Origin of the sequence: Pseudomonas mangiferae, assembly GCF_007109405.1 — a bacterium.
GTDB classification, from domain to species: Bacteria; Pseudomonadota; Gammaproteobacteria; order Pseudomonadales; family Pseudomonadaceae; genus Pseudomonas_T; species Pseudomonas_T mangiferae.
On sequence record NZ_VJOY01000001.1, the window covers coordinates 461,374 to 519,044 of the forward strand.

Annotated in this window: 44 protein-coding genes, 2 pseudogenes and 1 riboswitch (2 of these 47 only partly in view); of the genes and pseudogenes, 25 read left to right on the forward strand and 21 right to left on the reverse strand. The window is 68.0% G+C overall.

The features are described from left to right. The 13 genes from FM069_RS01730 to tagH all read right to left on the reverse strand — a co-directional run. On the reverse strand, window positions 1-1,002 hold the 5' portion of the coding sequence (locus FM069_RS01730; protein WP_143486485.1) for a methionine ABC transporter ATP-binding protein. Its footprint begins 69 nt before the window's first position; 1,002 of the gene's 1,071 nt are visible here — the first part of the coding sequence; its start codon is at window positions 1,000-1,002; the stop codon falls past the left edge of the window. Window positions 1,003-1,057: 55 nt separating this feature from the next. Then, entirely contained in the window at window positions 1,058-1,849 is a 792-nt protein-coding gene (locus FM069_RS01735) for a MetQ/NlpA family ABC transporter substrate-binding protein (RefSeq protein ID WP_143486487.1), read from the reverse strand. A gap of 69 nt (window positions 1,850-1,918) precedes the next feature. Next, entirely contained in the window at window positions 1,919-3,307 is a 1,389-nt protein-coding gene (locus FM069_RS01740; RefSeq protein WP_143486489.1) for an LLM class flavin-dependent oxidoreductase, read from the reverse strand. A gap of 10 nt (window positions 3,308-3,317) precedes the next feature. After that, window positions 3,318-4,535: an SfnB family sulfur acquisition oxidoreductase gene (locus tag FM069_RS01745; protein WP_143486491.1), complete on the reverse strand. Its 1,218-nt coding sequence runs from the start codon at window positions 4,533-4,535 to the stop codon at window positions 3,318-3,320. Window positions 4,536-4,547: 12 nt separating this feature from the next. Next, window positions 4,548-5,783: an SfnB family sulfur acquisition oxidoreductase gene (locus FM069_RS01750; protein ID WP_143486493.1), complete on the reverse strand. Its 1,236-nt coding sequence runs from the start codon at window positions 5,781-5,783 to the stop codon at window positions 4,548-4,550. A 436-nt stretch (window positions 5,784-6,219) separates the two neighbouring features. Continuing rightward, a complete protein-coding gene (epsC, locus tag FM069_RS01755; protein ID WP_143486495.1) occupies window positions 6,220-7,179 on the reverse strand; it encodes a serine O-acetyltransferase EpsC in 960 nt (319 codons plus the stop codon). 136 nt (window positions 7,180-7,315) lie between these two features. After that, window positions 7,316-7,951 (reverse strand): type VI secretion system-associated protein TagF, encoded by a 636-nt coding sequence (tagF, locus tag FM069_RS01760; RefSeq protein ID WP_143486497.1) that lies wholly within the window; start codon window positions 7,949-7,951, stop codon window positions 7,316-7,318. After that, window positions 7,951-11,559 (reverse strand): type VI secretion system membrane subunit TssM, encoded by a 3,609-nt coding sequence (gene tssM, locus FM069_RS01765; RefSeq protein ID WP_143486499.1) that lies wholly within the window; start codon window positions 11,557-11,559, stop codon window positions 7,951-7,953. The genes tagF and tssM overlap by 1 nt, the downstream gene beginning before the upstream one ends. Next, window positions 11,560-12,861 (reverse strand): DotU family type VI secretion system protein, encoded by a 1,302-nt coding sequence (locus FM069_RS01770; protein ID WP_143486501.1) that lies wholly within the window; start codon window positions 12,859-12,861, stop codon window positions 11,560-11,562. Window positions 12,862-12,893: 32 nt separating this feature from the next. Continuing rightward, entirely contained in the window at window positions 12,894-14,228 is a 1,335-nt protein-coding gene (tssK, locus tag FM069_RS01775; RefSeq protein ID WP_143486502.1) for a type VI secretion system baseplate subunit TssK, read from the reverse strand. A gap of 42 nt (window positions 14,229-14,270) precedes the next feature. Next, the gene (gene tssJ / locus FM069_RS21525; protein WP_178106634.1) at window positions 14,271-14,825 is read right to left on the reverse strand and encodes a type VI secretion system lipoprotein TssJ; all 555 of its coding nucleotides are present in this window, start codon (window positions 14,823-14,825) and stop codon (window positions 14,271-14,273) included. 161 nt (window positions 14,826-14,986) lie between these two features. After that, entirely contained in the window at window positions 14,987-15,814 is an 828-nt protein-coding gene (locus tag FM069_RS01785; protein ID WP_143486506.1) for a PP2C family protein-serine/threonine phosphatase, read from the reverse strand. After that, on the reverse strand, window positions 15,811-17,427 hold the full coding sequence (tagH, locus tag FM069_RS01790) for a type VI secretion system-associated FHA domain protein TagH (RefSeq protein WP_178106635.1): 1,617 nt from the start codon (window positions 17,425-17,427) through the stop codon (window positions 15,811-15,813). The genes FM069_RS01785 and tagH overlap by 4 nt, the downstream gene beginning before the upstream one ends. A 443-nt stretch (window positions 17,428-17,870) precedes the next feature. On the opposite strand from tagH, the gene FM069_RS01795 reads away from it, so the two are divergent. The 14 genes and pseudogenes from FM069_RS01795 to tssH all read left to right on the forward strand — a co-directional run bounded on the left by FM069_RS01795 (window position 17,871) and on the right by tssH (window position 33,420). Then, on the forward strand, window positions 17,871-20,381 hold the full coding sequence (locus FM069_RS01795) for a serine/threonine-protein kinase (RefSeq protein WP_178106636.1): 2,511 nt from the start codon (window positions 17,871-17,873) through the stop codon (window positions 20,379-20,381). Between the two features lie 74 nt (window positions 20,382-20,455). After that, window positions 20,456-20,887, forward strand: a complete 432-nt coding sequence (locus tag FM069_RS01800) for a TssQ family T6SS-associated lipoprotein (protein WP_143486512.1) — start codon at window positions 20,456-20,458, stop codon at window positions 20,885-20,887. Between the two features lie 30 nt (window positions 20,888-20,917). Next, window positions 20,918-21,940, forward strand: coding sequence for a type VI secretion system protein TssA (gene tssA / locus FM069_RS01805; RefSeq protein WP_143486515.1), 1,023 nt, complete (start codon window positions 20,918-20,920; stop codon window positions 21,938-21,940). A gap of 47 nt (window positions 21,941-21,987) precedes the next feature. Continuing rightward, a complete protein-coding gene (tssB, locus tag FM069_RS01810; RefSeq protein ID WP_143486517.1) occupies window positions 21,988-22,548 on the forward strand; it encodes a type VI secretion system contractile sheath small subunit in 561 nt (186 codons plus the stop codon). Between the two features lie 30 nt (window positions 22,549-22,578). Further along, the gene (gene tssC / locus FM069_RS01815; RefSeq protein ID WP_143486519.1) at window positions 22,579-24,075 is read left to right on the forward strand and encodes a type VI secretion system contractile sheath large subunit; all 1,497 of its coding nucleotides are present in this window, start codon (window positions 22,579-22,581) and stop codon (window positions 24,073-24,075) included. Window positions 24,076-24,162: 87 nt separating this feature from the next. Then, window positions 24,163-24,654: pseudogene (locus FM069_RS01820) on the forward strand (Hcp family type VI secretion system effector); the annotation flags it as partial. Window positions 24,655-24,677: 23 nt separating this feature from the next. Further along, window positions 24,678-25,085: a hypothetical protein gene (locus FM069_RS01825; protein WP_143486523.1), complete on the forward strand. Its 408-nt coding sequence runs from the start codon at window positions 24,678-24,680 to the stop codon at window positions 25,083-25,085. Continuing rightward, entirely contained in the window at window positions 25,082-25,318 is a 237-nt protein-coding gene (locus tag FM069_RS01830) for a hypothetical protein (protein WP_143486524.1), read from the forward strand. Before FM069_RS01825 ends, FM069_RS01830 begins: the two co-directional genes overlap by 4 nt. Window positions 25,319-25,505: 187 nt before the next feature. Continuing rightward, window positions 25,506-26,321, forward strand: coding sequence for a type VI secretion system accessory protein TagJ (locus FM069_RS01835; RefSeq protein WP_143486526.1), 816 nt, complete (start codon window positions 25,506-25,508; stop codon window positions 26,319-26,321). After that, window positions 26,318-26,842 carry a type VI secretion system baseplate subunit TssE gene (tssE, locus tag FM069_RS01840; protein ID WP_143486528.1) on the forward strand — a complete coding sequence of 175 codons (525 nt, stop codon included), beginning with the start codon at window positions 26,318-26,320 and terminating at the stop codon, window positions 26,840-26,842. The genes FM069_RS01835 and tssE overlap by 4 nt, the downstream gene beginning before the upstream one ends. A 2-nt stretch (window positions 26,843-26,844) precedes the next feature. Continuing rightward, window positions 26,845-28,716, forward strand: coding sequence for a type VI secretion system baseplate subunit TssF (gene tssF, locus FM069_RS01845; protein ID WP_143486530.1), 1,872 nt, complete (start codon window positions 26,845-26,847; stop codon window positions 28,714-28,716). After that, window positions 28,713-29,774, forward strand: coding sequence for a type VI secretion system baseplate subunit TssG (tssG, locus tag FM069_RS01850; RefSeq protein ID WP_143486532.1), 1,062 nt, complete (start codon window positions 28,713-28,715; stop codon window positions 29,772-29,774). The genes tssF and tssG overlap by 4 nt, the downstream gene beginning before the upstream one ends. 78 nt (window positions 29,775-29,852) lie before the next feature. Then, window positions 29,853-30,701, forward strand: coding sequence for a hypothetical protein (locus FM069_RS01855; RefSeq protein ID WP_143486534.1), 849 nt, complete (start codon window positions 29,853-29,855; stop codon window positions 30,699-30,701). 13 nt (window positions 30,702-30,714) lie between these two features. Beyond that, window positions 30,715-33,420: a type VI secretion system ATPase TssH gene (gene tssH / locus FM069_RS01860; RefSeq protein ID WP_143486535.1), complete on the forward strand. Its 2,706-nt coding sequence runs from the start codon at window positions 30,715-30,717 to the stop codon at window positions 33,418-33,420. Window positions 33,421-33,574: 154 nt separating this feature from the next. Here the strand turns inward: tssH and FM069_RS01865 are convergent, their stop codons facing one another. Further along, window positions 33,575-35,935, reverse strand: coding sequence for a DNA polymerase II (locus FM069_RS01865; RefSeq protein WP_143486537.1), 2,361 nt, complete (start codon window positions 35,933-35,935; stop codon window positions 33,575-33,577). Between the two features lie 121 nt (window positions 35,936-36,056). Further along, entirely contained in the window at window positions 36,057-36,920 is an 864-nt protein-coding gene (locus tag FM069_RS01870; protein WP_143486539.1) for a DMT family transporter, read from the reverse strand. A gap of 114 nt (window positions 36,921-37,034) precedes the next feature. Here FM069_RS01870 and FM069_RS01875 point away from each other — a divergent pair, with 114 nt between their 5' ends. From FM069_RS01875 to FM069_RS01910, 8 genes are all read left to right on the forward strand, one after another. After that, on the forward strand, window positions 37,035-38,441 hold the full coding sequence (locus tag FM069_RS01875) for an aminotransferase-like domain-containing protein (protein ID WP_143486541.1): 1,407 nt from the start codon (window positions 37,035-37,037) through the stop codon (window positions 38,439-38,441). Between the two features lie 45 nt (window positions 38,442-38,486). Beyond that, a riboswitch (cobalamin riboswitch) is annotated at window positions 38,487-38,688 on the forward strand. An 81-nt stretch (window positions 38,689-38,769) separates the two neighbouring features. After that, window positions 38,770-40,743 carry a TonB-dependent receptor plug domain-containing protein gene (locus FM069_RS01880; RefSeq protein WP_143486543.1) on the forward strand — a complete coding sequence of 658 codons (1,974 nt, stop codon included), beginning with the start codon at window positions 38,770-38,772 and terminating at the stop codon, window positions 40,741-40,743. Continuing rightward, a complete protein-coding gene (locus FM069_RS21530) occupies window positions 40,743-41,480 on the forward strand; it encodes a (2Fe-2S) ferredoxin domain-containing protein (RefSeq protein WP_178106637.1) in 738 nt (245 codons plus the stop codon). Before FM069_RS01880 ends, FM069_RS21530 begins: the two co-directional genes overlap by 1 nt. After that, window positions 41,480-42,430 carry an ABC transporter substrate-binding protein gene (locus tag FM069_RS01890; RefSeq protein ID WP_178106638.1) on the forward strand — a complete coding sequence of 317 codons (951 nt, stop codon included), beginning with the start codon at window positions 41,480-41,482 and terminating at the stop codon, window positions 42,428-42,430. The genes FM069_RS21530 and FM069_RS01890 overlap by 1 nt, the downstream gene beginning before the upstream one ends. Window positions 42,431-42,692: 262 nt before the next feature. Continuing rightward, window positions 42,693-43,880 carry a sugar transporter gene (locus FM069_RS01895; protein ID WP_143486547.1) on the forward strand — a complete coding sequence of 396 codons (1,188 nt, stop codon included), beginning with the start codon at window positions 42,693-42,695 and terminating at the stop codon, window positions 43,878-43,880. A gap of 308 nt (window positions 43,881-44,188) precedes the next feature. Next, entirely contained in the window at window positions 44,189-44,842 is a 654-nt protein-coding gene (locus tag FM069_RS01900; RefSeq protein ID WP_143486549.1) for a c-type cytochrome, read from the forward strand. Continuing rightward, on the forward strand, window positions 44,839-45,753 hold the full coding sequence (locus FM069_RS01905; protein WP_143486551.1) for a c-type cytochrome: 915 nt from the start codon (window positions 44,839-44,841) through the stop codon (window positions 45,751-45,753). Before FM069_RS01900 ends, FM069_RS01905 begins: the two co-directional genes overlap by 4 nt. A 109-nt stretch (window positions 45,754-45,862) precedes the next feature. Further along, a complete protein-coding gene (locus FM069_RS01910; protein ID WP_143486553.1) occupies window positions 45,863-46,105 on the forward strand; it encodes a hypothetical protein in 243 nt (80 codons plus the stop codon). Window positions 46,106-46,145: 40 nt separating this feature from the next. Here the strand turns inward: FM069_RS01910 and FM069_RS01915 are convergent, their stop codons facing one another. Together FM069_RS01915 and gvpU are read right to left on the reverse strand one after the other, a co-directional pair. Beyond that, a complete protein-coding gene (locus FM069_RS01915; protein ID WP_233281959.1) occupies window positions 46,146-46,439 on the reverse strand; it encodes a hypothetical protein in 294 nt (97 codons plus the stop codon). A 151-nt stretch (window positions 46,440-46,590) separates the two neighbouring features. Continuing rightward, window positions 46,591-47,058 (reverse strand): gas vesicle accessory protein GvpU, encoded by a 468-nt coding sequence (gvpU, locus tag FM069_RS01920; protein ID WP_218570271.1) that lies wholly within the window; start codon window positions 47,056-47,058, stop codon window positions 46,591-46,593. Between the two features lie 579 nt (window positions 47,059-47,637). On the opposite strand from gvpU, the gene FM069_RS01925 reads away from it, so the two are divergent. Together FM069_RS01925 and FM069_RS01930 are read left to right on the forward strand one after the other, a co-directional pair. Next, window positions 47,638-48,051 carry a DUF3597 domain-containing protein gene (locus tag FM069_RS01925; protein WP_143486555.1) on the forward strand — a complete coding sequence of 138 codons (414 nt, stop codon included), beginning with the start codon at window positions 47,638-47,640 and terminating at the stop codon, window positions 48,049-48,051. 299 nt (window positions 48,052-48,350) lie between these two features. Beyond that, window positions 48,351-49,940 (forward strand): ABC-F family ATPase, encoded by a 1,590-nt coding sequence (locus FM069_RS01930; RefSeq protein ID WP_143486556.1) that lies wholly within the window; start codon window positions 48,351-48,353, stop codon window positions 49,938-49,940. 61 nt (window positions 49,941-50,001) lie between these two features. Here FM069_RS01930 and FM069_RS01935 read toward each other — a convergent pair whose 3' ends face one another. Together FM069_RS01935 and FM069_RS01940 are read right to left on the reverse strand one after the other, a co-directional pair. After that, window positions 50,002-50,610, reverse strand: a complete 609-nt coding sequence (locus FM069_RS01935; RefSeq protein WP_143486559.1) for an FMN-dependent NADH-azoreductase — start codon at window positions 50,608-50,610, stop codon at window positions 50,002-50,004. A gap of 125 nt (window positions 50,611-50,735) precedes the next feature. Further along, entirely contained in the window at window positions 50,736-51,242 is a 507-nt protein-coding gene (locus tag FM069_RS01940; protein ID WP_143486561.1) for a DUF1993 domain-containing protein, read from the reverse strand. A gap of 161 nt (window positions 51,243-51,403) precedes the next feature. On the opposite strand from FM069_RS01940, the pseudogene FM069_RS01945 reads away from it, so the two are divergent. Then, window positions 51,404-52,314: pseudogene (locus tag FM069_RS01945) on the forward strand (LysR substrate-binding domain-containing protein). 205 nt (window positions 52,315-52,519) lie between these two features. Here the strand turns inward: FM069_RS01945 and FM069_RS22010 are convergent. Beyond that, window positions 52,520-55,744, reverse strand: a complete 3,225-nt coding sequence (locus FM069_RS22010; RefSeq protein ID WP_143486563.1) for a non-ribosomal peptide synthetase — start codon at window positions 55,742-55,744, stop codon at window positions 52,520-52,522. After that, window positions 55,741-57,671, reverse strand: partial view of a non-ribosomal peptide synthetase gene (locus FM069_RS01955; protein WP_143486565.1) — the 3' end only. The gene runs 8,362 nt beyond the window's last position; the window shows 1,931 of its 10,293 coding nt (coding positions 8,363-10,293); its start codon lies off the right edge, out of view; it ends in the stop codon at window positions 55,741-55,743. The genes FM069_RS22010 and FM069_RS01955 overlap by 4 nt, the downstream gene beginning before the upstream one ends.

Consider the following 57,671-nt stretch of genomic DNA (forward strand, 5'->3'; position numbering starts at 1 on the left):
CTCGCCATCGTCGCCCACCTGCAGCAGCAGGCGGCCATGGGCATGGCCCTGGATGCGCTCGACCCCGCCCTGCAACAGGATCACCGGCGCCCCCAGGGCTTGGGTGATGGCCAGCAGGTCGGGTTCGCGCCGGCCGGCGCCGGTGAAGCGCACCTCCAGCAGCAGGTCGCCGGGCTCGGCCGGACGGCGGCTCTGCAGGCGCCCCTGGACGTCCTCGGGCAGGCCCCGCTCGCGTTCCCCCAGCAGGGTCCGGGTCACCGGATGGGCCGGGTCGCCGAACACCTCCCACACCGCGCCCTGCTCGACGATGCGGCCCTTGTCCAGCACCACCACCCGGTCGCAGACCTCGCGGATCACCGCCATCTCGTGGGTGATCAGCACCACGGTCAGGCCGAAGCGCCGGTTGATGTCCCGCAGCAGCGCCAGGATCGACTGGGTGCTCTCCGGGTCCAGGGCCGAGGTGGCCTCGTCGCAGAGCAGCACGTCCGGGCGGTGCACCAGGGCCCGGGCGATACCGACCCGCTGCTTCTGCCCGCCGGAGAGCTGGGCCGGGTAGGCGTCGTGCTTGTCCTGCAAACCCACCAGGCCCAGCAGTTCGTCGACCCGTTCGCGGACCCGGGCCGGCGCCACGCCCGCCACCTTCAAGGGCAGCGCCACGTTCTGCCAGACGGTCTTCGCCGACATCAGGTTGAAGTGCTGGAAGATCATGCCGACCCGCCGCCGCAGCCGTACCAGCTGGGCGGCGTCGAGGGCGGCGATGTCCTCGCCGTCGATCAGTACCTGGCCGCGGCTGGGGGATTCCAGGCGGTTGAGGGTACGGATCAGGGACGACTTGCCGGCGCCGCTGCGGCCGATGATGCCGAAGATTTCCCCGCGGCGGATCGACAGGTCGATGTCCTGCAGGGCTTCCACCGGGCCGGCGCCGCCGGCGTAGGTCTTGCCCAGGCCCTGCAGGCGGATGTGCGGCGCCTCCAGGGCAAGGTTTCGGTTGAAGCTCACCATGTGTCAGTTCCGTGGATGCAGAGAACGGCCGGGCCTGCCGGCCCGGCGCCAGGGGTCATTCCCAGCCCGGCTGGTAGAGCGTGCCGTGGGCCTTGTCGAGGGCCGCGCGCACGGCCGGGGAATGCTGGTAGATATCGATGAAGCGTCCCAGGCGGCCGTCATCCCGGTAGTCGCTACGGGTGACGAACTGGATCACGTAGGCGCGGTTCTCGATGCCGTCGAAGAGCAGCGCCTTTTCCGGGTCGATCACCCCGGACAGGCGGATGTAGTGGGGATAGCCCTGGGCCAGGTCCACGTCGTCCAGGGCCCGCGCCAGCTGCACCGCCTCCAGCTCGATGATCTGGATGTGCCGCGGGTTGTCGACGATGTCGTCCAGGGTGGCCTTGTAGTCCACGCCGTCCTTGAGCCGGATCAGGCCGGCCTTCTGCAGCAGGAGCAGGCCGCGCCCGCCGTTCACCGGGTCGTTGGCAATGGCCACCTTGGCGCCCTCCGGCACCGCGGCGAGGTCGGTGTACTTCTTCGAGTACAGGCCGACGTTGTTGATCACCCCGGGGGCGAAAGGCTTCAGATCGAAACCGCCCTCCTTGCGGGCATTCTCCAGGAACGGGATGTGCTGGAAATAATTGGCGTCGATGTCGCCGTTGGCCAGGGTGATGTTCGGCGCGTTCCAGTCGCTGAACTCCACCAGTTCCACCTGGAGGCCCTGGCGGGCCGCCTCCTCCACGGCCACTTCCAGGGGCGGCGCGAAGGCCGCTGTGGTGCCGATCTTCAGGGTGTCGTCGGCCTGGGCCAGTGCGGAGGCCGCCAGCAGCACGCCAAGGGTCAGGGTCTTCATGTACTCGAGCATCTGTCGCTCCCGGTAATGCAAGGAAAGGGATGAGGGCTGGAGACGCTCCAGTGGTCGTTGTCGGCCCAGTCAGCCGTGGCGTCGCAGGGCCGCCTCGGCGGGGCGCCAGCGGGCGCCCGCGTGGTTCCCGGGCAGGTGCGCATGGCCGGCGCCGAACAGCTTCTCCCGCAGGGTGCCCTCGGCGTAGGCGGTTTTGTAGGCGCCCCGGCTCTGCAGTTCCGGCACCACCAGGTCGATGAAGTCGGCGTAGCTTTCCGGCTCCACCAGGCGGGTCAGGTTGAAGCCATCCAGGCCGGTCTCGGCGATCCACGCCTCCAGCTCGTCGGCCACCTGCACCGGGGTGCCCACCAGGGTGACGTAGCGCCCGCCCAGGGCCATCTGTTCCAGCAGCTGGCGCACCGTGGCGTCGGTACGCGCCACGGTCAGGCTCTTCACCACCGATTCGATGGCGTTGTTCTTCTCGTAGCGGATCGGCTCGTCCAGGCCATAGCGGGCGAAGTCGATGCCGGTGGTGCTGCTGAAATGGGCCAGGCCCGCCTCCGGGCTGGCGTAGCGCCGGTAGTCGTCGTACTTGTCCCGCGCCTCCGCCTCGGTGGGAGCGACGATCACGCACAGGCCCATGAACACCTTGACGGCGTCCGCCGGCCGGCCCTGCTCCACGCAGGCGGCGCGGATGCGCTCCACCAGCCGCCGGGTGCTGTCGCGGCTCTGCCCGGACACGAACACGCATTCGGCGTGGCGCGCCGCGAAGCCCAGGCCGCGGTCGGAGGACCCGGCCTGGAACAGCAGCGGCGTGCGCTGCGGCGACGGCTCGCAGAGGTGGTAGCCGTCCAGCTGGAAGAATTCCCCCTGGTGGCGGATGCGATGCACCTTGTCCGGTTGCGCGTAGACCCTGCGCTCGCGGTCGGCCAGCACCGCGCCCTCCTCCCAGGACCCTTCCCAGAGCTTGTAGAGGACTTCCAGGTATTCCTCGGCGCGGTCGTAGCGGCGGTCGTGCTCCAGTTGCCGGCCCTCCCCCAGGGCCCGGGCGGTGCTCTCCAGGTACCCAGTGACGATGTTCCAGCCGACCCGGCCCTCGGTCAGGTGGTCGAGGGTGGAGAAGCGCCGGGCGAACGGGTACGGCGCCTCGTAGCTGAGGTTGGCGGTGAGGCCGAACCCCAGGTGCTGGGTCACGTGGGCCATGGCCGAGACCAGCATCAGTGGGTCGTTGACCGGCAGCTGGATGGCCTCCCGCAGGGGCAGGTCCACCGACTGCTGGTAGACGTCGTAGACGCCGAGGATGTCCGCCAGGAACAGGCCGTCGAACAGCCCGCGCTCCAGCAGCGTGGCCAGCTCGGTCCAGTGGGACAGCTTGCGGTAATCGGTGGAGCGGTCCCGCGGGTGGGTCCACAGGCCGTGGTTGATGTGGCCGACGCAGTTCATGCTGAAGGCATTGAAGCGCATCTGTTTCTTCGCCATGGCGAGGTCCTCAGAGCGTGCCGCGACGGGGCGGCAGGCGATCGTTCAGGTAGTAGTCGCCCACCGCGTGGTACTTCCAGCGCACCGGGTCGTGCAGGGTGTGGGTGCGGGCGTTACGCCAGTGGCGGTCCAGGTTGTCCTGGGCCAGGCAGCCGCGGCTGCCCGCCAGCTCCAGCAGCTTGCTGCCGGCCGACAGGGCGATCTCGGTGGTCAGCGCCCGTGCCTCGGCCACGGCGATGGAGGCGGCGGCCACCCGCTCGGCGTCCGGTGCCTCGGTGGCGGCGTCCAGGTACTGCCCGGCCCGCTCCAGCAGCGCTTCGGCGGCGTGCAGGCGGATGCTCAGGCGGCCCACCTCGTGGATCGCCAGGGGGTCGTCGGCGGCTTTTTCCACGCCGGCGTCCACCCACGGCCGCGAGCGCTCGCGGATGAATACCAGGGCATCCTCGTAGGCCGCCCGGGCGATGCCGACGTCGATGGCGGCGTGGAGGATCTGGGCGAACGGCCCCACGGTGGTGGGCCGCTCGAAGGCGCTCTGGAACGGCACCACGTCGTCGTCCGCCACCGCCACCCCGTCGAACAGCACCGTGCCGCTGCCGGTGGTGCGCTGGCCGAAGCCCGACCAGTCGTCGATCACTTGCACCCCCGGCGCCTGGCGCGGAATGTAGGCGAACTGCTGCACCCCGTCGTCATCGATCACCGAGGTGGGAATGCGCTGGGCATACAGCGCGCCGGTGGCGTAGAACTTGCGCCCGTCGACCCGCAGGCCGTCACCCTGGCGGCTCAACCGGGTGGTGCGGTCGCTGGCGGTGCGGGTGCCGAACTCCGCCAGGGCATTGCCGAAGCGCGCCCCCTCCAGCACCTCGGCATAGAGGCGACGCTTCTGCGCGTCGGTCCCGTTCACCCGCAGCACTTCCAGGGCATAGAAGTGGTTCTGCGGAATCTGCCCCAGGGAGCTGTCGGCGGCGCTGATGATCGCCACCACCTGGGCAAGGGTCACCCGCGACACGCCGGCGCCGCCGTACTCCCGGGGCACCACGATCCCCCACAGGCCGCTGCGGCTGAAGACCTCCAGCTCCTCGTGGGGCAGGCGCCGCTCGCGGTCGCGCTGGGACGCGTCGCTGCGGAACTGGCCGGCCAGGTCCCGGGCGACCGCCAGGGCGTCGGCGTCATCGCGGATCAGCGCTGTGGCGGGCGCGGTGGCGGGTTGAAACGATTGGGCAAGGCTCATCCGGAGCACTCCTCAGATCCAGGAATGCCGCGCCGGACGCGCGCCATTCAGGTGATAGTTGCCGACTGCGTGGTATTTCCAGCGCACCGGATCGTGCAGGGTGTGCACCCGGGCATTGCGCCAGTGGCGGTCCAGGTTGAATTCGGCCAGGGTGGCGCGGCTGCCGGCGAGTTCGAAGAGCTTCTCGCTGGCCAGCAGGCTGATCTCGGTGGTGAGGACCTTGGCCTCGGCCACGGCGATGGACGCCCGTGCGGCCGCGTCGGCATCGATGGGCTGGGCGGCGATCTCGTCCAGCACCCGGCCGGCCCGTTCCAGCAGCGCATTGGCGGCGTGCAGTTCGATCTGCAGACGGCCCACCTCGGCGATGGTGTAGAGCTCGTCGGCGGCCCGTTCCACGCCGGCGTCCACCCACGGCCGCGCCCGCTCCCGGACGAAGGCGATGGTGTCATCCACCGCGGCCTGGGCGATGCCGGCGTCGATGGCGGCCTGGATCAGCTGGGACACCGCGCCCTGGATACTCGGGACGTCCGCCAGGCGGCCGTTGTGGATCAGCATGTCCGCCGCCACCGGCACGTCGTCCAGCAGCACCGTGCCGCTGGCGGTGGTGCGCTGGCCGAAACCGGACCAGTCGTCGACGATGCGCAGGCCGGGGGCGCCGCGCTCGACGAACACCATCACCGCACGGTCCTGCTCATCGAGGGCCTTCACCGCCACCCAGTGGGCGAACAGCGCGCCGGTGGAATAGAACTTCTCGCCAGTCACCCGGTAGCCGTCGGCGCTGGCCACGACCCGGGCGCGCACGTCCAGGGTGTGCCGGGTGTTGCGTTCGGGCCCGGCATTGCCGATCCGCCGGCCCCCCAGCACGCCCTCGAACAGGGTGCGTTTTTGGGCCTCGCTGGCCACGTTGTCGATCACGTTGAGAATGCCGAAATGGTTCTGCGGGATCTGCCCCAGGGCCGGGTCGGCGGCGCAGATGATGCGGAACACCTCGGCCAGGGTCACGTAGGACACCTGGGCACCCTCATAAGCGCGGGGAATACCGATGCCGCCGAGGCCCAGGCGGGTAAACAGCTCCAGCTCGCGCCAGGGCAGTTGGCGTTCGCGGTCGCGCAAGGCCGCTTCCTCCCGGGCGACACGGGCCACCTCGTGAGCGGCCTCCAGCGCCTGGGCATCGTTTTCGATTCGCGCCGCCGGCAGTAACGGTGGCGCCTGGTCCCGAAAATCCTTGGGTTCGGTTTCGCTGTGCATACGCTTGAACGACCTTTCGTTGATGCGGCGTCGCAGCGGCGACGCCACGGGTGCCGGCGTGCGGGCCGGGTCCGTTTCGCGGTGCCGCGGCTGACCACGGCGCCCGACCCGGCCTCGGCTAGCTGAAAGCAGCCGCGTCCGGATCGACGAAAGCGTCAATGCACAGGCCGTGCCTGAAAATAAAACCCTTATTAAACAGATAGATAGGAAAAAAACCCAACAGTTGCCCCTGGCCGGCGTGCAACTGAATGCCTGGCAACTGTTGCTGAGCCAACAGTTACCAGGGTGAAACGGACGGAAAACCGGGGAAACCGAGAGCCTGCGGGGCGCTAGGACGAGACAGGCGTGCGACGGGGGTGTTGCTGGCGCAGCAGTCGATCAGCACAACTGCGCCGCATCACCTATCGCGTAAGGGGCGGGGTCGGCTGGCGGGGGCTCAGCAGTCGCTGCCCACGCCGCTCTGCAGGTTGGCCTGGGTGACGTTGCTGCCAGCCGGCACGCCGCGGGTCAGCCAGACATTGCCACCAATGGTGGACCCCTGGCCGATGGTGACGCGCCCGAGGATGGTGGCGCCGGCGTAGATCACCACGTCGTCCTCGACGATGGGGTGGCGTGGCTGGCCTTTCTGCAAGTTGCCCGACTCGTCCGCCGGGAAGCGCTTGGCGCCAAGGGTGACCGCCTGGTAGATGCGCACCCGGTCGCCGATGATGGCGGTTTCGCCGATGACCACGCCGGTGCCATGGTCGATGAAGAAGCTCTCGCCGATGCGCGCGCCCGGGTGGATATCGATGCCGGTAGCCGAATGGGCGATCTCGGCGATGATCCGCGCCAGCAGCGGCAGGCCGGCCTGGTACAGGTAATGGGCGATGCGGTGGTGGATCACCGCGAGAATCCCCGGGTAACACAGCAGCACCTCGTCGACGCTGCGCGCCGCCGGGTCGCCCTGGTAGGCGGCCAGCACGTCGGTGTCCAGCAGGCGGCGCAGGGCCGGCAGGGTCGCGGCGAACTCGCGGACGATGCCCAGGGCCTCGGCGTCGCTCCGGTCGTCCTCGGCGCCCTGCTGCCGCGCGCTGTAGCGCAACTCCTGGCGCACCTGCTGAAGCAGTGCGGTCAGGGCGGCGTCCAGGGTGTGACCGACGTAGAAATCCTCCCCTTCGGCGCGCAGGTCGTTGGGGCCCAGGCGCATGGGGAACAGGGCCCCGCTCAGGGCCTCGATGATCTGCGCCACGGCGGTGCGCGACGGCAGGTCGCGGGCGCGTCGGTCGAGGTTGCGGCGATGGCTGCTGCGCCAGTCCTCGCGGGCTTCGCGTAGCTGCGCGACGATCTGGCCCAGTTGCCAGTCGGCGCTGTCCGGCGTGGCGAGGGATGACGGGGCGGATTCGGCAGGATGGCTCATGGCGGTACCAGGGCTGGGAACGGAAAACGAGCGACCGGCAGCGTCGCGGAGCGGGCTGGAGTGAGCCCGCGCGATGCCGACAGCCGTTCCGACGCGCTAGGTTATGCCGTTCCCGCCGGCGAGCGCCAGCCTTCCCTCAGCCCTGGCGCGGACCGAACAGGCAGCGGAACAGGTCCGCGTCCGGCCGTCCGCGGTGGCTGACCTGCCGGTACGGCTGATCGGGGCGGGTCGCCGCCCACCACAGGGAACAGTCGTCGCCCCAGGCGAACCGCTCGAACACCGACGGCACCGTGGCCGGGGCGGAGAGCGGCCAGAAGCCCAGGCCGTCCACTTTGGCCATGAAGGCGTCGGGGTCGAGGCCTTCGTGAAGCACCGAGGGCATCGCCGCCGCCAGTTCCCCCAGGTGGGAACAAAGCCCCGGACGGTCGGCGGCCTGGACCTCGCTCAACTCCGCCAGGGCCACCAGCGGGAAGTAGCGGCCAACCCGGTCGACGCTGGGCATCAGCACGCCGCACAGGGCCACCTCGCCCCACTGTCCCCGGGGCAGCACGAAGCACCAGGCCGGTGTCACCAGGTAAGGCTGCAGCCAGTCGGGATCGCTCTGCTGCAAGGTGCCCAGCCCGTGCTGCAGCCACTGGTCGACGGGTTCCACCTGATTCCGGGCGAGGCCACGGACGATGAAATCGCCAATGGCCGGCAGCTTGCCGTAAAGCCCGAACCGCAGGCTCGGCGCGGCCACCAGCTCGTCGAACAGGTTGGTTCCTTCTTCCATCAAATCCGACTCGGGCACGAGAAGCTGGCCAATTCGCCTAAACGGAAGGGATTCTGCACGCTGCTGGCGGTAACCTCCAGCACCACCTTCTTGCCCTGGATCATCAGGGTGCTGACGAATTTCTCGGGGCCGGACACGTTGCGGCTCTCGCCCTCGTCGAACAGGCGCATCAACGCCCAGGGCCCGGTCTTCACCAGATAGGCGCTGGGGGCCGAGGACTCGGCCAGCTCCAGGCGAACCTGGTTGCTGCCCCGTGGCCCCGGCCAGTTGACCCGCTGGGGAATCTGCGGGCCGTGGGCGTAGCGGAAGATCTGTCCGTCGAAGTCGAAGGTGAGCTGGGTAATGGACGCATCCATCTCCAGCACGCGGAACTCGAAGGCCAGCTCGGGAGTGCGCCCGCCGGACGGGAAGAACACGTCGCGGATGCGCGCGGCGCGCTGGAACGAGGTCAGCGGTACCTGGACTCCGCCCGGCTGCCGCAGCACCCACGTGCCGCCGGACATGTCGGTCATGGCCGCCAGGTGATCGCGGTAGAACTGGTCCATCATCCCGCCCGGCGCGAACAGCCGGGAGAAGTCCGCCAGGGTCACATCCTGGCTGGACGAGCGCTGGAACGGGTAGCGGCCGCGGATTGCCTTGCGGCAGAACGCGCCCACCGAGCTGTCCAGCTCGCCGCCTAGGGTCCGCCGCACGCTGCCCACCGCCTGGGAGGTGCTGGAATCCGCCAGCGCTTCCAGCATGGTGCGCAACGGCATCGGCAGGTGCGCTGCCTCGGCGCGGATGCGGGTCAGGGCTTCGGTCTGCGGCACGTTGAGCTGGGTCGAGGCGCCGCCGCTGCGCAAGGCCACGTCGGTGCTGGAGAGGCTCATGTACATGTCGTTGAACATGCGCAGCACGGTCTGGATCGGTGCGGTACCGCCATCCGCGGTGGTCAGCCGGCGGATCGGCTCGAAGCGGTCGTCGACGATGCGCTCGAGCTGTTCCGCGCTGCCCTCGCGGCGGGTCATGTTGGACGGGCCGATTACCCGCTCCAGATCGGTTGCCGCGCTGCGTACGCGTCTTTTCGCTTGGCCCACCAAGGAGTACTGGTCGTCGTCCTGCTGCTTGTTCTCCACCCGCAGCAGCGTGGTTTCCCGCGCCACCGAGCGGAGGAACTGGGCGATGGGCGAATCGGGTGCCGACAGAATCCGCGCGGTCTCGATGCTCTGGGCCATGGACTGGCTTTCGATCAGGCGGATGTCGGCCAGGTACTCCTCCCACAGCCGCACGTACTCATGCAGGTAGAGGCGCTTGATGTCGCGCTGGGTGGTGCCTTCCACCAGTTGCTCAGCCTGCTGCTGGGCCGGCTGGGCGACGCGGCCCAGCACCCAGTTCTCCTCGCTCTCCAGCATGCCGAGGATGGAACGGGTCTCCGGCAGGAATACCTGGTGGTAGCCGTTGTAGGTGAACAGGCCTGGAATGCCCTCGGTGAGCGGCTTGCCGCTGGCCCGGGTGAACACCAGGGACGACTGCGGACCGCCGGCCTCGGCGACGGTGAAATCGCCAAGGCTGCCATCCATCAGGCGCCGTTTCAGGCGGCTGTAGGCGCGATGGGCGAGGGAGAAGCTGGCCAGTTGCTCGCGCTTCTGCTTCACCAGTTCCTCGTCCAGCGGGTACGGGGACACCACCGGGTGGTCGCCCAGCAGGGTGTGCAGGTGGCTGTACAGCTGGTCGCGCTGGTCGCGGGTCACCGACGGCGGCAGACTGCGTTCCCATTCCAACTGGATAAAGGCTTCCAGGGCGACCCCGTCGTAGTGCTTGGGATCGTTGAGCATCAGGTACGCCTTGAGCACCTCGTAGGACAGCTCGAGGTTGTCGTCCGGCGTATTGCGCAGCAGGTACTCCAGGCGGCGGACGATGCGCGGCAACAGGGCCTGCTCCAGGGCCGAGCGGTAGCTTTCCTGGGCCACCGCGTCCAGCTTGCCGCCCTGGTACAGCCCGTAGGTGTAGTTGAGCGGCGGTTCGCTGGCGGGGAAGTCCGGCCCGGCGGCCAGGCCGTTCAGGTCGTTGAGGATCGGGATCAACTCCAGCAGGCTGTCCCCTTCGGACTTGGCCAGGGCCTGCATGCGCCCCTGGAGACGATCGGTGCGCTGGTCCACCAGGTCGATGTAGCGGGTGTTGTTGTTGAAGCTCAGCGCCCAGGCGCCGATGGCCAGCAGCAACGCCAGGACCACCGCGCTGTGGCCGGCCAGGCTCAGCAGCCGCTCACGGCGCTCGGCGCGGCGGTTGCGCCCGGCCAGGTGCGCCTCGGGGAAGATCACCTTGCGCAGCAGGTCCTGGAGGAAAAAGCTCTTGCCGGTGGACGGCGACGACTGCAGCGCCACCCGGGCGTCATAGCCCAGGCTGCGGCCGAGCACCCCCAGCACGCGGTCGAACGGGGTGCCTTCCTGGGTGCCGCTGGTGAAGTACACGCCCCGCAGCATGGCGGTCTGGGCGAAGCGATGTTCGGCAAACACGTCCTGCAGGAGTTGGCTGATCAACGGCGACAGGTTGGCGAAGTGCTGCGGCAGCGCGTAGGCCCGTGCCCGGCGGCCGGTGTCGTGCTCGTCCAGCATCAGGTCCGGCAGGCCGTCGAAGAGGCGCCGCGAGAGCAGGTCCATCTCCTGCTCCAGCTGCTTGCCCAGGGCCTTGCCGTCCAGCACGGCGTCCGGCTGGTAAGGCAGCGTCAGGCCCCAGACCTGGGCGCGCTCTTCCTTGCTCAGGCCGGCGAAATACTCGTTGAAGCCGCCCAGCAAGTCGGCCTTGGTGATCAGCACGTAGACCGGGAAGGCGATCCCCAGGGACTCGTACAACTCGTTGAGGCGGGCTCGCAGGCGCGCGGCGTGGCGCGCGCGGTCTTCCTCGCTGGCGGCCAGCAGGTCCGGCACCGAAACGGTGAGGATCGCGCCATTGAGGGGCTGGCGCGGGCGGAATTTCTTCAGCAGGCGCAGGAAGCCTTCCCACTCCGCCTTGTCCGCCGAGGCATCGCTTTCATGGGTGGTATAGCGGCCCGCGGTGTCCAGCAGCACGGTCTCGTCGGAGAACCACCAGTCGCAGTTACGCGTACCGCCGACGCCCTTGATGCTTTCCTTGCCGAACTCGTCGGCCAGCGGGAAACGCAGGCCGCTGTTCACCAGGGCGGTGGTCTTGCCCGAGCCCGGCGCACCGATGAAGACGTACCAGGGAATCTGGTAGACGTACTTCTGCCGCATGCGCGCCCACCAGCCCTGTTCCTGGGTGCCGAAGCGCACCTTCTTGAGCTTCAGCAGGGCCTGCTCGAAGTTGCTGTGCAACGCCTCGATGGCAGCGTCCGACGGCCCCACGGGGGCCTTTTCCGCGCGCATGCCGGCGATGGCGTTGAGCAACATGCCGTTGACCCGGCGGCTCTTCCAGTAATGCACCAGGATGCGCAGGGCCACCAGCAGCAGGATGATGCCCATCACCCACAGGCGCACCACCACTGGTTCCAGCGGGCGCCAGTCGGCGAAGGCGAACAGCGGCCCGAGGTACCAGACGGCCAGCAGCAGCGCGACGATGCCCAGCGTGATGAACACGACGCGGTTGAACAGCAGGGAAAAAAGCCAGCGCATTTATCGAATCTCTTTCTGCAGATCGGCCGGAGACGCGAACACGCTGATCTCCACTCGCCTGTTCAGCGCACGGTTCGCCGCCGAGGTATTGGGTACCGCCGGCTCCGCGGAACCGCGACCCTGGGCCGAGACGCGGCCGCTGGTCTGGATGAAGCGCTCCAGCAGCGACGACACGGTGGTGGCCCGCTCCATGGACAGGTGCCAGTTGGACGGGAAACGCACCGAGCGGATCGGCACGTCGTCGCTGTGACCGGTGACCACCACCTTGCCATGGGTTTCGTCGATCGCTTCGGCGATACGCTGGAGAATCGGGTAGTAGCGCGAACGCACCGAGGCACTGCCGGAGTCGAACAGGCCGTCGCCGAGGATGGTCACGGTGCTCTGCTCGGGGGTTTCCCGGACCGACACCAGACCGGCGCGGATTTCCGGCTCGAGGAAGCGGGAGAAGCGCACCGGCGGCGCCGTGTTGCGCTGTACCACCGGCATTTCCGGCAGTTTCAACGCACCGATGGCGGCAAAGGTCCGGTCCGAGCGATCCGACAGGTAGAACGCGATGACCATGTAGATCGCCGTGCCCAGCAGCAGGCCGAGGATCGCCGAGACCCAGACCGGCAGCACGCGCCAGACCTTGGGCAGCTCGTGGGTCACGCCTTCCCAGTGGGGCGAGAGCGCGCTCACCCGTTCGCCCTTGGCGTCGCGGATGATCTCCGCCAGGCGACGGCGCAGGGTCTCCAGCTGGCTCTGGCCGTTGCTGATGATCCGGTAGCGGCCTTCGAAGCCCAGGGAAATGCAGTAGTACATCAGCTCCAGCAGGTCCCGGTGCTGCATGGGCGACTGGGCCAGCTTGGCCAGCAGCTGGAAGAACTTCTCCCCGCCCCAGGTCTCGTTGTGGAAGGTCACCAGCAGGCTGTGGCGCGACCATACGCCGGAGCCGCCCCAGGGCGTCTGGGCGGCGGTTTCGTCGAGCACCGTGCACAGGCAGTAGCGCGCCGCGATCAGGTGCTCCTGGGAGATCCCCTCGAACTTCGCCCGGCTCTCGAAGTTGCGCACTTCCTGGGCGAGGAAGTCCCGCAGGCGCGCCGGCTCGGAGTTATGCACCAGGGTACGGATCTGGTAGATCAGGTTCAGCAGCGGGTTCGCCGCCGCCACCAGGGGGTTGCTGCCCGAATGCACGTCGGGCTGGTCGAATTCCGGCGCGCGGGCGCGCTCGCCGGTGCCGCTGCCCGAAGGCGCGTCGCCGCCCGGGTTGGGCATGACGAACGTCCGGTCCTTACCAGTATTGAAGGGGTCTATGTCGGCCATGGCTCAGCACTGCAGGGAAAGAGGTTGCGCGGTCAGCGGCGGATCGCCCAGCACTCGAGTTCGAGTTCGGGGAAGTCGCCCGCCACGTGAAGCGCCAACGCGCCGGAAACCTGAAGCTGTTTCCAGAGATCGTTCGACGTGTCCATTTCGAAATAGTGATACCCGGCGTGGTACGGGATCTGCCGCGGCGCGATGGGCAGCGAGCGCAGCGCCACCCCCGGCAGGTGCAGGTTGACCAGGTCGCGGATCTTGTCCACCGGGCCGATCTTCACCTGGCTCGGGAAGTGCGAGCGCAGCGCATCCGGCGCCATGCTGGAATGCACCGCCAGCACGAACTGGGCGTTGCGCAGCAGCTCGCCATCCTTGACCTGCCCCACCCGCACGCCGTAGTTGCGGTCCAGCAGCTCGATCTGCACCGCGTTCTGCTCCAGCACCGAGGACAATGCCTTGCGCAGCTCGATCATCAGCGGCGGCAGGCAGGCCTGCAGGTCGTCGTGGTCGTACTTGGGCCAGTTGCCGGGGCGTCGCGATTGCTCGGTGAACGTAGCCAGTTCGCCCGCCACCTGCGCCAGGGTGCTGTACAGGCGCTCCGGGTGGATGACGCTGGACGCCATCATGTGGGCGAACAACGGCTGCACGCGGTTGAGCACCTGCAGCAAGAGGAACTCGCCCACCTCGGAGACGCCGCCCCGGCCCGGCTGGCTCAGGCGATCCGCCAGCACTTCGGCGCGCTGGTGGGCCAGGCCGTGCAGTTCGTTGAGCATCGACATCAGATTGGGGCTGGCGTGGCAGACCACCACCGGCGGAATGTGATGGGGATCGAGCACCAGTTGGCGGTCGCTGCGGCATTCGATCACCCGGGCCACGCCGATGCCCAGCCAGGCGTCGGACAGGTCCTTCTCCAGCACCAGGCGCAGGCGCGGCGAGGCCAGCTGCACCTCGGCGGCCTCGCCGGCCACCGAGTTGGCGTCGTCCACTGTGGAATCCTGCACCGTGTAGCGGGCCAGAGACGTGGGACTGTCCTCGAAGATCACCTCTTCGGTGCCGGGCCGCTTCAGCGGCAGGGCCAGGTAGACCCGCTGGTCCACGGCGCCCTCCTTGAACTGCAGCGGCTCCGGGCCATCGCTCTGCAGCGGGAAGCTGAACGGCGTGCCGTCGGGCAACAGCCCTTCCGCTTCCAGCAGCGACAGCTTGCCCACGGCCAGCGCCGCCAGGTCGAACTTGAGGGAACGGAAGCCCCAGTAGAACGGCTCCGCTGCCAGCCCACGCAGGTGGGTGAAGAATTCCAGATAACGTTCTTGCTGTTGGAAGTGCTGGGGGCGGAGGAACATGCCTTCCGCCCACACGACCTTTTGATAAGCGTCCATCAAGCCATCCCTAGTGACTGATCGTGGAAAGCCGGCCTGCGATCAATTCCCGCTCGCCGGGGCGAGGGTGACCTTGCGCTCGTCGAGGGTCGCGGTGTAGTCGACGGTACGGTCGCCCCAGCGCAGGAAGTCCGGCAACCAGGAATCATGGGGCGCCGGGATGTCCGTCGCCGCCCGCCAGGTGCTGGACTCCAGGTCGCGGTAGCCCACCATCACGCCCAGGGCGCGCCCGTCGTTCTCTACGGTGTACTCGTGCACCTGGGTTTCGCCCGGGCGCAACACGAAAGACTCGCGGAACAGCAGGTCGCCACCCAGGGCTTCCTGCTCGCGGTCGCTCAGGGTGAAGTAGTCGATGGAAGAAAAGACCACCGCCTGACGCAGGCGGAACAGGCGCACCACCACCGGCGAAGGCCGGCCATTCATGTCGGGGTTCAACGAATCCGTGGCCTTCAGGGTCACCCGAATCGCGGTGGGTTCGGGCGGCTTCGGCGTGGAGGAGCAGGCGCACAGGGCGCTCGCCAGCAGGCCGACCGCCACAGCACGGAACGCGACGCGTCCCGGACGACCGTCAGCCGGTGAAGGATTCGATGCAGTCATGGTGGTGGCAGGCGATCCTGAACGAAGTATGAGGGGGCGTATTATCGACATCACAATGCTATCTATCCGATATCCATTTCGCATTACAGACACGTTGGCGCAAAAAACGATTCCGCTCCGTCGAGCGGAGCGGAATCGTCGAATGCGCGGCAACGCCGTGGCTAGCCATTGCTGAGGTTGGCCGCTCCCACGCTGGGCGCGACCCAGGGCACCGTCATGTCGTTGGGCGAACCCACCCAGACCGCCAGCGCACTGTAGTTGTCCTGGCCGGGGGAACTGCGCTCGATGATCAGCCGCTCCATGCGCACCAGCCATTCCTCGGCGGCGCTGGCATACATCAGCTCATCGAGCATTTCCGATTCCAGCACCACTTCCCAGAAGCCGTCGGTGCAGATCAGGAAGGCATCGCCCTCCTCCACGTCGAACGGCACGTCCAGGGCAGCCGGCGGCACATCCTCGCCCATTCCCAGGGCGGCGAACAGCAGGTTGCGCTCGGAATGCCCGCGCACCCGGCTTTCGCTGAGCATCCCGGCGTCGACGAAGTTCTGCACGATGCTGTGGTCCTTGGTCAACTGCCGGCAGCCGCGCTTGCGGAAGTGGTAAAGACGGGTGTCGCCCAAGTGGATCCACTGGGCCTGGCGGGCGCTGCCATCGAGGAACAACGCGGTGACGGTGGCGCTCATCTGCCGCAGGCTGCCGGTCAGCCGCTGGCCGTAGCGAATGGCCGAGTCGGCCTGGGCGATCAGGCTCTCGATATTTTCCCGGGTCAGCAGCGGGCGTGAGGAGAACGCGCTCAGCAGGGTGCGTACCGCGGTCTCCGAGGCCACGTCTCCCCCGCCATGACCACCCGCCCCGTCGCAGACGACGAAGCAGGCGCCGCCCGGAGAAGTCCAGTAGCCACAGGCGTCTTCGTTGTGTTCACGGCGTCCTTGCTTCGAGAGGGTCGCGAATTCGACGCGCGGCCCCTCGACGGCGACATATACGCTCATTCTTCTCTCCCGGCGTAAATTCGCTCGATTTCCTGCTCGTAGGCGCGGGCGAAGGCGTTCTCGAACAATGCCTCGAATTCCTCGCGCGCCTCTCCGGCGATTTCGGTGAACCCGTTCTCGTAGAGTTCCCAGAGCTTAGCCTTGCGCATGGCCGGCACCAGCGTCTGCAGAAGGGTTTCCTCACCCAGGCGCTTCTGCAGGCGATCCGGACTGAAGCGACCCACTACGTCGTACATGGCGCTGCGGGCACCGGCCAGCAAGCCGACCTGGTGCGCGGAGAGGTCGTCGAAGGCGTCCTCGATGGCACGAAGCGGCTCCATGAACCCGGGGAAGCGATGACCCAGCAACTGCGAGATCGCGGACTGGGCGTCGGGGGCGAACTTCAGCGGGTTGTTGCCAGCCGTGGCGATGATGGTCACGTTGGCGCGCATCTCGTGCTTGGTGGCGGAGCGCGCGTGGATCAGGCGAATGGTACCGGCGGTCATGCTGGCGAACAGCCTTCCGACGGTTTCCATGAAGGCCGGGGTGAGTTCGGGCAGCGAGGTCTCCGGCATGCCGCAGCCACGGGCGAATGCCGCCCTCAACGCGGCCAGGTCAGCACTGGCGGCAGGCGCCGCAGCGGCTGGAGGGGCGGATGCCTTGCCCTCCGCCACCGGTGGAAGCGGGGACGAGGCGACCGGCTTCGCCTTGGGCGGCGGCGGAGCGGGCTGGGCTACCGGCTTGGAGAACGGCGCAGGAATCGCCGGCGTCTCCACGGCAGTGGCCATCAACGCGGCGAGGGGATCGTCCACCGGAGCGGAATCGGCTTCTGGCGGGAGCACGGGCGCGGCGGGGATGGCGGGCGCCGACGCGGGAGGCGTGGCAAGGGGTTGTTCGCTGCCCAGGGAGATCCCGTCGATGAACAGTGCGTCCGGCTCGCCCAGGGAAGCCGGCTTCGCCTCGGCGCGGGCTTCCTGCAGCACTGCCGGGGTGTGGAACAGCGAGTCCACCTCCAGGCCATGGTCCAGGGCCAGGCTTTCCGCTGGCGCCAGGACATCGAGCACATCGCCCTGGCCACCGAACATCGCCATGGGGTCCAGCTTGGGCGACGCCACGTCCAGCATCCGTTCCCGGTACAAGGCCTCGCCCGGGGCCGCCGGCAGCTCGGCCGCGCCGCTCAGGGGCAGCTCGTCTATCACCGCGCGGGCAAGCCCCTGGGGATCCTCGAAGTCCGACAGGGAAATCTCGCCCAGCGGCGAGGCCTCCACCGGCTTGGCGGGGATGGCGAAGACATCGAAATCCTCGGGGATCACCGCCATGGGCGCCGTGCCGGAATAGGCATTGGCCGGCTGAGCCAGGAACGGATCGGCAGGCTGGGCGAAATCCACCGCCGCCTCCCGTTCACGCAGACCCAGCAGGTAGCGGCCCACCAGGATGCGGTCGGACAGGCGCACCGTGCCGGACCCGCCCGGCGGGATCTCCGCCTCGTTGACCAGGATGATGCTGTTGCTGCTGATGTTGGCGAGGGTCGCCTCGCCCGTGGGAGTCAGGCGCATCCGGGCCTGGAAACGGGAAATGAGGCGATCGGGATCGTCCAGCACCAGATCGTTGGTGGGACTTCGCCCGACCGTCAATTCATCCTTATCGAAAGACCGACTGATCGGTGCGCTTGGTGCCTCTCCGTTATAAGACAGGACCACCAGCTCCATCTTGGCCGCCGGCATTCATTTTCTCCCTTGATACAGACCGCAGGGGAACCAGGGTCAATGCTGCCCAACGACAAGTCTTGCGCTTGCCTGGTTCCTTCAGAAAGGCGATTCTCTTCATTTATTGAGAACCAAGTCCATCAGAAATGATGAAAAATGGAACTTGCCAAGTCATCGAAGTGTCAGCCTGCAGGCAAACAGCCATCAAAACGATGCCTCGATCACAGACTCGCACAATAACCACTGTGCCGGCATGTTCAAATGGTAAAAACGAGACTCGACACTCAATTAAGCGGGGCTTTTTGGATTAGATTGGCCTTGCTTTTTTCCATACATCACCCAAACGAAGTGTTGTCTGCATGGATGCCTCCGTGAATCCGCGAACCCAACTCGCCATGAATGCCGAAACCGCTTTGCGCAGCGACCTGCCGCCGGCTGGCGCCCTGCCCGCCGGAACGCGCCTGCATGAATTCAACCTGCAGGCGACCCTGGGTGAAGGTGGCTTCAGCATCGTCTATGCAGCCCACGACACCCAGCTGCACCGCGATGTAGCCATCAAGGAATACATGCCCGCGGCCTTCGCCAGCCGGGTCGACGGCACCCAGGTGAAGCTGCGCGCCGAGCGCCACCGCGCCACCTTCGAGGCCGGGTTGCGCAGTTTCATCGACGAAGCGCGCCTGTTGGCCCAGTTCAAGCACCGCGCTCTGGTGGAGGTGCTGCGCTTCTGGGAGGAGAACGGTACCGCCTATATGGCGATGCCCCGTTACTCCGGCCGTACCATGCGCCACGTCCTCAAGGAATACGACCTGCAGTGCGACGAGCGCTGGCTGCGCAGCATCTTCGCGCCGATCCTCGACGTGCTGGAGCTGCTCCACGCCCACAACGTGTTCCACCGGGACATCGCTCCCGACAACATCCTGATCCAGGACGACGGCACGCCGGTCCTCCTGGACCTAGGCTCCGCCCGCCGCGTCCTGGGCGACATGCAGCATGCGCTGACCGTGGTGGTGAAGCCCGGCTACGCGCCCATCGAGCAATACGCTGAGGACCTGTCGGTTCCCCAGGGACCGTGGACCGACATCTACGCAGTGGGCGCCGTGCTCTACTACGCGGTGACCGGTAGCGCCCCGGTGGCCTCGGTGTCGCGGATGATGAAGGACACCTTGGAGCCGCTGGCGAAGTCCGCCCGCCCGGGTTATTCCCTGGAGTTCCTGCGGGCCATCGACCAGACCCTGGCCCTGCAACCGGGCGCCCGCCCCCAGAGCATCGCCGAGCTGCGCGCGCTGCTGGGCATGAACACCATGACCTGGAGCGTCACGCCCCTGGGCAACCTGCACCAGAAGTCCTCCAGCGCCGCGCCGCAGCACATCGACGATGCCAAGACCGTGGTGCTGTCGGCGGAAGAGATGGCGCAGCTGGCCTCACGCTTCGTCAACCTGGACAGGCCCTCGGCGCGCGCCGCCGCCTCGGAAGCGCCCACCGCACCCACCGCCCCTTTGCCCGATCCGTTCCAGACCAAACCCGCGCAACCCGTCGTGACCAACAGCTTCCCGGAGATGGACGACCTGCTGGCTGGCGATCGCGCTCACAAGGCCGGTGTCGTCGCCGTGCCGGGACAGAAGAAACCTGAACCCGCTCCTGCTGTGCAACCCCAGGCCACGCCGTCCGTAGCCCAGGTGCCAGCGAACAAGGATCGCGGCGGCAAGGGCGTCTGGCTCTCGGTCGCGGCTGTCGCTGCGCTGGTTGTGATCGGTGCATCCGGTTGGATGCTGCTGAACAGATCCGACGACGCCCCTTCTGCGGTCAAGCAGCCGGAGCAGAGCACCAAGATTGATGTGCAGCAGCCGGTCGCCGAATCGAAGAAGCCGGCCGAGCCGGAAGTCGTCCCGCCAGTGGCCAAGGTAGAAGCCCCCAAGGGGCCGGCAACTCCAGCCGAAGCCGTGACCCCGCCGCCCCAGGAAACGCCCAAGGCCATCTCGCCCATGGCGGAAGCCTTGAAAGCGGATGCGACGACCGAGCCTGTCCCCGTCACGCCGCCCCCGGTGAGCGATCCCGTAGTGGCACCGCCTGCCGATGTGCGTCCCACGCCGGTTGAGCCCACCCCGGTAGCCCGCATCGAACCCGTGACCCAGCCGGCTCGTCCCGCCAGCACGCCTCAGGAAACGCAGACTCCGCCCCGTGTCACCGCAGCGACCAATGAGCGTGCCGCGGAAAAACCGAAGGCGCCGCCCGCCAGCGCCGCCAGCACGACCCTGGTCAGCGCAGCGGTCACGCTCAACGTGAAACCCTGGGGCGAAGTCTGGGTGGACGGCCAACAGCGCGGCGTGAGCCCGCCGATCAAGAGCCTGGACCTGGAACCCGGTCCGCACACCGTTGAGCTGCGCAACCCTGGCCTGCCGGCCCTGAGCAAGCGCCTCACCGTGAAAGCCGGTGCGCCGATCACCCTGCAGCACGACTTCACCCAGGCTGGCGCTACCCGCGTCACTCAGGACGAACCGGCCCCGACCCGTACCGCCAGCAAGGCTCCTAGCGAAACGGCTGCGCCGCAGAAGACCGCGCCAGCCCAAGCGCCCGCCAAGGCTCCTGCCCCGGCCGAAAAACCCAAGGCACCGCCCGCGCAGGCACAAGCCGAACGTCGCGAGAACGGCCCCCGTGCCGCCCTCGGCGAAGTGGAGAAAGGCGTGGTCGCGTTCTCCATCCGGCCCTGGGGTGAAATCTGGGTGGATGGCCAGAAACGTGGCGTGAGCCCGCCGCTGCACGACCTGCGGCTGCCGGCCGGCACCTACAGCATCGAACTGCGCAACCCGAGCTTTCCCACCTACACCCGCAAGGTGGTGGTGGGCGCGGACCAGCGGGTCAACCTGGACCACAGTTTCGACTGAGCGGTGGCGCCCCCTGTGGGCGTCACCACGACGACACGATCAACCAAAGCGCTTGAAGAGAGTCTTTACCCGACATGAGCATTCAACACCGATACGCGACCCCGTTCCTGCTGGCCGTGCTTTCCCTGGGGCTCACCGGTTGCGTCAACAAACCCGCCAAGCCCGTCGAGCCGCCGCTGACGGAAGAGCAGAAGGCGCAGAAGGCCATCGAAGACAAGGGCCGCACCGTGCTGGGTGACGGCGTGTCGCTGTACCAGAACGGCTATTACTCCCAGGCGGAAGCGAAATTCCTCTCCCCCGACGTCTGGGCGGCGAGCGATGCCACCCGCGTCGAAGCCCTAAAGTACCTTGCCTTCACCTACTGCGTGAGCGAGCGCAAGGTCCAGTGCCGCCAGGCGTTCGAGCGCGCCCTGCAGATCAAACCGTCTTTCACCCTGGATGCCGCGGAAAGCACCCATCCGCTGTGGGGACCGGAATTCAAGGCCGCCAAGGCCTCGTTCAAGTAAGCCACCAGATCGCCCGGAGAAGCGTTGTCGATGTCCCTGAACCATGAAGCCCTGCTCGCGCCCATCAGCGCGGACGAACCGTGTGGGATCGAGCTCGATTACGACGCCGACTACCTCGCGCTCGAACGCAGCGTCGAGGGCCAGCCGGAGCGCCAGTACGGCGACACCATCATCCCGGCCGAAGAGCCGGACTGGTCGAAGGTGCTGCAGCAAGCGCTGGCGCTGCTGGAGAAGAGCAAGGACTTCCGCCTCGCGGTGATCGTGACCCGTGCCCTGACCCACGCCCGCGGCGTGGCCGGCACCGCCGAAGGGCTGAACCTTACCCTGGACATGGCGCGTCGCTACTGGGAGCAGGGTTACCCGTCCCTGGTCTACGACGGCGAAAGCGACCCGTTGCCACGCAGCAATGCCCTGGCCGGGCTCACTGCCCTGAACGGCCTGATCGGCGACCTGCGCAACGTAGAAGTGGCCAGCCGCCAACTGGGCAAGATCCCGTTGAGCACGCTGGAACGCATCGCTCAGTCCCGCGAAGACCTGGCGGATGCCCCGCTGCGGCGCGACCAGTTGCAGCAGTTCCTCAGCGACGAGCTGGGCTATGGCAACCCGGACCTGACCGCGCTGAGCGAGGTCAAGGAACTGTCCGTGGAGCTGGAGCGCTTCTGCCGGGAATCCCTGGGTGCCGAGAACACTCCGGAATTCCATCGGCTGGTCAGCTTGATCAACCTGGTCTGCCCCAGTCATCTGAATCCGGCCCCGGCGTCCGCCGAGACCGAGGCCCCCCAGGACGACGCGGCACCGGCAGCGGGCGACGCAGGGGCCGCTCCGGCGACCCCGGGAACGCCCGGCACGCCGCGCAGTCGCAGCGATGTCATCGCCATGCTCGATGCTGTATGCGACTACCTGGAAAAACACGAGCCGGCCAACCCGGCACCCCTGCTGATCAAGCGGGCACGCAACATGATCGGGCAGGACTTCCTGTCGATCCTGCGAGAGCTGGCGCCGGACGGCGTGGCCCAGGCCGAATTGATCGCTGGCGTCTCCAAGCGAGACTGACAACTACCGCATCATCCACCCGTCGAGAGCGGTTCAAGGAGAGAGATATGAGCAGCAGCCCTCGTTACGAAACAGTGAATCGTAAGAGCAGTCAGAAATTCATCGGCCGTAACCGGGCGCCGCGCGTGCAGATCGAGTACGACGTGGAACTGTACGGCTCGGACAAGAAGGTGCAGCTGCCCTTCGTCATGGGCGTGATGGCCGACCTGGCCGGCAAGCCCAAGGACGCCCTTCCGGCGGTCAGCGATCGCAAGTTCCTCGAGATCGACATCGACAACTTCGACGAGCGCATGAAGTCCATCAAGCCGCGCGTCGCCTTCGCGGTGCCCAACACCCTAACCGGCGACGGCAACCTGGCCATCGACATCACCTTCGAGAGCATGGACGACTTCTCCCCGGGCGCCATCGCCAAGAAAGTGGATGCACTCTCCTCGCTGCTGGATGCCCGCACCCAGCTGAACAACCTGCTGACCTACATGGACGGCAAGACCGGTGCCGAAGAGTTGATCGGCAAGGTGCTCAAGGACCCGGCTCTGCTCAAGTCCCTGGCCGTGGCGCCGAAGGCTGCGCCCGCGGGCGAGCGTAACGACCAAGACAGCGAAGCCTGACCGGCCCGAACAGTTTCCAGGGAGTAACCAATGGCGCTTAACCAGACAGAAGGCCTCCAGCAGGTCGAGCAACTGGAGACCGATGCGTTCTCGGCTCTGTTGCAGAAGGAATTCAAACCCAAGACCGACGAAGCCAAGGAAGCGGTGCAGATCGCCGTCCGCACCCTCGCCGAACAGGCGCTGGCCAACTCGGTGACCATCAGCAACGACTCCTACAAGGCCATCGAGGCGATCATCGCCGAGATCGACCGCAAGCTGTCCGAGCAGGTCAACGCGATCATCCACCACGCCGACTTCCAGCAGATCGAAAGCGCCTGGCGCGGTCTGCACTACTTGGTGAACAACACCGAAGTCGACGAGATGCTGAAAATCCGCGTGCTGCCCATCTCCAAGAAGGAGCTGCACCGCACCCTGCGTCGCCACAAGGGCATCGGCTGGGACCAGAGCCCGATCTTCAAGAAGATCTACGAGCAGGAATACGACCAGCTCGGTGGCACGCCCTACGGTTGCATCGTCGGCGATTTCTCCTTCGATCATTCGCCGCCGGACGTGGAACTTCTGGCAGAAATGTCGAAGATTTCCGCGGCTTCCCACTGCCCGTTCATCGCCGGCGCCGCGCCGTCGGTGATGCAGATGGAGTCCTGGCAGGAGCTGGCGAACCCCCGCGACCTGACCAAGATCTTCGAGAACACCGAATACACCGCCTGGCGCAGCCTGCGGGCCTCGGAAGACTCCCGCTACATCGGCCTGGCCATGCCTCGCTTCCTGGCGCGCCTGCCCTACGGCGTGCGCACCAACCCGGTCGACGAATTCAACTTCGAGGAAGAGACCGACGGTTCGGAACACAACCGCTACTGCTGGGCCAACTCGGCCTACGCCATGGCGGTGAACATCAACCGTTCGTTCAAGTACTACGGCTGGTGCACCTCGATCCGCGGCGTGGAATCCGGCGGTGCGGTCGATGACCTCCCCACCCACACCTTCCCGTCCGACGACGGCGGCGTGGACATGAAGTGCCCGACCGAGATCGCCATTTCCGATCGCCGCGAGGCCGAACTGGCGAAGAACGGCTTCATGCCGCTGATCCACCGGAAGAACACCGACGTAGCCGCCTTCATCGGCGCCCAGTCGCTGCAGAAACCCCACGAGTATTACGACCCGGACGCCACCGCCAACGCCAACCTGGCGGCGCGCCTGCCGTACCTGTTCGCCTGCTGCCGCTTCGCCCACTATCTGAAGTGCATCGTGCGCGACAAGATCGGCTCCTTCCGCGAACGCGACGACATGCAGCGCTGGCTGAACGACTGGATCATGAATTACGTGGATGGCGACCCGTCTAACTCCTCCCAGGAAACCAAGGCGCGCAAGCCGCTGGCGGCTGCCGAGGTGCAGGTGGAAGAGGTCGAGGGCAACCCGGGCTACTACACCTCCAAGTTCTTCCTGCGCCCCCACTACCAACTCGAAGGCCTGACGGTTTCCCTGCGTCTGGTCTCGAAACTGCCGTCGGTCAAGAACAACGGCAGCTGAGTGTCGCGCGGCACTGTTCGGAGTGCCGCTCGATGAAACAAGCAGTAGGCACGATGCAATACTGTTCGTCATCTCCACACAAAAGGAAAAATCATGGCTTCTCTTCAGGACTTTTTCATCAAGATCGACGGTATCCCCGGTGAGTCCAAGGACTCCAAGCACTCCGGCCAGATCGACGTGCTGAACTGGGGTTACGCGGTAAGCCAGACTTCCACCTCCCATGTCGGCGGCGGTTCGGGCGCGGGTAAAGCCAACTTCAGCGAGCTGGTTTTCACCCACTACGTAGACAAATCCACCGCCAACCTCATGAAGTACTGCGCCAGCGGTAAACACGTTCCCACCGTGGAACTGTCCTGCTGCAAAGTGGGCGACGGTTCCCAGGAATACCTCAAGGTCACCCTGAACGAAGTGCTGATCACTCACGTTCGCCCGATGGGTTCCACCAGCGACCCGCGCGTGATGGAAGAAGTCGGCATGTCCTACGGCAAGATCAAGGTCGAAGTGAAAGAGCAGAACACCGACGGTTCCATGGGCGCCACCGTTACCGGCACCTGGGACGTCAAGCAGAACAAGGAATAAGGAGTCGGCCAGCATGGTTCGCCATGCTGGCCTTCTTTCTAACTATGAAAGATTTTGAAGTTCAAATTTCCGTAGGCGGTGCGGTCGGGCACGTCATCGTGGGCGGCGGTGTCTTTGATGCCGAGGTCACGGACCTGAGCAATAACGAACGCGCGCTCTATACGATTTACGTACTGGGACTGGGCGTAGGCCTGCCAGCTTTCCGCGGCACCTCGCGGCCCTTCCGGTTCACCATGGACAGGGACACCAATTGCCGTAGTTTCACGGGCTATGGGTATATGGGGGGCGTATCGCTTGAGGCCGTTGCGGGATTGAAAATCGGCGGCGGGATCAAGATACCGAATGGCCCGCTCGTTACCACCACCGTGGGTACCGACTATGGTGGATTCGACGTTAGCGTTTCCCATAACGTAACCCGGTGGGCGCTATGATCGATGAAAAGTCGCTGGCCCTGGCCGTTGGTATTTTCCTCGGACTGAGCGGCATTCTTTTCATTTATTTCAGGGCCCCGTTAGCCGCAGCGATCACATCGTTTTACCGCAACTACCCGATCATCAGGCTTGCCAGCTCGAAACAGTTTGAGTTGAGGCCTTACTTTGTTTCTTTGCTGGGCTTCACGCTGATTCTTCTTGGTTTTTTTGTGTGGTTGATGAAGGGCCTCTAGCCCATCAGGCTTGGAATAGCGGCGGGCTCAATAGCCCGTGAAAAAATGATTCGGCTTCCTGGCCCACCATTCATTTCCTACCCACTCACGAAATAGAGTTGAGTGTTCAAGTCGGACTTGCAGCATCTTGGGTTGACAGACGCCCAACCCGTATCGCGATTTCCACGTTCAGGAGAGCAGTAGCCCCATGGATTCCACTTCCCGCCCTACCCTGCGCCACGACCTGCCCCTGAGCGAACAGCTGGATGCGCTGACCGCGGATATCCGCAAGTCGCCCGGCGACGCTAAGCTGCGGACCCACCTGGCACAACTGTGCATGGTGATGGGCAACTGGGAACGGGCGGTGTCGCAGCTGCAGACCGCCACCCAGCTGGATGCCTCCACCATCCCCATGGCCCAGACCTACCGTGAGGCCATCCGCTGCGAAGTGCTGCGGGAGCGGGTGTTCACCGGCGAGATCAGTGCCCAGACCGTCGGCGAACCGGCACCCTGGTTCGCGCAGTTGGCCCAGTCCCTCACCAGCCGTGCCTCGGGCGAGGCGGCCCTGGCGGACGATCTGCAGGCCCAGGCCTTCGAGCAGGCCGACGCGGTGCCGTTCTCCATCGACGGGCGCGACGTGGCCTGGCTGGCGGACGCCGACTCGCGCCTGGGCCCGGTGTGCGAGGTGATCCTCAACGGCCAGTACTACTGGCTGCCCTTCGAGCGCATCCAGTCCCTGGAGATCGAGGAGCCCGTGGACCTGCGGGATCTGGTGTGGGTGCCGGCGACCCTGACCCTGAGCAACGAGGGCAAGCACCCGGTGCTGATTCCCAGCCGCTACCCGCTCAGCTATCGCCAGGAGAACGATCGCCTGGCCCTGAGCAGCCTCACCGAGTGGCAGCCTCTGGGCGAGGACACCTGGTCCGGGCTCGGCCAGCGCATGCTGGTCAGCGATCAGGACGATCACCCGTTCCTCTCGGTCCGCAGCATTCGCGCGCTGGGAGCGGCCGCAGAGCGTCCATGAGCGGCAAGAAAGTCCTCAACACGGCGCGCAGCAGCCGGCTGATGCCGGCGCTGCTCGACCGCCTGACCGATCACGAGCCGCTCATGCGCAGCGAGACGCCCCAGGAGCGCATGATCAGCCGCACCGCGTACCGCGAGAGCGTACTGCGCGACCTGTCCTGGCTGCTCAACACGGTCAACGCCGAATCCGCCAGCGACTTCCTCGGTGCCGACCGCGCCCGCCTCTCGGTGGTCAATTTCGGCGTGCCCGGCCTGTCCGGCCGGCAACTGGCCGACGACGACTGGATGGACGTGGAGAAGGCCATCCGCCTGGCCATCACCACCTTCGAGCCGCGCATCCTGCCGGACACCCTGCAGATCCGCGTGCTGCCCACGGAGTCCGCCTACGCGACTCGCAACCAGCTGTCCATGGAGATCAAGGGCCAGCTCTGGTGCGAGCCCTACCCCATCGAGTTGCTGCTGCGTTCCCACATCGATCTGGAATGCGGGCAGATCCTCCTGGAAAACATGGGGAGCGCCTGAGCATGGACCCGAGACTGCTGAGCTACTACAACAACGAGCTGAGCTACTTGCGGGAGCTCGGTTCGGAATTCGCCGCCCACTACCCGAAGGTGGCGTCGCGCCTGGGCATGCAGGGCATGGAAATCGCCGACCCCTACGTTGAGCGCCTGCTGGAAGGCTTCTGCTTCCTCACCGCCCGGGTCCAGCTGAAGATGGACGCGGAATTCCCGCGGTTTTCCCAGCGGCTGCTGGAAGTGGTCTACCCCAACTACCTGGCTCCCACCCCGGCGATGTGCATCGTGCAGTTCGCACCGGGAGAGATGACCGGCAACCAGGGCAGCGGCTTCGCCATCCCCCGGGGCACGCGTCTCAAGGAGCCGGCCCAGGTGGAGCGCAAGACCCAGTGCGAATTCCGCACGGCGCATCAGGTCGACCTGTGGCCGCTGCGCCTGGGCAGCGCCAAGTTCGAGAGCGCGCCCGCCGACATCCGCCTGAGCCGCACCAGCCTCAAGCGCCCGGTGAAGTCCTCGCTGCACCTGCGCTTCGATTTCACCGTCTCCAGCAGCGGCAAGGCACCGGACCCGGATCGCCTGTCCCTGCACCTGCGCGGCGGCCACCTGGCCTCGCGGCTCTACGAATTGCTGTGCGCCCATACCCTGGGCGTGGCGATACGCGCGATGGGCCCGGAACGCAGCGAGTGGCACACCCTGCCCGCCTCGGCCCTGCAGCCCGAGGGGCTGGACGACGCCCAGGCGTTGCTGCCCTACTCCATCCGCGGCTTCCAGGGCTATCGCCTGCTCCACGAGTACTTCGCCTTCCCGGCCCGCTATCACTTCATCGCCCTGGAAGGGCTGCGGGAGATCCTGGGCACCGTCAAGGGCGCCCGGGGCTTCGAGGTGGTGGTGCTGCTGGACTGCGACACCACGGACTTCGAGTCGGTGGTGGACGCCGACAACTTCGCCCTGTTCTGCGCCCCGGCGGTAAACCTGATCGACATGCGTTCGGACCGCGTGCCGATCGCCGACAGCCGCTTCGAATTCCACGCCGTGCCGGACCGCGCACGGCCCATGGACTACGAGGTGTACGCGGTGCACTCCGCCGAAGGGTTCGGCCGGGATAACGCGGTGGAAGCGGAATTTCGCCCGTTCTATTCCTGTATCGCCGGCGACCGTGGCAACCACGGTGCCTATTTCTCCATGCGCCGTGAGCCGCGCCTGCCGTCCGACGCCATCCTGCGCAAGGGTGCCCGCAGCACCTACCTGGGCTCGGAGGTCTTCCTCTCCCTGGTGGACCAGCATGAGGCGCCCTACGCCCGCAACCTGCGCCAACTGGGCGTGGACATGACGGTGACCAACCGCGACCTGCCGCTGTTGATGTCGGTGGGCGGCGAGCACGACCTGATCCCGCTGAACTCCCTGCCGGTGTCCGCGGTGCGCGTTCTCCAGGGGCCGTCGCGGCCGGTGTCCTCTGCCGCCGAGGGCGAGCTGACCTGGCGGCTGATCAGTCACCTGGGCCTGACCTACCACACCCTCACCGAGAAGAACCCGGAAGAAGGCGCCCAGGCATTGCGCGAGCTGCTGGCGCTGTACACCGCCCTCGGCGACCCGGCGGTGGCGCGCCATGCCCAGGCGCTGATGCGCACCGAGCTGAAACCGGTGACCCGCCGACTGCCGGGCGCCGGCCCGCTGACCTTCGGCCGCGGCGTGGCGGTGGACCTGACGGTGGACGAGACCCTGTTCGCCGGCACCAGCCCCTACCTGTTCGGCTCCATCCTCGAGCGCTACCTGTCGCGCCACGTCAGCCTCAACACCTTCACCGAGGTGCGCCTGCACAGCGCCCAGCGGGGCGCCATCGGCCACTGGCCGCCGCGCTTCGGCATGAGGCCGGTGGCATGAGCGACGCGCTCCGCGAGGCCCACGACAAGCGCGAGGCCCTGTGGCAGTCCCTGGCGGACCAGCCCTTCGCCCACGACCTGTTCGCCTTGCTGCGCAAGGTGGAAGCCCTGAGCCCGCAGGCGCCGCGCCTGGGCTACGCCCGGCGCCCCCAGCAGGAGCCCTTGCGGATCGGCCAGGAACCGTCCTCGGCCTTCGCCCCGTCCACCATCGCCCGCCTCGACCGCAGTCGCAGCGACAGCCCGCCGAAAGTACGCATCTTCAGTTTCGGCCTGTTCGGCCCCAACGGGCCATTGCCCCTGGCGCTGACCGAATACGCCCGGGAGCGCGCCTCTCACAATGGCGACCACACCCTGGTGGAATTCGCCGACCTGTTTCACCACCGGCTGATCCTGCTGTTCTATCGCGCCTGGGCCGATGCCCAGGCCACGGTGAACCTGGATCGGCCGAAGGACGACGCCTTCACTCGCTACGTTGCCAGCCTGGTCGCCTATGGACAGGAATCCCTGCGGGATCGCGACGCGGTCCCCGACCACGCCCGCTGGAACCATGCCGGCCACCTGGTGCGGCAGACCCGCAATGCCGAGGGCCTCAGCCGTATCCTCGCCAACTTCTTCGGAGTGCCGGTAACGGTGGAGGAATTCTCCGGCCGCTGGCTGGAGCTGCCACCCGAGCAGCGCACCCGCCTGGGCGCCCTCAGCGGTGCCCAGCTGGGCCTCGACGCGGTGGCCGGCAACGCGGTGTGGGACCGCCAGCACCGTTTCCGCCTGCGGGTCGGCCCCATGAGCCGCCAGGCCTACGACACACTGCTCCCGCCCGGCGCCGACCATCGCGCGCTGCTGGATTGGGTGCGTACCTACATCGGCATCGAGTTCGCCTGGGACGTGCAGCTGGTATTGCGCGCCGAGGACGTGCCCGACGCCCGGCTGGATCGCGGCTCGCGCCTGGGCTGGAGCACCTGGATGGGCGCCCGCACGCAGCCACGGGACCGCGACGACCTGGTACTCGACCCCGAGCGCCTGGCCGCCAGCCGTTCCCGGAAGACGGAGCCTGCCCTATGACGGGCCGCCTTCCACCGGAAGCGTTCGCCGCTTCCGTCCTTCAACCCCGTTCATGAACCTACCATCGAGTCCGCCGACATGACGTCCCTGACCACCCTGTTCACCCGTTCCGCCCTGCTGCGCAACCTGGCCGCCCTGGGCCTCGCCCTGCAGGTCCACCACGCCCACGCCGAGGTCGACCCGGCCCTGGCCTACGCCCTGGAGGGGGTCTGGAAGATCGAGAGCCCGGCGGTCTCCTTGGTGAGCGACGAGTTCGACAGTCAGGAACAGAAGGACGGCAGCCTGCGCTACCTCGCCCGTTCCAAGGACACCCCGGCCTACGTCACCGCAGGCGAGGAAAGCGCCACCGTGGAATACGGCCGCAAGCGCTTCCCCGCCACCGACACCCCGTGGGGTGCCTTCCCGCAGCTCGACACCAGCAAGGCCCAGCTCATCGAGATGAGCGTGCCGAAGAAGCGCTACCTGGTGGTGGCCGGCAAGGGCAAGGGCCTGTTCGCCATCAACGACTGGCAGCGCTTCGGCTTCCTCCATGTGCTGGACGTCACCTCCCGCGGCGCCCCGGTGTACTACCCGCTGGTAGCCGAGGCCGACCTGGGCTACCGCGTGCTCGGCCGCCTGCCGGGTTCCTCGGTGCTCAACTACGCGCGCCTGGTGCCGTCGCGCTGGGCCAGCAACGTCGAGCCTAGCGCCTATGAAGTGGTGCTGTACGCCCTCAAGCCGAAAGGCCCGGAACAGGTGATCGAGAACGGCAAGCCCCTGGCGTACTCCCTGACCCACAGCGGCGCCACCTGGAAGCTGGAGCGCATCCGCCAGATCCCGGTGACCGAGGCCCGCGACCGCGCCAACCGTCCGTTCACCGCACCGGCCCCGCAGACCACCAGTGCCGCCCCGGCCGCCGCCAAGGCGCCGAGCCAACCCGCCCAGTGAAGGACGCCTGACGATGAGCGACATCAGTCGTACCGCCCTGTTCGGCAAACTCAACCCGGTCCTGTACAAGGCCATCGAGGGTGCCACCGTCTTCTGCAAGCTGCGGGGCAACCCCTACGTGGAGCTGGTGCACTGGTTGCACCAGCTGTTCCAGCTCAACGACAGCGACCTGCACCGCATCATCCGCCACTACGAGATCGATGAGGGCACGCTGGCCGCCGACCTGACCCGGGCCCTGGACCGGTTGCCCAGTGGCGCCACCGCCATCAGCGACCTGTCCGAGCACGTGGAAGGCGCCGTGGAGCGGGGCTGGGTCTACGCCACCCTGATGTTCGGCGACGACCAGGTCCGGGGCGGTACGCTGCTGCTCGGCATCCTCAAGAGCGGCAACCTGCGCAACGTGCTGGCCCACACCTCCCGTGAGCTGGCCAACCTGGACGCCGACACCCTGGCCCGCGAGCTGCCGCGCATCCTCCGCGGCTCGCCGGAAGACGGCCTGAACGCCGCCGACGGCAGCCAGTTGTCCGGTGCCGAGCCGGGCGAGGCCAGCGGCGCCCTGGCACCCCAGGGCAAGCAGGACGCCCTGGCCCGCTTCGCCGTGGACCTCACCGAGCGCGCCCGCAAGGGCGAGATCGACCCGGTCACCGGCCGCGAGGAAGAAATCCGCCAGATCGTCGACATCCTCATGCGCCGGCGGCAGAACAACCCGCTGCTCACCGGTGAAGCCGGGGTCGGCAAGACCGCCGTGGTGGAAGGTTTCGCCCTGCGCCTGGCCAGCGGCGACGTGCCGCCGCAGCTGCGCGACGTCTCCCTGCTGACCCTGGACATCGGCCTGCTGCAGGCCGGCGCCAGTATGAAGGGCGAGTTCGAGCAGCGCCTGCGCCAGGTGATCGACGAAGTGCACGCCAGCCCGAAGCCGATCATCCTGTTCGTCGACGAGGTGCACACCCTGATCGGCGCCGGCGGCAGCGCCGGCACCGGCGACGCCGCCAACCTGCTCAAGCCGGCCCTGGCGCGCGGCACCCTGCGCACCATCGGTGCCACCACCTGGAGCGAGTACAAGAAGTACATCGAGAAGGACCCGGCGCTGACGCGCCGCTTCCAAGTGATCCAGGTGGGTGAGCCGGACGAGGACAAGGCCATCGCCATGGTCCGCGGCATCGCCGACATCCTGGAGAAGCACCACAAGGTGCAGCTGCTGGACGAGGCCATCGCCGCCGCCGTGCGCCTGTCCCACCGCTACATTCCCGCCCGGCAACTCCCGGACAAGGCAGTGAGCCTGCTGGACACCGCCTGTGCCCGGGTCGCCGTCAGCCAGCACACCTCCCCGGCCGAGCTGGAGAACAGCGTGCGGCTGATCGAGATCCTGCGCACCGAGAAGGCCATCATCGAGCGCGAGCGCGCGGTGGGCCTGGACGTGGCCGAACGCGAGGCTCGCTGCCTGGGCCGCCTGGCCGAGGAAGAGGCCCGGGTCGAGCAGTTGCAGGCGCGCTGGGAGCAGGAGAAAGGCATCGCCGAGCGCCTGCTGGAACTGCGCGCCCAGTTGCGCCAGCCGGAAGCGGAGGCCAACGCCGACACCGACATCGAGCCAGGCGACGAAACGGCCACGCCAGCCCCGGACCGCGACACCCTGCTGGCGGAACATGCCCGGTTGCAGGCCGAACTCGCCGCCCTGCAGGGCGAGACCCCGTTGGTGCTGCCGGCGGTGGATGAGTCGGCGGTCGCCTCGGTGGTAGCCGACTGGACCGGCATCCCAGTGGGTCGCATGGTGCGCAACGAGATCACCGCGGTGCTTAACCTGGTGGATACCCTGGACCAGCGGGTGATCGGCCAGCGTCACGCCCTGGAACTGATCGCCCGACGCATCCAGACGTCCCGCGCGCGCCTGGATAACCCCAACAAGCCCATTGGCGTGTTCATGCTGGTGGGCCCGTCCGGCGTCGGCAAGACCGAAACCGCGCTGACCCTGGCGGAGACGCTGTATGGCGGTGAGCAGAACCTCATCACCATCAACATGAGCGAGTTCCAGGAGGCCCATAGCGTTTCCACCCTCAAGGGTGCGCCGCCGGGCTACGTCGGCTACGGCGAGGGCGGCGTGCTCACCGAGGCGGTCCGGCGCAAGCCTTACTCGGTGGTGCTGCTGGACGAGGTGGAAAAAGCCCACCCGGACGTCCACGAGCTGTTCTTCCAGGTCTTCGACAAGGGCTGGATGGAGGATGGCGAGGGCCGGCTGATCGACTTCCGCAACACGGTGATCCTGCTCACCTCCAACGTCGGCACCGACCTGGTGATGAGCCTGACCCGCGAACCGGAGCTGGCGCCCGAACCGGAAGCCCTGGGCACCGCGCTGCGCGAGCCGCTGCTGAAGGTGTTCCCGCCGGCCTTCCTCGGCCGCCTGGTGGTGATTCCCTACTACCCGCTGGTCAACGAGACCCTGGCGAAGATCGTCGCGCTGCAGCTGGACCGCATCCGCACGCGTACCGAGGAGCAGCACGGCATCCGCTTCGAGTACACGCCGGAGGCCATCGACCTGGTCATCCGCCGCTGCACCGAGGTGGAATCCGGCGGCCGGATGATCGACGCCATCCTCACCCACACGGTGCTGCCGGTGATCAGTCGCGAGTATCTGTCGCGCCTGGCCGATGGCAAGGCGTTGCAGTCGATCCGCCTGAGCGCCGCGGGCGAAGACTTCGACTACCAGTTCGAAGAACGCGCCTGACCGGAATGCCCGCCCGGCGCACTGCCGGGCGGGACCGTTTCTCCCGCCACCGCCACTTTTCTCCGATCCCGAAGGCTTCCCCACTCTTTTTCGCCCAGGTCGGGCCCCTCCCCCGTCCCCAGTGCTCTCCCTCAGCAATCCGTACCGTACCGCCTCAGAACAGGTCCATCTGCCGATCGATCAGCGCGCTGAAGTCGTCGTCGACGAAGGGCAGGATGGCGTCCGCCACCGGCTGCAGTTGGCGGGTCAGGTAGTGCTCGTAGTCGATGGCGGCGCTGCGGTTCTCCAGGGGCTCCGGGCCGGCCACGGTGATGACGTAGCGAATCCAGCCGCCGTTCTGGTACTGCCGCGGCCGCCCCAGGCGGTCGTTGTAGTCGTCGGCCAGGCGTGCCGCCCGTACGTGAGGCGGTACGTTGCGCTGGTAGTCGTCCAGGCGTCGGCGCAGGCGCTTGCGGTAGATCAGCTCGTCGTCCCGCTCGCCGGCCAGGGTCTGCCGGACGTACTCGCGCACGTAGTCCCGGTACGGCTCGCGGGCGAAGATCCGCCGGTAGAGTTCCTGCTGGAAGCGCTGGGCCAGGGGCGACCAATCGGTGCGCACCGTCTCCAGGCCCTTGAAGACCATGTCCTCGCGGCCGTCGGCCCGCTGCACCAGACCGGCGTAGCGCTTCTTGCTGCCCTCCTCCGCGCCGCGGATGGTGGGCATCAGGAAGCGCCGGAAATGGGTCTCGAATTGCAGTTCCAGGGCGCTGTCCAGGCCGAGGGTCTCCTGCAGGTGGGCCTGCCACCAGGCATTGACCCGCTGCACCAATTCACGGCCGATCCGCCCCGCCTCCTCCTCGTCGTGACCCCGTTGCAGCCAGACGAAGGTGGAGTCGGTATCGCCGTAGATCACCGTATGGCCCTCGGCCTCGATCAGCGCGCGGGTGCGCTGCATGATCTCGTGCCCGCGCAGGGTGATGGAGGACGCCAGGCGCGTATCGAAGAAGCGGCAACCGCTGGCCCCCAGCACGCCGTAGAGGGCGTTCATGATGATCTTCAGGGCCTGGGCCAGGGGCGCGTTGCCGTCGCGCTTGGCTGCTTCGCGGCCCTGCCAGATGCGCTCGACGATGGCTGGCAGGCAATGCCGCTCGCGGGAGAACCGTGCGCCGCGAAAGCCCGGCACCGTGTCCGCGTCGTCCGGTGCGTGCAGCCCCTCGATCAGGCCCACCGGGTCGATCAGGAACGTGCGGATGATGGACGGGTAGAGGCTCTTGTAGTCCAGCACCAGCACCGATTCGTAGAGCCCCGGCCGAGAGTCCATGACGAAACCGCCAGGGCTGGCCTCCGGGCTGCGGTCGCCCAGGTTCGGCGCGACGAACCCCAGCCGGTGCATGGGCGGCATGTACAGGTGGCTGAAGGCCGCTACCGAGCCGCCGCTGCGGTCGGCAGCCAGCCCGGTGACGCTGGCCCGCTCCAGCAGGAAGCGCAGCACCCCGGTCTTTTCGAAGATCCGCGTGACCAGTTCGCAGTCCTTGAGGTTGTAGCGGGCCAGGGCCGCCTTGTCCTCGGCGAACATGCGCAGGATTTCGTCGAGGCGCTGGTAAGGGGTGTCGATGGCCTTGCCCTCGCCCAGCAGGGTCTGGGAAATGTTCTCCAGGCTGAAGGAAGGAAAGCTCCAGGTGGCCGAACGCAGCGCCTCGATGCCGTCGATCACCAGCCGCCCGGCCACGCCGGCGAAGAAATGGCTGCGGCTGCCATGTTCCTGCCAGCTCATGGGCTCGCCGTGGCGCCCCAGGCGCAGCGGCACCTGCAAGCGCTGGGCGTGTTCGTGGAGGATGCGCAGGTCGAACTGCACCAGGTTCCAGCCGATGAGGGCATCGGGGTCGTGGCGGGCCAGCCAGTCGTTGAGCCGTTCCAGCAGCTGCGCCCGGGACTCGCAGTAGTCCAGGCGGAAATCCAGCGCCGCCTCGCCACCGGTGGGCGGGCCGAGCATGTACACCTGGCGCTGGCCGCAGCCTTCCAGGCCGATGCTGAAGAGCTGTCCGCGGGCGTCGGTCTCGATGTCCAGGGAGGCCAGGCGCAGCCGCGGGCGGTAGTCCGGCGACGGCCGCAGCATGGCGTCCCGCAGCAGCCCGTCCGCCCCTGGCGTGCCGCTGAAGGCCACCGGGGCGGTGATGAAGCGCTCCATCAGGTAGCGGTCCGGCGGGCGCACGTCGGCCTCGTAGACATCCAGGCCGGCGCCCCGCAGGCGTTTCTCCAGGTTCAGCAGCTGGCGGTAGTGACGGCAGTAGAGGCCGAACACCGGACGTTGCTGGAAGTCCCGCAGCGCCAGGTCCCGCAGCTCCACCCCGGTCTCGCCGCGCAGCAGGGTTTCCGCCTGGCCGCGCTGCACGTGGGGAATGAAGGCCACCGCGGGCTGTGCCGGCACCCGCACCCGGCAAGGACCGTCGTCGGTGGCGAGCCAGAACTCCACTTCGGTCCCGTCCGGCGTGTCGCGCCAATGGCGGGTCAGGACAAACCCCTGCCGTACCTCCAACCCCTCGCCCTCGCACGCCCGTTTCCGCGGATTCTAGGGGCCGGGGTCACCCCCGTCGAGGCGCGCCGCCCGAGCGGCTATGCGGCCGGGGCAGGCAGGACGGGCGATCGGGCGCCCGGCCTCAGCGGGCGAAACGCCGGGCCAGGGCCACGCAGGCCACCACCAGGACGGTGACCGCCAGCATCGACGGTTCCACCGTCTCGTGCAGCAGGCCAGCCGCCAGCCCCAGGCCGAGGAAGGGTTGCAGCAGCTGCAACTGGCCCACCGCGGCGATACCGCCCAGGGCCAGGCCGCGGTACCAGAACACGAAACCGATCAGCATGCTGAACAGCGACACGTAGGCCAGCGCGGTCCAGGCCGGCGCGCTCACCGACGCCCACACGGGCGCCCCCGCCGCCAGGCACGCCAGCAGCATCACCGGCAATGCCAGCACCAGGGCCCAGCAGATCACCTGCCAGCCCCCCAGGCGCCGCGAGAGCCGCGCCCCCTCCGCGTAGCCGTAGCCGCAGACCAGCACGGCCGCCAGCATCCAGCCATCCCCCCAGGAAGCGCCCTGCACGTCGCGGGTCAGGGCGAAGCCGGCCACGCAGGCGCTGCCGCACAGCGCGCACAACCAGAACGCCGGACGTGGCCGCTCACCCCCGCGCAGCACGCCGAACAGCGCGGTGCACAGGGGCAGCAGGCCGATGAACACCACCGAGCGGGCGGCGGTGATGTGCTGCAGCGCCAGGGCGGTGAACAACGGGAACCCCACCACCACCCCCAGGGCCACGGTCACCAGGCTGGCCAGTTCGCGCCGCTCCGGCCGGGTCGGCCGCAGCAGGCCCAGTATCAGCACTGCCAGCAGACCGGCGATCAGCGCCCGGGCGGCGGTGAGGAACAGCGGGTCGAAGTCCGCCACGGCGATCCGGGTCGCCGGCAGCGAACCGCTGAAGATCGCCACGCCGAGCAGGCCATCGAGCCAACCGCGGGTCGTCCGTTGCATGTGCACCTCTGAATCGGGAATTCGGACCGCCATGGTGGTACGCCCGCCCCTGGCGACGCCAGGACAGCACCCGTACACTTCGTCCGAGCCGTACCGGTACAGGAAGCATGACAGATGACCTCGACGCCCCCGCCCCTGCCCGCCGACCTGCCGGTGACCCTGACCGCCCAGGTGATGGACGAAGTGCGTCGGCGCATCGCCAGCCGGCAGCTCACCAGCGGCACGCGGCTGCCCTCGATCCGCGCCCTGGCGGATGCCCTCAAGGTGTCCAAGTCCACCGTGGTGGAGGCTTATGATCGGCTCGCCGCCGAAGGCGCGATCCTCGCCCGGCGCGGCTCGGGGTTCTATGTGGCGCAGCCCGCCGCGCCCCTGAGCCTGGAAGCAGTGGGCCCGCGGCTGGACCGGGAAGTGGACCCGCTGTGGGTGTCGCGCCAGGCCCTGGAGTCCGCCGACGGCCTGCTCAAACCCGGCTGCGGCTGGCTGCCGGCGGACTGGCTGCCCCACGAAAGCCTGCGCCGCGCCCTGCGCAGCCTGGCGCGCGCGGAGCCGGCGGAGCTGGGGGACTACGAGGCGCCCCAGGGCATGCTGCCGCTGCGGCAGTTGCTGGCCCGGCGCCTGGCCGAACAGAACATCGACGCCGGCCCCGAGCAGATCCTGCTGATGGATTCCGGCACCCAGGCCCTGGACCTGCTCTGCCGCTTCCTCCTGGAGCCCGGTGACTGCGTGCTGGTGGACGACCCCTGCTACTTCAATTTCCACGCCCTGCTGCGGGCCCACCGGGCGAAGGTGGTGGCGGTGCCCTACACGCCGGGCGGCCCCGACCTGGCCCGTTTCGAGCACGCCCTGGAGACCCACCGGCCGCGGCTGTACCTGACCAACTCGGCGCTGCACAACCCCACCGGGGCGACCCTCTCGCCGGTGGTGGCGCACCGGGTACTGAAGCTGGCCGAGCAATACGCACTGACCATCGTCGAGGACAACATCTTCGCCGACTTCGAGCCGGAGCCCTCGCCGCGGCTGGCGGCCTTCGACGGCCTGGAGCGGGTGGTGCACGTGGGCAGCTTCTCCAAGACCCTGTCCGCCGCGACCCGCTGCGGCTACCTGGCGGTGCGTCGCGACTGGCACGAACCGCTGCTGGACCTGAAGGTGGCCACCAGCTTCGGCAGCAGCCGGCTGTCGGCTGGGCTGGTGCACCGGATGCTCAAGGACGGCAGCTACCGGCGCCACGTGGAGGGCCTGCGCCAGCGCCTGGCGCGCACCCTGCCACCGGTGGCGGCGCGCCTCAAGGAACAGGGCATCACGCCCTGGGCGATGCCCCGGGCGGGGATCTTCCTCTGGTGCCACCTGCCGGACGGGGTCGACGCCGTGAGCCTCGCTCGCGAGGCCCTGACCCATGAGGTGGTGCTGGCCCCGGGCAACGTCTTCAGCCTGTCCGGCAACGCCAGCGGCTTCATGCGCTTCAACATCGCCCAGTCCACCGACCCGCGGCTCTACGAGGTGTTGCGCCGGTTGCTTGGCTAGGAGCGCGGGCCGCGCCAGTTCGTTGACAAGGCGGGAACCGGTGGCCATAGTCGCCGCCGTTCAGGTGTCTTGCGCCGCCGCGCGCGAGGTGAAACGGGAAGCCGGTACGTCACCGAGGTGACCAGTCCGGCGCTGCCCCCGCAACGGTATGCGAGTGACGCATTCGATACGCCACTGTGCGCTGCACGGGAAGGCGAATGCCTCCAGACTCGCGAGCCCGGAGACCGGCCCGGACATTCATCGGCAAACCTGCGGAGGGCGGGCGCATGCTGCGTCCGGCCTTGCCCGGTGCCCGCTTGCGCGCGTCCTCGCCATGAGGACGTAGTACATGGTATTTCGTGGCTTCACCCCGTTTTCGAACCGGCCTTCCACCCTGCTGCGGATGGCCTGGGGCGGCGCCTGCCTGGCCGCCGCCGATGCCCTCGCGGCGCCCCTGGCCCTGGACGGCCTGATCGTCAACGCGCCCTCGGAGGAATCCATCGCCGCCCAGGACATGGCCGACTACGGCGCCGAGCGGGTGGTGGTGGAACGCGAGCAGATCGAGCGGGCCGGGCCCAGCGCAGACGTCAGCCGGGTGCTGCAGATGTACGTCCCCGGGCTGTTCGTGGCACCCAAGAACGGCCCCTTCGACTACGGCACCTACTCGCTGCAGGGCAGCCGCAGCGATGACATCCTGATCCTGCTGGACGGCGTGCGGCTGAACAACCGCCTCTACGGCGGCCTGTACCTGGACACCCTGCCCACCACCGCGGTGGAGCGCATCGAAGTGCTCAAGGGCGGCCAGGGCATCCTGTTCGGCACCCAGGCGGTGGCCGGGGTGATCAACATCGTCACCCGTGACGCCCGCCGCCGCGACCTGGGCGGCCAGTTGGACCTGGGGCTCGACAGCTTCGCCGGGCGCAGCGCCGACGCCCGCGCCGAGCGCATCCTGAGCAACGGCCTGGGCGACCTCGGCCTGCTGGCCTACGTCAGCCGCAACCGGTCCGACGGCTACCGCCCCTACCGCGACCGCGACCTCACCGCCACGGTCAGCGACAACCGCCGCTCCTATGACGTGACCACCCTGGGTGCCAAGGCGATCCAGGGGTTCGGCGACCAGGCGCGCCTGGCGCTGTTCTACCAGCACACCGATGCCGACCTGGACTTCGCCCGGCCCACCAGCAACCGCCATACCGAGAACGAGCGCATCCACCAAATCGCCACGGCCACTTGGACCCAGCAGGCCGGGGAACGCCTGAGCTACTTCGTCAAGGCTCACCTGAACGTCTGGGACACCCGCTACACCCGGGTCTACAACCTGCCGGACGGCGGCACCTCGGTGCTCAACGATGGCGACTACTGGGGGTTCCGCGACTGGGGCGTGCAGCTGGAGGGCAAGGCCCGACTGCCGGGCGAGCACGAGCTGATCGTGGGCAGCGACCACCAGTGGTACCGCGGCCAGGACGACGTGCTGGTGATCGACGACAACGAGGCCCGCGCCCACGCGCTGTACGCCCATCTGCGCCCGCACCTGGCGGCGATCCCCGACTGGCACCCGAGCCTGGGGGTGCGCCGCGAGGCGCTGTCCGGCGGCGAAGGCGCCACCGTCTGGATGCTCACCTCCCGCTATGACCTGACCCGGGCGGTGGCCCTGCGCGGCCAGTTCGGCACCGCCTTCAAGCTGCCCAACGCCGAGCAGCTCTACGTCAACGAGCCGGGCTCGGAGATCGGCAACCCGTCATTGAAGCCGGAGCGCAGCCGCAACGCCGAGTTGGGCGTGGATTTCGACGGCGACCTGTTGCAGCGCCCGGCGACGGCCGGCGTGACCCTGTTCCGCCGCTCCATCAGCGACCTGATCGCCCTGGACGGCGAGCGTTGGGTCAACGGCGGCGGGCGCATCGACGTGCGGGGCGTGGACCTCAACGGACGCTGGGAACCACGGCCGGGCTGGCAGGTGTCGGCGGACCTCACCCGCAACTGGGTCGAGACCCACCAGGGCGTCACCCTGAACAACATCCCCGCGTTCTTCGCCCGCACCCGCCTGGGCTACGACAGCACCGACGGCCGCTGGGGCGTGGGCGGCGCGCTGCGCTACATCGGCAGCCAGGAGAACGCCCAGGGCGAGGACTACGGCCACTACAGCGTGGTGGACGCCGACGCCTATCGCTACCTGGACGCCGCCCGCCAGCATCGCCTGAGCCTGTTGCTGGAGAACCTGCTGGACCGCGACTACGCCACCGGCACCACCAGCAACGGCCTGCGCCAGGTGGACAACCGCGGCCGGCCGCGCACCGCCGAACTGCGCTACACCCTGAGCTTCTGATGACGCCCCTCGACGCACCCCGGCAGGTCCTGCTGGCCGGCCCGCTGCATCCCGCCCAGGGTGACGCCCTGCAGGCCCAACTGGCCGGGCCCGGCGATCAGGTGCTGGCCGTGGACACCACCGACGGCTTCGACGCGCTCTGGCGGTTGGCCGCGGAACACCTGGCACGCCGGGAGCGGCTACTGGTGGTGGACCTGGAACCCACGTCCGACGGCGCCTATCTGGACTGGCTGCGGGCCGAGCTGCAAGCCCTTGCCCAGGCCGCCGGTGTTGAGCCGGCCGCCGGCCCGCGGGTCACCCTGGCCGCCCTGGGCCGGCGCGGCCTGGATGCCCGTGCCATCCGCCAGGCCCTTGATGACCCCGGCCAGCAGGTCGACTGCCTGGACGTGAAGCCGGCGGCGTCGCAGCCGGACTGGTCGCTGCCGCCGCCCCACCGTCGCCACGTGTTCCTCTGCACCGGCCCGCGCTGCGTGCGCCGGGGCGCCCTGTCCCTGTGGAAAGTCCTGCGCCGGCGCCTGGTGGAACACGACCTGGTGGAAACCCCGGGCGGCATACTGCTGACCCGCAACGGCTGCCAGTTTCCTTGCAACCGCGGGCCGCTGCTCACCGTCTACCCGGATCGTTGCTGGTACGGGGTGCAGGACCCGCAGCAGGTGCTGCGGGTGGTGGACGAGCACCTGCTCCACGGCCGTCCGGTCGCCGCCCTGCGCCTGCCACTGCCTGAGGACGAGACCTGATGCGCCGGCTGCTGGCGCTGGCCTGGCTGGCCTGGGTGCTGCCGGCCCAGGCGGTGGCAGGCCAGTCCTTCGCCAACTGCGGGGAGACGTGGCGGGTGTCCCAGCCACCCCGCCGCATCCTCGCCCTCAACCAGCACGCCGCGGACCTGCTGCTGGCGCTGGACGCCGGGCCGGCGCTACTGGGGGTGGCCTACATCGACGACGACCCCCAGGCCCTGGCCAGCCGGCGCTACCACGGTGTGCCGCTGGTCGCCGCACGCTACCCCACCGCCGAGGCGCTCTATGCCCTGCAGCCGGACCTGGTGGTGGGCGGGTTCGCCTCGGCGTTCGGCCAGGGCCTGCTGGCGCGTCGGACCCTCGCCGAGCAGGGCATCGGCAGCTACCTGCTGGACGCCGCCTGTGCGCGTCGCGCCGATCAGTATTTCACCGGCATCGAGACGGACCTGCGTACCCTCGGCGCCCTGCTGGGCCGGGAAGCCCTCGCCGAACGCCTGATCCGCCAGCAGGCAGGGCGCCTGGCCGAGGCGAAGCGGCTCGCCCGCCTGCCCCGGCGGCCCACGGTGTTTTACCTGGACAGCGTGAGCCACGGGCTGGACAGCGAGGGCGGCCGCGGCTTCGTCGACGAGCTGCTGCGAGCGGCCGGCGCCACCCACCTGTTCGGCGATCTCCCGCTGGGGCGCACCGCGGTCAGTCGCGAGACGCTGCTGCTGCGCGACCCGGACGTGCTGCTCCTGGCCGATGCCGTCTGGTCGCCCGCCGCCGACAAGATCGCCTACCTGCAGGACGACCCAACGCTGTCGACGCTGCGCGCGGTGCGGAACGCCTGCTGGGTCCGCATGCCGTTCAGCCACCTGGTGCCCTCGGTGGACAGTGCACGGGCGGTCGAGGCGCTGGCCCGCCAGCTGGCGGCGCTGGAACGCTGCCTGGCACCCCCCAGGCCGGCGCCCTGAGCCGACGAAAGCGTCATGGCCCTGGCAGAACCCCCGTCCCAGGGCCCCCGCGGCCCATCCACTGGGCGACTCGCCGTGACGGAGGCGGGGCCGGGCGCGTAGAATAGCGGCATTCGGCCGTACCCCGCCTCATTCCAAAAACAACCATCCTCTTCTCGCCCGTGGCTACCTGGATCCCGCATCCGGATGGCGCGCAGCCCCTGGCTGGCGGCGATCCCGGCATCACCGGGTCGGCTTTTCGCCCTGCTACCGGACTCTTCCCATGGATACCGCATCACACACCCCCAACGGCAGTTGGTTGAGCGTCTTCGCCCTGGCCCTGGCCGCCTTCATCTTCAACACCACCGAATTCGTCCCGGTCGGCCTGCTCAGCGACATCGGCCGCAGCTTCGACCTGCCCACCGCGCAGGTGGGCCTGATGCTGACCCTGTACGCCTGGGTGGTGTCCCTGGCCTCGCTGCCGATGATGCTGATGACCCGCAACATCGAACGGCGGCGCCTGTTGGTGTGCATCTTCCTGCTGTTCATCGCCAGCCACGTGCTGTCCGGCCTGGCCTGGAGTTTCGGCACGCTGATGCTCAGCCGCATCGGCATCGCCTTCGCCCATGCGGTGTTCTGGTCCATCACTGCCTCCCTGGCGGTGCGCGTGGCGCCGCCGGGCCAGCAAGCCAAAGCCCTCGGGTTGCTGGCCACCGGCACCACCCTGGCCATGGTCCTGGGCATTCCCCTCGGCCGGGTGGTGGGCGAGGCCCTCGGCTGGCGCACCACGTTCCTCTGCATCGCCGGCGTGTCGGTGCTGACCCTGCTGTTCCTGGCCCGCTCGCTCCCGCGCCTGCCCAGCCAGAACTCCGGCTCCCTGCGCAGCCTGCCGCTGCTGGCGCGACGCCCGCCCCTGGTGGCCCTCTACGCCCTGACGGTGCTGGTGATCAGCGCCCAGTTCACCGCCTACAGCTACGTCGAGCCCTTCGCCCGCGAAGTGGCACGGCTGAGCAGCGCCAGTACCACCGCCCTGCTGCTGGTGTTCGGCGGCTCCGGGGTGTTCGGCTCGATCCTGTTCAGCCGCTACAGCGAGCGCTTCCCCCGCAGCTTCCCGCTGCTGGCCATCGTCGCCCTGAGTCTGAGCCTGGCGCTATTGACGCCCCTGGCGGGGCGGCCATCGGCGCTGATGGCCCTGAGCGTGGCCTGGGGCATGGCCATCATGTGCTTCAGCCTGGCCCAGCAGTCCCGCGTGCTGCGCCTCGCGTCGGACGCCACCGACGTGGCCATGGCGCTGTTCTCCGGCCTCTACAACGTGGGCATCGGTGCCGGCGCGCTACTGGGCAGCCTGGTGAGCCTGCACCTGGGCCTCGCCTACATCGGCCCGGTGGGCGGCGGGCTCGCCCTGCTCGGCCTGGGCCTGGGCCTCTTCGCCACCTGGCGCTTCGCCGACTCGTTCCGCCACACCAGTTGATCGTCGAGGGCCCAGGCACCCAGCCTGGCGAATTCGCCAGACGCGAACGGCGCGGCTGCCCGGACCCTTAAGTTCCGGCTGCCGCGGGCCTAAACACGGCGTACGTGCGGCTACCCAGGTGGGTGTTCGCGATCCGCGGCTAACGCCGCGAGTGGTTATAAGCTTATTCCCACTTTTTTATTCCGGTTTTTCCTGTGGTACTTTCGACGGGCAACACGACGTTGCACGCCCGGTTGGCCATCCCATGAGAGCGTTCCAAAACGCCAGGCCAGCGGGCGGCATTCACCACAACCGTGATGAGGCGACAGATGAAAGGAACTCCACGCGCCCTCGCCGGGTTTTGCGTCCTGCTGGTTTCGATCCAGGCGCAGGCTGGCGACGAGGGCAAACCTGTCTATTCCAATGGGGGCGCCAACCCGGCGGCCATGGCCTGCGGCACCTGCCATGGTGCCGACGCCCTGGGCCTGCCCGCCGCCGGCTTCCCGCGCCTGGCCGGCCTGCCCGCGGCCTACACCGGCAAGCAGTTGCAGGACTTCCGCAGCGGTAGCCGCGCCAACCCGGTGATGCAACCCATCGCGGCGGCCCTCAGCGATGCGGAAATCCAGCAGGTGTCGGCCATGCTTGCCGACCTGCCGGCACCGAAGACCGCCCTCGTCGGCCGCGCCGATGACGCCGCCAGCGTCGGCGCCGAACTGGCTCTGCGTGGCGCCTGGGCGCGCAACGTCCCTGAGTGCGTTGCCTGCCACGGTCCTGGCGGGGTCGGCGTGGGCACGGCGTTCCCGCCTCTGGCCGGGCAATCCGCGGCCTACCTCGCGGCGCAGCTGGACGCCTGGCGCCAGGGCACCCGCAAGAACGACCCCAACGACCTGATGGGCCACGTCGCGCGCGCCCTGGACGACAACGAGGTCAAGGCCGTGGCGGAGTATTTCGCCGGCCTGGGCTCCCAGGAGGTGACCCCATGAACCCGATCGTCACTGCCCTGCTGGTATCCCTGAGCAGCGCGCCCGTGCTCGCCGCGTCCATCGCCATGGACGACCAGTCCCAGCTGCCGGGCAAGACCCCCGAGGACAATGCCTTCCACCCGCCCCGGGAAAGCGAGTTGCCGGACAACGCCTTCGGCCGCCTGGTCCGGGAAGGCCACGCGATCTTCGTCGACACCCGCAACAAGGCCCCAGCGTTCGTCGGCAACGGCATGAACTGCACTAACTGCCACATCGAGCAGGGCCGCAAGGCCGGTTCCGCGCCGCTGTGGGCGGCCTACCCCATGTACCCGGCCTACCGGCAGAAGAACGACAAGGTGAACAGCTACGCCGAACGTCTGCAGGGCTGCTTCCAGTTCAGCATGAACAGCCCGAAGATTCCGCCGGCGGATGGCCCAGTGATCGGCGCCCTCACGGCCTATTCCTACTGGCTGGCCACCGGTGCGCCCGTGGGCAAGGCGCTGCCCGGCCGGGCCTACCCGGACGTGCCGGCGCCCAAGGAGGGCTATGACCTGGCCCGGGGCGAGCAGGTCTATGTCGAGCAGTGCGCCGTCTGCCATGGGCCGGACGGCCAGGGCCAGAAGGTCGGCAACGACTACGTGTTCCCGCCCCTGTGGGGTGCCCAGTCGTTCAACTGGGGTGCCGGGATGCACCGCATCAACACTGCGGCGGCCTTCATCAAGGAGAGCATGCCCCTGGGCAAAGGGCGTTCCCTGAGCGATGCCGATGCCTGGAACGTGGCCGCGTTCATGAACAGCCACGAACGCCCTCAGGACCCTCGGCTGATCGACGGCTCCATCGAGAAGACCCGTGACAAGTACCACGCCAACGATGGTGTGAACCTGTACGGGCAGACGGTGAACGGGGTGTTGCTGGGCCAGGGCATCCGCTGAAACGACGATCCCCGGCGGGCCGCTGCGGTGGCTCGCCGATGGATCGCAGCGGTGGGCGCACGTGTCTTCTACGCTCAGGGCTCCCCCTCACCGGAAGGACCCACGACCCATGAAAGCGATTCTCTGCGTGTTCGCCACCGCCACCCTCGCCTTCTCCTCCTTCGCCCTGGCCAAGGACGACCATCATCAGTGCGAAGAAGCGCTGGCCAAGCTGGATGCAGCGGCGGATAGCCGGCATACCTCGGATACCCACCATCAGCACCAGCAGGCCAAGGAAGCGAAGGAGTCGGGTGACTATAAGAAATGCGAGGACCAGGCCCATAAGGCCCTGGACGGTCTGAAGAAGGAATAGCCGGAAGAAGCGAGGGGAGCCTCTGGCTCCCCTCGTACGGTTATTCGAGCTTCTTCAGCTCCTTGTCATCATGGTGCTCGGCTTTCTTCAATTCCTTGTCGTCGTGCTTGGCGCCGTGGTCCACCTCGTCGGCGTCATGCTTCACCCCATGGTCGATCACCGTCTCGTCGTGCTTGACCTCCCGATCGACGCTCTTGCCGGTGGAATCCACGCCGTGCTCGACCTTGTGTTCCTCCTTGTGCAGTTCCTTGAGTTCTCCCTCCGCGGCCAGTGCGTAGCCCGCCCCCAGGGACAGGGCAGTGAAGGCGACGAGAATCGAATTCTTCCATTGCATGAGCGTTCTCCTTGTAGCCGGGCTCTGGCCCGATCATGTCGGTGACCACCATAGGCGAGGCGCCCGGCAGTCCTTGCCGGCCCGGCGACCACTCAGCGGGCCAAACGGATCGACGACGCAGTGACCGCTCACACCGCACCGTCGAGAAACCCTAAGCGACCAGTTCGCCCAGGTTGAAGCCGGTGACCGAGGCGATGGTGCCGCGCCAGAGCACGCCATGGGGCTCCAGTTGGCCACCGATGAAGAAGCGTGCGTTCTTCAGGTGAATGAACTGGACCGGCGGCGAACCGCCTTCATCCTCGTCCAGCCACAGGGACTTGAAGGCATCGCGGATTTCCTGGGTCTCGTCCGCAGAACCACCGCCAAAGGCTTCGGCCATGGTCTTAAAGTAGTGCTTGCCGCTGATGAGCTGGCCGGAGATCAGCCCGGCATCGACGGTGAGGGTGATACCGAATTCCAGCTCGGTGTTGTTGACCAGTTGCACCAGGCGTTGCAGCAGCCAGTCGGTCTGGCGGCCGTGCCAGACCAGATTCAGCTGGGCCGGATCGCTCAAGGCTGCGCGGGTTTCTTCGTACCAGGCGGGAAACGAGCCTTGGGAGTTCTGTTGTTTCTGGTCCATGGTTCAATCCTTCATAGCCAAAAGAGAGGAACTGCCGAAATCCAACTAACTACAGCATCAACCGAACGGTTAGACAAATGACGCCGTTTCTTTCCCCATCGCTGGGCCTTGGGCGTGGCGTCGGTCCACCACCTACTCGCTACCCAGCCCGGGCTGTTCACGCGTCCGGGTAGCGGACGTCGACGATGCGGCACCCCAGCAACGAGGCGCTGTCCAGCGCGTCTTCCGGGGATCAGGTAAGCCCGTGCATCATCGCGAACCGGTGGCAATAGCGCTTTGCTGTCCCGGGCGCTGGTGACCTTCGCCACCCAGCCTGACGCGCTCCATATAAGAACCGCGTCGAGGCGATGCGCAGGTCTCCTGTTGCGTACCCATCGGAGCCATCTGTCGATGCCTGTCCAGACGATGGACCGCGAAACCCGCCGATTCGTTTAACGGGCGTGCGCGCATGCCGCAGCCGGAGGGTTATTCGTCAATCGGATAAAACTTCCCGGGACACCGCGGGGTCGGCATAGAGGTAAGGCCACCCGTTGCGGTTGGCACTACCTCCCCCGTATTACAAAGAAGAGAGGATGATCCATGAGTCTATTCAGCAAGATTCTGGCAAAACTCGGCATCGGCCAAGCCCACGCGGATACCGCGTCCCCCACTGCCCCTGCCGGCACGCCTCAAGCAGCTCCGGTCGCCACAACCGGCACCGCCCCACAGCAGGCCGCGCCCCAGGCCATCAGCCAGGTCGACGTAGCGGCCAAGCTCGACGGCATCGCCGCCAACCATGGCGAGAAGCTGAACTGGAAAACCTCCATCGTCGACCTGCTCAAGCTGCTCGACCTGGACAGCAGCCTGACTGCGCGCCAGGAGCTGGCGAAGGAACTGGGTTGCCCGGCCGACAAGATGGGCGATTCGGCCCAGATGAACATGTGGCTGCACAAGGCTGTCCTGCAGAAGCTGGCCCAGAACGGCGGCAACGTGCCCGCCGACCTGCTCGACTGATCCACACCGAGCCGGAACGGGCGTTTTGCCCGTTCCGGTTTTTGTCTCAGGCGCTCCAACTCCGCACGTTCGACTCCTTCTGCGTCCTTGCGCCAATCCGGACGGTCGTCGCTCACCTTCTCCACACATCTGTGCGACAATCGCACCCTTTCCCATCTTCGTCTCCCGGCCTTCGATGCCCCGTGACCCCGCAATCTCGCGCCGTCACGCCGTGTGGTATTCGAATGGGCGAGCCGCGCCGTTCCGCGCGGCCCGTTCCGGCCCGAAGTCATTCACGTTCGTCCTGACAGGTAAGCGCGTTGATCTCCACCGCCAACATCACCATGCAGTTCGGGGCCAAGCCCCTGTTCGAAAACGTCTCCGTCAAGTTCGGTAACGGCAACCGCTACGGCCTGATCGGCGCCAACGGGTGTGGCAAGTCCACCTTCATGAAGATCCTCGGCGGTGAGCTGGAGCCCAGCGCGGGCCAGGTCATGCTGGAAAGCAACCTGCGTCTCGGCAAGCTGCGCCAGGACCAGTTCGCCTACGAAAATTTCAGCGTGATCGACACGGTGATCATGGGCCACGAGGAACTGTGGCGGGTGAAGGCGGAGCGCGACCGCATCTATTCGTTGCCGGAAATGAGCGAAGACGACGGCATGGCCGTGGCGGAACTGGAGGTGCAGTTCGCCGAGATGGATGGCTATACCGCCGAGTCCCGTGCCGGCGAGCTGCTGCTGGGTCTGGGCATTCCCCTGGACCAGCACTTCGGCCCCATGAGCGCCGTTGCCCCCGGCTGGAAATTGCGGGTGCTGCTGGCCCAGGCGCTGTTCTCCGACCCGGACGTGCTGCTGCTGGACGAGCCCACCAACCACCTGGACATCAACACCATTCGCTGGCTGGAAGGCGTGCTCACCGCGCGCAACAGCACCATGGTGATCATTTCGCACGACCGTCACTTCCTGAACAGCGTCTGCACCCACATGGCGGACCTGGATTACGGCGAACTGCGCCTGTTCCCGGGCAACTACGACGAGTACATGACCGCCGCCACCCAGGCCCGCGAGCGGCTGTTGTCGGACAACGCGAAGAAAAAGGCGCAGATCGCCGAGCTGCAGACCTTCGTCAGCCGCTTCTCGGCCAACGCCTCGAAGGCCAAGCAGGCCACCAGCCGCGCCCGGCAGATCGACAAGATCCAACTGGAAGAGGTCAAGCCTTCCAGCCGCGTCAGCCCGTTCATCCGCTTCGAGCAGTACAAGAAACTGCACCGCCAGGCGGTGACCCTGGAGCGCATCAGCCAGGGCTTCGACGGCACCCCGCTGTTCAAGAACCTGTCGATGCAGATCGAGGCCGGCGAACGCGTCGCCATCATCGGTCCCAACGGGATCGGCAAGACCACCCTGCTGCGCACCCTGGTGGGCGAGCTGCCGCCCATGAGCGGCGAGGTGAAGTGGACCGAGAGCGCCGACGCGGGCTACTTCGCCCAGGACCACGCGGATGACTTCGCCGACGACGTGACCCTGTTCGACTGGATGGCCCAGTGGACCCAGGGGGGCGAGCAACTGGTGCGCGGCACCCTCGGCCGCATGCTGTTCTCCAGCGACGAGATCCAGAAGTCGGTGAAGGTCATTTCCGGTGGCGAGCAGGGCCGCATGCTGTTCGGCAAGCTGATCCTGAAGAAGCCCAACGTGCTGGTGATGGACGAACCCACCAACCACCTGGACATGGAATCCATCGAGGCCCTCAACCTAGCCCTGGAGAACTACCCGGGCACCCTGATCTTCGTCAGCCACGACCGCGAGTTCGTCGGCTCCCTGGCTACGCGCATCATCGAGCTGAGCGAGAACGGGGTCACCGACTTCAGCGGCACCTACGACGACTACCTGCGCAGCCAGGGCGTGATCGTCTGAGCCCGCGAATGCCGGTGTGAAAAAAGCCCCGCGATGCGGGGCTTTTTCGTTGGCGGGTGCTTCAGGCGGCGATGAACAGCTGGCCGATGGCCTGCTGAGCCTGGCCCAGGGCCGTGGCCCGCGGCGCCTCGCCATAGGCCAGGCCTTCGGCCCGGACGATCTCGATGTCGGTGATGCCCAGGAAGGCCAGGACCTGCAGCAGGTAGCCTTCGTGGCCATTGCCGGTGGGCTGGCCGGCATGGATGCCGCCGGTGGTGGAAACGATCACCACTTTCTTCCCCACTGCCAGGCCCTCGGGGCCGTGCTCGGTGTAGCGGAAGGTGCGGCCCGCGACGCAGATGCGGTCGATCCACGCCTTGAGCTGGCTCGGCAGGCTGAAGTTGTACATGGGCGCGGCGATCACCAGGGCGTCGGCCGCCAGGAATTCCTCCAGCACCGCCTCGTTCAGCGACGCCGCGCGCGTCTGCGCCTCAGTGCGCTGCTCGGCGGGCGTGGTCAGGGCGGCGAAGTCATCCGCGGTGAAATGGCCGATGGGGTCCCGTATCAGGTCACGGTGGATCACGTTCAGATCGGGATCGGCGGCGCGCCAGGCGTCCACCACGGCGCGGCCGAGGGCACGGGAAGCGGATACATCGCCGAGGATGCTGGAATCGAGGTGCAACAGGTTCATGGCAAAGCTCCTTGTCGTGTGACGCCCTGAGGCGTCGTGAATGGGTCCATCCTATCCATGATGACAATGCCCGATTAGACGGGCTATTCGCGACGCAGCGTCCCACTCATGGAACGCCGGTGATGTCACTCGCGACCGACGAAATCCACCTTGCCGATCTCGACGCCCAGGTGGCGCAGGATGGCGTAGGCGGTGGTCACGTGAAAGTAGAAGTTGGGCATGGCGAAATTCAGCAGGTAGCCTTGCCCCTTGTATTCCAGGCGCACGCCCGGGAATTCCAGCACGATCTCCCGCTCTTCCGTCCCATCCACCTGGGACGGCTCGATGCCCTCCAGGTAGTCCGTCACCCGCTGCAGGCGCGCCTGCAACTCGGCGAACGTGGTCTCGGTGTCGGCATAACGGGGTGCCTCGCTGCCGGTGAGGCGCGCCGCGCAGCCCTTGGCCAGGTCCGTGGCCACCTGGACCTGGCGCACCAGGGGATACATGTCCGGTGCCAGGCGCGCCTGAAGGAAGACCGCGGGGTCGATCTTGCGGGCCTGGGCGTGGGCTTCCGCCTTGGCGAGCAGCGCCGACAGGTTGCGCAGCATGCGCACGAACACGGGGATCGAAGCGGGGTACATCGACAGCGACATGGTGAACTCCTGAAAAACGAACGAAAGCCACAGCCTAGACGCTTCGGCGCCGGATCGCCTCATGGCAATGGCGGTCTCGTCGCCCACGACGGGCGTGCGGGTGGATTGTCCGCTCCGGCGCCGCCCAGTAGGCTGCGCCCATCGCCCGTCAGGACATCCCGATGCACGACCTCAACGACCTGTACTACTTCGCCAAGGTGGTGGAGTCCGGCGGGTTCGCCGCCGCCGGGCGCCTGCTGGGCATTCCCAAGTCGCGCCTGTCGCGGCGCATCGCCGAGCTGGAAATCCGCCTGGGCGCGCGGCTGCTGCAGCGCACCACCCGCAAGCTGGTGCTGACCGACGTCGGCGAGCGCTACCTGCGTCATTGCCAGGCCATGCTGGCGGAGGCCGAGCAGGCCGAAGAAGCGGTGGCCAGCCTTACCAGCGAACCGCGCGGCCGCCTGCGGGTGTCCTGCCCGGTGCACCTGGCCAACACCGAATTGCCGGCGATGGTCAGCGACTTCCTCGAACGCTACCCCCAGGTCCAGCTGGAGATGCTGCTCACCAACCGCCGGGTGGATTGCTCAACGACGGGGTGGACGTGGCCCTGCGGGTCCGCGACGACGGCGACGAGGACCCGTCGCTGATCGCCCGCCGCCTGCACCCGGCCGAGGCCTGCCTGGTGGCCGCGCCGTCGCTGCTGGCCGGCCGCGACATCCGCACCCCCGACGATTTGCTGCAACTGCCGGCCCTGGGCGTGCTGGAAGCCGACCGCCGCGTCCACGTGAACCTGCGTCGCCGCGAGGACGGGGCCCGGCGCGAACTGGCCCTGGAGGGGCGCCTGGGGGTCGACGACTTCCGGGTGCGCAAGCTCGCCGCCCTGCGCGGCCTGGGTGTCACCCTGCTGCCCTGCCTGTACTGCCAGGACGAACTGGAGGACGGACGCCTGCTGCGGCTGCTGCCGGACTGGGAGGCGCCCGAGGGCTACCTGCAGGCGGTCTACACCCACCGGCGCGGCATGCTGCCGGCGGTGCGGGCGTGGATCGAGCACCTGCCCGCCTACTTCCGCGGGGGCTGCAGCGAAACGCGCTGAAAAGGGGAATGGCGAGGACGCGGCGGGGAAGGAAACCGACCCGCTGCGGCAGCGGCGACTGAAACGCAGCGGGTCGGGGGTGAGCCGGCTTGACGGCTCCCTATCACTGACTCCCGCCCACGCGGCCAAGTTCTTGAAACGCATCGTGATCCGCCCAGCGGTCAACCGAGAGGCGCGCGGCCGGGGAACTGGCCGCGCGCTCCGGTCAGGCATCCACCGGCGGACGGCTCTTGGCCAGCAACGCCTCGCGCTGCTCCGGGGTCAGGCTGTTCAGCTTCAGCCGTACCTGGGCGGTACGCTCCAGGGCGCCCGGGCTCGACTCGCGCTCCCGCAGGGCATCGGCCAGGCCGGCCACGCTGGGATGGTCGAACACCAGACCCGGGTGGACCTCCACCTGCAACTGCTTGCGCAGCCCCGCCACCAGCTTGATCACCAGCAACGAATGGCCGCCAAGGGCGAAGAAGTCCTGGTGGATGCCGACCCGCTCCAGCCCCAGCAACTGCGCCATGCCCTCCGCCAGCAGGGTTTCCACGGCATTGCGCGGCGCCACGTAATCGCCTGCGGCCAGGAGGGTGTCCGGGCTCGGCAGCCCGCGCCGGTCCACCTTGCCGTTGGCCAATCGGGGCATCTGCGCCACCGGGAAGAGCCGGGCCGGGACCATGGCCGCCGGCAGGCGGTGCGCCAAGGCCTCCTGCAAGCGCTCCAGCCAGTCCTCGCCGAGGCCCTCCCGGGGCTGCACATAGGCGATGAGCTGGAGGTCGGCCGACTCGCCCGGGCACCACGGCTGGACCACCGCCTGGGCCACCGCTGGCTCGGCCAGCAGCGCCTGCTCCACCTCGGCCGGCTCGATGCGGAAGCCGCGAACCTTGACCTGGTGATCGCGGCGTCCGCAGAGCAGCAGCGTGCCGTCGGGCAACAGCCGGCCCAGGTCACCGCTGCGGTACAGGCGTTCGCCGGGCCGCTGCGGGTCGTCCACGAAGGCTGCGTCGCCCGCCTCCCCCAGGTAGCCCCGGGCCAACTGGCGGCCGCCGATGTACAGCTCGCCCTGGGCACCGGCCGGCACCGGGCGCAGACGGTCGTCCAGCAGCTCTACCCGGCAGCCGTCCAGGGCCTGGGCCAGGCTCACGCCGGCGCTCAGGTCCTGGCCCGGTTCCAGCCGGCGGTAGAGCACGCCCACGGTGCTCTCGGTGGGGCCATAGTGGTTGTACAGGCGGCAGTCCGGTGCCAGGCGGAACAGGCTGTCCACCAGGCTCGCCGGTATCGCCTCGCCCCCCAGCACCACGGTCGCCGGCAAGCGGATGCTTTCCGCCGTCAGCAACGCCGCCAGGTGTGACGGCACGATCTTCAGGCAGTCGATGGCGCCGCCAGCCAGGAACCCGGCGAAGCGCGACGCATCCTGCACGTCGGCGTCGGCGGCCACGTGCAGGGTGGCGCCGTTGAACAGCGCGCCGAACAGGGTGGTATGCCCCAGGTCGGCGGCCACCGTGGAGGTCATCGCGAACTGGCGGCAACGCTCCAGGGCCAGCGCATCGCTGGCGGCGACTACGTAGTTGAGCAGGCTCTGGTGCTCGACCAGCACGCCCTTCGGCGTGCCGGTACTGCCGGAGGTGAACAGCACGTAGGCCGGCTGGTCGGCGCGTGCCGGTTCGAAGGTACAGGTCGGGGCGTCCTCGGTGTCGGCGGCGTCCAGGAACAGGACATCCAGTCCTTCGGGGTTCGGCCAGCAGGTGCGTTCGCTCAGTACCAGGTGGGCGCCGGCCTGTTCCAGCAGCAGGCGCCGACGCGCGTCCGGCCAGCCCGGGTCCAGGGGCAGCCAGGCACCACCGGCACGCCACACCGCCAGCAGCGCCGTCACCAGCCCGGCGGAACGCGGCAGCGCCAGGGCTACCACCTGCCCCGGGGTCACGCCGCGCTGCCGCAGGCGCCGGGCCAGGCGTTCGACCTGTGCCTCCAGCTCCGCGTAGCTCAGGCGGGCACCGTCATCCACCAGGGCCAGGGCATCCGGGGTGCGCCGCGCCCAGTCGGCGATCCGCTCGGGGAGCTGCGGCCCGGCGTCCGCCGCTGGCGCGCCCTCGAAGGCCGCCCACAGCGCCTGTTCCTCAGGCGCCCGGGCATCCAGGTCAGCCAGGGCCGCCCGGCCGTTCTCCGCCAGGGCCACCAGCAAGGTGCGGTACTGGGCCAGCAGCAGGCCGGCCACCTCCGCCGGGTAATGGCGGGTATCCACGCGCACGCTCAGCCGGGTCAGGCGCTCGTCCCGGCATTCACCGCTCAGCAGCAGCTCGAATTCGCTGTCGCCTCCTTCCCGCACCGCCACCTGCCAGTCCTCGGCCAGGGCCGGCAGGCGCTCCAGGACGAACCCGGCGCGGAAATGGCCGTCCAGGGTGGGGGCTTCCACCGGCCACTGTTCCTGCCAGGCGGCATGCTGCTCCAGGACCTGCTCCAGGTCGTCCAGCCAATCGGCGAAAGATCGCTCGGCGGGCAATGCCAGCACCAGGGGCAGGCTCTTCTCGAACAGCCCGATGCAGCCGGCGAAATACTCGTAGTCCCGTCGGCAATCGTGGCGCCAGCCCACCAGCAGGCGATCCTGCCCGGCGAGATGCCCCAGCAGCGTCCACCAGGCCCCCTGCAGCACGGTGTCCAGGGGCTTGCTCAGCTCAGCGCACAGCGCCTGCAGGCGTTCGGCCAGCGCGGCGTCCACCGCCTCCCGCAGCACTGCCGCGTCCGCCGTGGTCCGGGAGCGTTCCTGGCGATACGGCAGGCGCAGCCAGCCGGAACGGCCCTCGCCGACCACCGGCTCCAGGTGCTGCTGCCAGTAGGCACGGCCCGCGCCGGCATCCTCGTCCTGGGCCATCTCTTCGCGCCACTCGACGTATTGCCCGTAGTGCGCCGCCTCGTCGCTGACGTCGCCCTGCGGATAGCCGCCCTGCGGATCGCCGCCCCGCGGATGGTCGCCCCGCTGGTAGGCATCCCGCAGCGCGGCGGCGAAGGCCGCCAGCCCGCCCCGGTCGCTCAGCAGGTCGGCGATCACCAGGGCCAGCCCGTGACAGGTATCCGCCACCCGGCACAGCTGCACCCGGCAGAGAACGTCGGCATCCAGCGGGAAGCCCGCGCGACGCCGCGCCTCCACGTCGGCCAGGAAGGCCGTCCAGGGAGCCGGGCGATCGCGTCCGTCCTGCACCTCCAGCCCGCCGAACCCGGTATCGTCCGGGGCCTGGCGCAGGCCCCGATAGGCCGCCACCCGGAACATCCGGTGTCGCAGCAGCGGCTGTTCGCTCGCCACCCGTTGCAGGGCGCGCTGCAGGCGCGGCAGGTCCAGGGCACCCTCCAGGCGCAGCACCAGGGCCAGGGCCGGGCGCACGGCGGCATCGCCGTGGCGCAGGCAGGCCTGCTGCTCGGGGCTCAGGGGCAACCCGTTGTCGATCGCACTCACAGCTCCACCTCCGTGGCCAGGGCCGAGGCCGGCCGGGCGGCGGGTGCCTGCTCCAGGGCGGACCGGTCGTACATGTCGCCCATGGCCACCACGATCTTGCGGGGCCCCTCGTACGGGTCGCGGGCATGGGCGGCGAGCATGTTGTCCAGCAGCACCACGTCGCCCTTCTGCCAGTCGAAGCGCACCGCGCACTCCTCGTAGACGCGGCCGACGGTTTCCATCACCGCGTCGGGGATCGGCGTGCCGTCCCCGTAGTAGACGTGGCGCGGCATGTTGTCGAGGCCGAACAGGCCGATCAAGTCGTCGCGCACGTCGGGGTCCAGGCACTGGATGTGGTGCAGCTGCACCTGGTTGAAGAACGAACGCTCGCCGGTCAGCGGGTGGCTGATCACCGCCGGGCAATAGGTGCGGGTCTGCAGCTCGTCATCCTCCAGCCAGCGCCAGTCGATGCCGGCGGCGCGGCAGCGGGCCTCCACCTCCTCGCGGCTATCGGTCTTGAAGAAATGCCGCCAGGACACGTCGAGCTTCTCGGTGAAGGTGCGCACGTAGAGCAGGCCCTTGCGCTCGAAGGTCTGCAGCACGTCCTGGGGCAGGCGCCGACACATTTCCCGGCAGTCGACGATGGGGGTCGCGCCGCCCTTGGGCGAAGGCTGCTCGCAGAAGAACATCTGCTTGCGCGGCCAGCGGTCCTGGTGGGAGCTCTCGTTGTGGAACAGGATCATCTTCTGTTCCGGGTACGGGGTGGAGCGGTAGGTGTTCTTGCCGCCCTCCTTCTTCGGCAGATCGCCGTAGCGACCGTAGAGGCCCGGCTGCACCGCCTCGGCGAACTGCTCGAACTCCTCGATGCCGCGCAGGCCGAAGCCGCGGAACAGGATGCAGGCGTGGGTGACCAGCTTCTCTTCCAGCAGCGGGCGGTTCTGCGCGATCCACTCGATGACGTTGAGATCGCCACCCTCGGGCTGCGCCAGCAGCGGGAAGTCGTGCCCCTCCCGCAGCGCCGTGAACCGCACCGAGGGTGCGGCCTTGGCCGCGGTGACCGGGCCTTTCTTGAGGAACTTGTTGAGCTTGTCGAACTTGTTGCTCGCCGCCTTTTCCGGGGCAGCGCTTTCGGGCGCGATGGCCATGACGAATTCTCCCAGCAATGTGTGCCGGTCCCGCAGGGTCTGTTCGAGGATGCCGATCCAGCTGTGCATCAGCCGTTCGATGCGCTCGCGCCTGAACAGAGCGACGGCGTAGGACCAATTACAAACAAGGCTATTTCCGACTTCTTCCACGAACAGGCCCATCTCGAACTTCGAGTGGCGCTCTTGTAATGGGAGCGGCTCCAGGCGGAGCCCCTCGATTTCCAGGGTGCCGGACGGGGTGTTGTCCATGACGAACAGCACCTGCACCAGCGGGTTCACGCCCTTGATGCGCTCCACCGCGCAGGCTTCGACGATCAGGTCCAGAGGCAGGTCCTGGTGCTCGAAAGCCTCCAGGGCCTCGCGCTGGACCCGCTCCAGGTAGGCGGAGAACGGTTGCGCCGGATCGAAGCGGGAGCGCAGCGGCAGGACGTTGACGAAGAAGCCGATCAGCCCCTCCAGCTCCCGCTGCTGGCGCCCGGCGACGTCGGTGCCCAGCACCAAGTCGTCGCCCCCGCAGGCCCGGTGCAACAGCAGCTGGAAGCTGGCCAGCAGCAGCAGGTAGGGCGTGGTGTCCAGGCTCCGGGCCAGGGCCTTGAGGCGGCCATAGAGCGGTTCGTCCAGGCGGAACTCCAGGCTGTCGCCGTCCAGGCTCGGCACGCTCGGCCGCGGCTGGTCGGTCGGCAGCGCCAGGCGGGCCGGCGCGCCGGCCAGGCGCTGGCGCCAGAACGCGGTGTCGGCCTCCAGCCCGCCGGCCTCGCGGCGGCGCTGCTGCCAGAGGGCATAGTCCAGGTACTGCAGCGGCA

Bases quoted from the DNA above. Each gene is read 5' to 3' on its own strand.
- FM069_RS01855 (WP_143486534.1), top strand. From the start codon at position 29,853: ATGACGTCCCTGACCACCCTGTTCACCCGTTCCGCCCTGCTGCGCAAC.
- FM069_RS01905 (WP_143486551.1), top strand. From the start codon at position 44,839: ATGAACCCGATCGTCACTGCCCTGCTGGTATCCCTGAGCAGCGCGCCC.
- tssG (WP_143486532.1), top strand. From the start codon at position 28,713: ATGAGCGACGCGCTCCGCGAGGCCCACGACAAGCGCGAGGCCCTGTGG.
- FM069_RS01910 (WP_143486553.1), top strand. From the start codon at position 45,863: ATGAAAGCGATTCTCTGCGTGTTCGCCACCGCCACCCTCGCCTTCTCC.
- FM069_RS01915 (WP_233281959.1), bottom strand. From the start codon at position 46,439: ATGCAATGGAAGAATTCGATTCTCGTCGCCTTCACTGCCCTGTCCCTG.
- tssM (WP_143486499.1), bottom strand. From the start codon at position 11,559: ATGCGCTGGCTTTTTTCCCTGCTGTTCAACCGCGTCGTGTTCATCACG.
- FM069_RS01870 (WP_143486539.1), bottom strand. From the start codon at position 36,920: ATGCAACGGACGACCCGCGGTTGGCTCGATGGCCTGCTCGGCGTGGCG.
- FM069_RS01895 (WP_143486547.1), top strand. From the start codon at position 42,693: ATGGATACCGCATCACACACCCCCAACGGCAGTTGGTTGAGCGTCTTC.
- FM069_RS01890 (WP_178106638.1), top strand. From the start codon at position 41,480: ATGCGCCGGCTGCTGGCGCTGGCCTGGCTGGCCTGGGTGCTGCCGGCC.
- FM069_RS01735 (WP_143486487.1), bottom strand. From the start codon at position 1,849: ATGCTCGAGTACATGAAGACCCTGACCCTTGGCGTGCTGCTGGCGGCC.
- FM069_RS21530 (WP_178106637.1), top strand. From the start codon at position 40,743: ATGACGCCCCTCGACGCACCCCGGCAGGTCCTGCTGGCCGGCCCGCTG.
- FM069_RS01825 (WP_143486523.1), top strand. From the start codon at position 24,678: ATGCTGGCCTTCTTTCTAACTATGAAAGATTTTGAAGTTCAAATTTCC.
- tssE (WP_143486528.1), top strand. From the start codon at position 26,318: ATGAGCGGCAAGAAAGTCCTCAACACGGCGCGCAGCAGCCGGCTGATG.
- FM069_RS01800 (WP_143486512.1), top strand. From the start codon at position 20,456: ATGAGCATTCAACACCGATACGCGACCCCGTTCCTGCTGGCCGTGCTT.
- tssF (WP_143486530.1), top strand. From the start codon at position 26,845: ATGGACCCGAGACTGCTGAGCTACTACAACAACGAGCTGAGCTACTTG.
- epsC (WP_143486495.1), bottom strand. From the start codon at position 7,179: ATGAGCCATCCTGCCGAATCCGCCCCGTCATCCCTCGCCACGCCGGAC.
- gvpU (WP_218570271.1), bottom strand. From the start codon at position 47,058: ATGGACCAGAAACAACAGAACTCCCAAGGCTCGTTTCCCGCCTGGTAC.
- FM069_RS01830 (WP_143486524.1), top strand. From the start codon at position 25,082: ATGATCGATGAAAAGTCGCTGGCCCTGGCCGTTGGTATTTTCCTCGGA.
- FM069_RS01935 (WP_143486559.1), bottom strand. From the start codon at position 50,610: ATGAACCTGTTGCACCTCGATTCCAGCATCCTCGGCGATGTATCCGCT.
- tssC (WP_143486519.1), top strand. From the start codon at position 22,579: ATGGCGCTTAACCAGACAGAAGGCCTCCAGCAGGTCGAGCAACTGGAG.
- tssK (WP_143486502.1), bottom strand. From the start codon at position 14,228: ATGGACGCTTATCAAAAGGTCGTGTGGGCGGAAGGCATGTTCCTCCGC.
- FM069_RS01750 (WP_143486493.1), bottom strand. From the start codon at position 5,783: ATGCACAGCGAAACCGAACCCAAGGATTTTCGGGACCAGGCGCCACCG.
- FM069_RS01940 (WP_143486561.1), bottom strand. From the start codon at position 51,242: ATGTCGCTGTCGATGTACCCCGCTTCGATCCCCGTGTTCGTGCGCATG.
- FM069_RS01875 (WP_143486541.1), top strand. From the start codon at position 37,035: ATGACCTCGACGCCCCCGCCCCTGCCCGCCGACCTGCCGGTGACCCTG.
- FM069_RS01740 (WP_143486489.1), bottom strand. From the start codon at position 3,307: ATGGCGAAGAAACAGATGCGCTTCAATGCCTTCAGCATGAACTGCGTC.
- tagF (WP_143486497.1), bottom strand. From the start codon at position 7,951: ATGGAAGAAGGAACCAACCTGTTCGACGAGCTGGTGGCCGCGCCGAGC.
- tssB (WP_143486517.1), top strand. From the start codon at position 21,988: ATGAGCAGCAGCCCTCGTTACGAAACAGTGAATCGTAAGAGCAGTCAG.
- FM069_RS01835 (WP_143486526.1), top strand. From the start codon at position 25,506: ATGGATTCCACTTCCCGCCCTACCCTGCGCCACGACCTGCCCCTGAGC.
- tssA (WP_143486515.1), top strand. From the start codon at position 20,918: ATGTCCCTGAACCATGAAGCCCTGCTCGCGCCCATCAGCGCGGACGAA.
- FM069_RS01880 (WP_143486543.1), top strand. From the start codon at position 38,770: ATGGTATTTCGTGGCTTCACCCCGTTTTCGAACCGGCCTTCCACCCTG.
- FM069_RS01925 (WP_143486555.1), top strand. From the start codon at position 47,638: ATGAGTCTATTCAGCAAGATTCTGGCAAAACTCGGCATCGGCCAAGCC.
- tssH (WP_143486535.1), top strand. From the start codon at position 30,715: ATGAGCGACATCAGTCGTACCGCCCTGTTCGGCAAACTCAACCCGGTC.
- FM069_RS01785 (WP_143486506.1), bottom strand. From the start codon at position 15,814: ATGAGCGTATATGTCGCCGTCGAGGGGCCGCGCGTCGAATTCGCGACC.
- tssJ (WP_178106634.1), bottom strand. From the start codon at position 14,825: ATGACTGCATCGAATCCTTCACCGGCTGACGGTCGTCCGGGACGCGTC.
- FM069_RS01745 (WP_143486491.1), bottom strand. From the start codon at position 4,535: ATGAGCCTTGCCCAATCGTTTCAACCCGCCACCGCGCCCGCCACAGCG.
- FM069_RS01770 (WP_143486501.1), bottom strand. From the start codon at position 12,861: ATGGCCGACATAGACCCCTTCAATACTGGTAAGGACCGGACGTTCGTC.
- FM069_RS01900 (WP_143486549.1), top strand. From the start codon at position 44,189: ATGAAAGGAACTCCACGCGCCCTCGCCGGGTTTTGCGTCCTGCTGGTT.